Origin of the sequence: Rhodococcus sp. 27YEA15 (assembly GCF_049739425.1) — a bacterium.
Taxonomy (GTDB): Bacteria; Actinomycetota; Actinomycetes; order Mycobacteriales; family Mycobacteriaceae; genus Rhodococcus_F.
On record NZ_JBMHHW010000001.1, the window covers coordinates 3,465,753 to 3,523,423 of the forward strand.

General features: G+C 62.8%; 20 protein-coding genes (2 of these 20 cut by a window edge). 4 read left to right on the top strand and 16 right to left on the bottom strand.

The annotated features are described in order from the left end of the window. The 7 genes from ABH922_RS16230 to ABH922_RS16260 form a co-directional block, all read right to left on the bottom strand. Positions 1-7,148, bottom strand: partial view of an amino acid adenylation domain-containing protein gene (locus tag ABH922_RS16230; protein WP_424807886.1) — the 5' portion only. Its footprint begins 6,829 nt before the window's first position; 7,148 of the gene's 13,977 nt are visible here — the first part of the coding sequence; the start codon lies at positions 7,146-7,148; the stop codon falls past the left edge of the window. Between the two features lie 91 nt (positions 7,149-7,239). Beyond that, positions 7,240-35,970 carry a non-ribosomal peptide synthase/polyketide synthase gene (locus ABH922_RS16235; RefSeq protein WP_424807887.1) on the bottom strand — a complete coding sequence of 9,577 codons (28,731 nt, stop codon included), beginning with the start codon at positions 35,968-35,970 and terminating at the stop codon, positions 7,240-7,242. A 465-nt stretch (positions 35,971-36,435) separates the two neighbouring features. After that, on the bottom strand, positions 36,436-37,275 hold the full coding sequence (locus tag ABH922_RS16240; RefSeq protein ID WP_424807888.1) for an HpcH/HpaI aldolase/citrate lyase family protein: 840 nt from the start codon (positions 37,273-37,275) through the stop codon (positions 36,436-36,438). Next, the gene (locus ABH922_RS16245) at positions 37,272-37,760 is read right to left on the bottom strand and encodes a MaoC family dehydratase (RefSeq protein WP_424807889.1); all 489 of its coding nucleotides are present in this window, start codon (positions 37,758-37,760) and stop codon (positions 37,272-37,274) included. The genes ABH922_RS16240 and ABH922_RS16245 overlap by 4 nt, the downstream gene beginning before the upstream one ends. Beyond that, positions 37,757-38,920, bottom strand: coding sequence for an acyl-CoA dehydrogenase family protein (locus ABH922_RS16250; RefSeq protein ID WP_424807890.1), 1,164 nt, complete (start codon positions 38,918-38,920; stop codon positions 37,757-37,759). Before ABH922_RS16250 ends, ABH922_RS16245 begins: the two co-directional genes overlap by 4 nt. After that, positions 38,920-40,953 (bottom strand): biotin carboxylase N-terminal domain-containing protein, encoded by a 2,034-nt coding sequence (locus tag ABH922_RS16255; RefSeq protein WP_424807891.1) that lies wholly within the window; start codon positions 40,951-40,953, stop codon positions 38,920-38,922. Before ABH922_RS16255 ends, ABH922_RS16250 begins: the two co-directional genes overlap by 1 nt. A 5-nt stretch (positions 40,954-40,958) precedes the next feature. After that, positions 40,959-42,572, bottom strand: a complete 1,614-nt coding sequence (locus ABH922_RS16260; RefSeq protein ID WP_424807892.1) for a carboxyl transferase domain-containing protein — start codon at positions 42,570-42,572, stop codon at positions 40,959-40,961. Positions 42,573-42,698: 126 nt separating this feature from the next. On the opposite strand from ABH922_RS16260, the gene ABH922_RS16265 reads away from it, so the two are divergent. Beyond that, positions 42,699-43,316: a TetR/AcrR family transcriptional regulator gene (locus tag ABH922_RS16265; protein ID WP_424807893.1), complete on the top strand. Its 618-nt coding sequence runs from the start codon at positions 42,699-42,701 to the stop codon at positions 43,314-43,316. A 67-nt stretch (positions 43,317-43,383) separates the two neighbouring features. After that, positions 43,384-44,118, top strand: a complete 735-nt coding sequence (locus ABH922_RS16270) for a GTP pyrophosphokinase (protein ID WP_424807894.1) — start codon at positions 43,384-43,386, stop codon at positions 44,116-44,118. 80 nt (positions 44,119-44,198) lie between these two features. Here ABH922_RS16270 and ABH922_RS16275 read toward each other — a convergent pair whose 3' ends face one another. Both ABH922_RS16275 and ABH922_RS16280 read right to left on the bottom strand, forming a co-directional pair. Continuing rightward, positions 44,199-44,459 (bottom strand): GlsB/YeaQ/YmgE family stress response membrane protein, encoded by a 261-nt coding sequence (locus tag ABH922_RS16275; RefSeq protein ID WP_424807895.1) that lies wholly within the window; start codon positions 44,457-44,459, stop codon positions 44,199-44,201. A gap of 282 nt (positions 44,460-44,741) precedes the next feature. Beyond that, entirely contained in the window at positions 44,742-45,356 is a 615-nt protein-coding gene (locus ABH922_RS16280; RefSeq protein ID WP_424807896.1) for a TetR/AcrR family transcriptional regulator, read from the bottom strand. Between the two features lie 122 nt (positions 45,357-45,478). Between ABH922_RS16280 and ABH922_RS16285 the strand changes: the two genes are divergently transcribed. Continuing rightward, positions 45,479-45,826, top strand: a complete 348-nt coding sequence (locus tag ABH922_RS16285; protein WP_424807897.1) for a DoxX family protein — start codon at positions 45,479-45,481, stop codon at positions 45,824-45,826. A 65-nt stretch (positions 45,827-45,891) separates the two neighbouring features. Here ABH922_RS16285 and ABH922_RS16290 read toward each other — a convergent pair whose 3' ends face one another. Beyond that, a complete protein-coding gene (locus ABH922_RS16290; protein WP_424807898.1) occupies positions 45,892-48,126 on the bottom strand; it encodes an MMPL family transporter in 2,235 nt (744 codons plus the stop codon). A gap of 180 nt (positions 48,127-48,306) precedes the next feature. Here ABH922_RS16290 and ABH922_RS16295 point away from each other — a divergent pair, with 180 nt between their 5' ends. Continuing rightward, a complete protein-coding gene (locus tag ABH922_RS16295) occupies positions 48,307-49,755 on the top strand; it encodes a hypothetical protein (RefSeq protein ID WP_424807899.1) in 1,449 nt (482 codons plus the stop codon). A gap of 54 nt (positions 49,756-49,809) precedes the next feature. On the opposite strand, the gene ABH922_RS16300 is transcribed toward ABH922_RS16295, so the two are convergent. From ABH922_RS16300 to eutC, 6 genes are all read right to left on the bottom strand, one after another. Beyond that, a complete protein-coding gene (locus tag ABH922_RS16300; protein WP_424807900.1) occupies positions 49,810-50,922 on the bottom strand; it encodes an NDMA-dependent alcohol dehydrogenase in 1,113 nt (370 codons plus the stop codon). 44 nt (positions 50,923-50,966) lie between these two features. Beyond that, positions 50,967-52,466 carry an aldehyde dehydrogenase family protein gene (locus tag ABH922_RS16305; protein ID WP_424807901.1) on the bottom strand — a complete coding sequence of 500 codons (1,500 nt, stop codon included), beginning with the start codon at positions 52,464-52,466 and terminating at the stop codon, positions 50,967-50,969. Between the two features lie 129 nt (positions 52,467-52,595). Further along, positions 52,596-54,266: a sigma-54-dependent Fis family transcriptional regulator gene (locus ABH922_RS16310; RefSeq protein WP_424807902.1), complete on the bottom strand. Its 1,671-nt coding sequence runs from the start codon at positions 54,264-54,266 to the stop codon at positions 52,596-52,598. Between the two features lie 221 nt (positions 54,267-54,487). Then, positions 54,488-56,119, bottom strand: coding sequence for an AMP-binding protein (locus ABH922_RS16315; RefSeq protein ID WP_424807903.1), 1,632 nt, complete (start codon positions 56,117-56,119; stop codon positions 54,488-54,490). A gap of 330 nt (positions 56,120-56,449) precedes the next feature. Then, complete coding sequence (locus ABH922_RS16320) at positions 56,450-56,995, bottom strand: hypothetical protein (RefSeq protein ID WP_424807904.1); 546 nt, start codon at positions 56,993-56,995, stop codon at positions 56,450-56,452. A 150-nt stretch (positions 56,996-57,145) separates the two neighbouring features. Beyond that, on the bottom strand, positions 57,146-57,671 hold the 3' portion of the coding sequence (gene eutC, locus ABH922_RS16325; RefSeq protein ID WP_424807905.1) for an ethanolamine ammonia-lyase subunit EutC. It continues 248 nt past the right edge of the window; only the last 526 of its 774 coding nucleotides appear in the window; its start codon lies beyond the right edge, outside the window — the gene reads right to left on this strand; it ends in the stop codon at positions 57,146-57,148.

Below are 57,671 nucleotides of genomic sequence, written 5' to 3' on the forward strand. Positions count from 1 at the left end.
TAGCTCGCGAGATCGACAGTGTCGACCAACAGCACATCGGCGCCGTGCGGGGCGACGAAGGCATCCCTCGTCGTCGACAGCACGCGGACTGGATCAGCCGTCGTAAGTATGTGCCCGATCCTCTCGGCGGGGTGATCGGGATCCAACGGCACATATGCTCCGCCGGCGGCGATCACCGCGTACATACCTATGACGAGGTCGAGCGATCGACGCATCGCCAAGGCCACCAACGATTCGGGCCCGACCCCATCGTCGATCAGCTTGCGTGCCAACTTGTTCACACGATCTGACAATTCTTGGTAAGTCAGTGACCGGCCGTCGAACACCACGGCAACGGCATCAGGTGCCAACGCAACACGAACGTCGAACAACGAAGCCAACGTCTCGCTGTCCCCGAGGTCGTACGCGGTGGAGTTACGTGCAATCAACAACGACTCGCGCTCGGCCTCTTCCAACATCTCGATGTCGCCAATGGTGATCGACGGATCTGCAACAACCTGCTCGAGGATCCTGGTGAACCGATCAGCAAATCCATGAATCGTCGACTCGTCGAACAGATCTGTGGCGTATGCAAATTCGGCATACATGCCGTCGTCGTGAGCATCTGAGACACGGGGAGCGAGGGTAAGTTGAAGATCGAATTTCGCGATACCCGCATCGAACTCGAGGCCCGACACCTCCAACCCTGAAAGCTCCAACGCATCCTGCGACATGTTCTGGAAGAACAGCGCGACCTGGAAGAGCGGGTGGTGAGCCTGCGATCGGGTGGGATCCAGTACCTCGACCAGTCGCTCGAACGGAACATCGCCGTTACCGAGCGCCTGAAGGTCTGTTCTCCGCGTCGCCGACACGAGCTCACTGAAATTGCTTGCGAAGTCGACCGGAGTCCTCAGGACCAGCGTGTTCACGAACATGCCGATCACGTCGTCGAGTGCCTTCTCGCCTCGCCCGGCAACCGGGGTACCGATCACGATATCGCTGGTACCGGACAGTTTCGCCAGAAGCACGGCGAGGGCCGAATGCATCACCATGAACAAGGAGGCGTTTCGTTCGCGTGCGAGCGAGTCCAACCTCGACCGAAGCTCCTCTGTGACAGAGAAGCGGTATATAGCACCACGATTCGAGGCGACGGCCGGGCGAGGTCGGTCAACCGGCAACGTCAGTACTTCCGGCGAATCACGCAGCGTGGAACGCCAGTGGTCCAGCTGAGCTGCAATCAACGAATCCGGGTCGTCCTCGTCGCCGAGGACCTCTCGCTGCCAGAGCGCATAGTCGGCGTACTGCACCTCGAGCGGAGTCCAATTCGGAACTCCGTTCGAGACCCGAGCGGCGTAGGCAACCATGACATCCCGAGTCAGCGGACGCATGGAGACCCCGTCCGCTGCGATATGGTGCACAACGAAAGCGAGAACGTATACATTCTCGGCAAGTTCGAACAATCCGACGCGCACCGGAACGGACGATGTCACATCGAAACCCTGGAGTGCGAAACTCAGCAGTTCGTCTTGGACGCGCGACGCCTCGACTGCTTTCGGCGTCAGTTGGACCGGCACCGCCGATGGCAACAGGACTACCTGCCGCCCGTGTCCACCTTGTTCCGGATAGATGGTTCGCAGCGATTCGTGGCGTTCTATTACATCCGCAATCGCCTGCCGCAGCGCCGAAACATCAAGATTACCTTTGATATTCAAAGCAATCGGGATGTTGTTGACGGCGGAATCCGGATCGAATCGGCTCAAGAACCACATTCGCTGTTGCGCCAGCGACAGCGGTACCGTTTCGGGCCTGGGCTGCGGCGCCAGTACCGCTCGCACCCCGGACCCCGACACCCCCTCCACGTGCGCTGCCAACCGTTCGACAGTCGTGGCTTCGAACAGCGCCCGCACTGCAACCTTCGCATCCAAGGCCTGACCCAAACGAGCCACCACCTTGGTCGCCAACAGGGAGTTGCCGCCGAGTTCGAAGAAATCATCATCGAGACCCACCCGATCAACACCCAACACCTCGGCAAACACCCGAGCCACCACAACCTCCGACTCCGACACCGGAGCCCTGAACACCGCCGACTCGAACACCGGCTCCGGCAACAACCGCCGATCCAACTTCCCCGACGCATTAACCGGCAACACATCCAACACCACAAACAACGACGGCACCATATACGACGCAACCCGAGCCGACACACCCACCTTCACCACATCAACATCAACCAACGACCCCACCGCAGCAGTGACATACGCAACCAACTGATCACGCCACACCACCACCACCACAGAACCCACACCCGACTGATCCCGAACCGCAGCCTCGATCTCCCCCAACTCGATCCGCTGACCACGCAACTTCACCTGAAAATCACTACGCCCCACATACTCGAGCTCACCCGACACACCGATCCACCGCACCACATCCCCCGTGCGATACATCCGCGAACCCGCACCACCAAACGGATTCGCCACAAACCGCTCCGCCGACAAATCCACCCGCCCGTAATACCCACGAGCAACCTGAACACCCGACAAATACAACTCACCCGCAACACCCACCGGAACCGGACGCAAACGAGAATCCAACACCAACACCGACGAATTCCACACCGGAGCACCCACCGGCACCACACCCACACCATCGAGCGGACCCGCCGCCGTCGCATGCACCGTGAACTCCGTCGGACCATACAAATTATGAACCTCAACCGACGGCAACACCGACAACACCCGACGCACCACCGACACCGGCAACGCCTCACCCGCCGCGAAAATCACCCGCAACGAACCCAACCCACCACCAACACCCCGATCAGCACCCTGATCGACAACCTGATCAGCACCCTGATCGACAACCTGATCGACAACCTGATCGACGAACACCTCCAACATCGACGGCACAAACGAAACCATCGACACCGACTCCGCCGCCATCACCGACGCCAAATACCCCGGATCCCGATGACCGTCATGAGTAGCCACCACCACCCGAGCACCCACCGCCAACGCAACAAACAACTCCCACACCGACACATCGAAAGTCACCGGAGTCTTGAACAACACCACATCAGAAACCGACACCGCATACTTCTCCGCCAACCACAACACCTGATTGACCACACTGCGATGAGAAACCGCCACCCCCTTCGGCCGACCCGTCGAACCCGACGTGAAAATCACATACGCCGCATTCTCCGCCCGCAACACCGACACCCGATCCACATCCGACACCGGACCAGCCGAAAAACCAGACACATCAACAACATCAACCAACACCACCGGCCGACCACCGGCAACAAACCCCACATCAGAAGTAGAAATCACACACACCGGATCCGCAGCATCCACCACATACGCATTACGCTCGACCGGCTGATCCGGATCCACCGGCACATAAGCACCACCAGCAGCAAGAACACCATAAACAGCCACCACCAAATCCACCGAGCGACGCACCGCAACCGCAACCAACGACTCCGGACCCACACCCAACGAAATCAAATACCGCGCAAAACGATTCACCCGCGCATCAAACTCCGCATACGAGACAGACACCCCCTCGAACGAGAGCGCCACCGCCCCCGGAGACTCGAGCACACGAGCACCAAACAACCCCGGCACCACCACATCCGGCACCCGACACGCCGTCTCATTCCACGACTCGAGCACCAACGAACGCTCACCCGCATCCAACAACTCGACATCACCCACCCGCACCCGCGGATCAGCCGCCATCGCATCCAGGACGGAAATCAACCGCTTCCCGATTGCTTTGGCAGAAGACTCGTCGAACAGGTCGGTCGCATAGACCAAGGCAACCTGCAAGCCGCCGACCTTATCTGCGCTATCGGACTCCCATACCGTGAATTGCAGGTCGAACTTCGCGGCCGACGACTCGACGTCCAGCCCGGAAATGCGCAGTCCCGGAACCTCCAGGCTTCGCTGCATGCTCTGCCCGAGGTTCTGCAATGAGAGCATTACCTGGAACAACGGGTTTCGAGCCTGCGACCGGGCAGGGTTGAGCACCTCCACGAGTCGCTCGAATGGCACATCGGCATGCCCGAAGGCGTCGAGATCGGATTCGCGAGCCCGCAAGATCATGTCTTGTGCCGTAGCTGCCAGATCAACTTCTGCCCGGAGAACGAGAGTGTTGACGAACATTCCGATCAGGCCGTCGAGAGCTTGATCGCCTCGGCCGGCGACTGGGGTCCCGATCACGATATCCGAAGTCCCGGACAGCCTTGCCAGTAGAATCGCCACCGCACTGTGTAGGACCATGAACAGTGATGCGTTGTTGTCCAGTGCAATTCGGTTGAGAGCCTGGTGGAGCTCGGGCTCGATCGCGAATGTATATCCGGCTCCCCGGTTCGACGCGACATGTGGGCGCGGGCGGTCCGACGGAAGATCGAGCTGATCCGGAATACCGGCCAATGCCTGACGCCAGTAGTCGACCTGACTGGTGATCAGCGAGCCCGGGTCGTCCTCACTGCCGAGAACTTCACGCTGCCACAGTGCAAAGTCGGCGAATTGCACGGGCAGCGGAGCCAGATCGTGTGCAATTCCCAGTGCCCGAGACACATAGGACGAGACGATGTCCTTGGTCAACGGCCCCATGGAGAACCCGTCACCACTGATGTGGTGGACGACGAATACGAGAACGAATTCGTCGGCGGCAAGTTGAAAAAGTGCTGCCCTGATCGGAACGTCGGTGGTGACATCGAACCCAGGAGTGACGATTTCGGTTATACGTTCGACAATCGCGGTCTCGTCGACCTCTATGGGAGTGAGGTTCGGAACCACGGTTGTCACATCGACCAAGCGCTGATATCCGACGCCGTCGACCTCTGGGTATACAGTCCGGAGAATCTCGTGCCGCTCGATCAAGTCTTCGAGTGCGCCCTGCAAGGCATCGACATCGAGTGCTCCGCTCAGACGTAGCGCGACCGGGATGTGGTCGACTGCCGAGTCCGGTTCGAAACGGTTGAGGAACCACATACGTTGCTGCGCCAAAGACAGTGGAACCAAGTCCGGTCGCTCGCGAGGGGCCAGGGGAACGTGAGCCTTGCCATCTTCCGACGTTCTTGCGTCGTCTATGTAGACGGCAAGTTCGCCGGCAGTGGGAGCATCGAAGAAGTTACGTATGTCAACGGAGATACCGTATTCGGCGTTGATCCGTGCAACTACGCGGGTGGCGAGCAGGGAGTTTCCGCCCAATTCGAAGAATCCGTCGTCGGCGCCTACGCGGTCTCGTCCGAGCAGATCGGCGAAGATGGCGACCACGCCCGCTTCCGTGGCCGTAGCCGGTTCGCGGTACTCCACCGTCTTCAATACGAATTCTGGTGCAGGCAAAGCCTTTCGGTCCAGCTTTCCACTGGCGTTGAGAGGAAACTCGTCCAGCTCGACGAAAACGGCCGGAATCATGTACTCGGGTAGACGCTCACTCAATGTCGCCGTCAGGGCGTCCGAGTCGACACCGCCGCCGACGATGTACGCGACCAGGGTGTCGCCGATCGTTTCGTCGGAATGGACGATCACCACGGCCTGCGAGACTCCGTCGTGATCGAGCAAGGCCGACTCGATCTCACCGAGTTCGATACGCAGACCGCGAAGCTTGACCTGAAAGTCGGTGCGGCCGATGTATTCGAGCTGTCGCTTCGATCCGATTCCTCGCCAACGCACCAGATCGCCGGTTCGATACATCCGGGATCCGTCGGCGGTATCAGGTCGAGCAACAAAACGATCAGCCGTCAGGTCCGATCGAGAGACATATCCCCTCGCCAACTGAACACCCGCCAGATACAGCTCACCTGCAACTCCAGACGGGGAAGGCCGCAGGGCGTCGTCGAGCACCAACAGTTCCGTGTCGGCGACGGCAGCGCCGATCGGCACCGACAGCTGATCCTGTTCACCGGTCTCGTAGTACGTCACGTCGACGGCCGCTTCGGTAGGGCCGTACAGGTTGTGCAGTGATGCGCCACTCACCGACCGCAACCGTGCGGCCGTTTGCGCAGGAAGTGCCTCGCCGGACGCGAACACGTATCGCAGCGTCGTAATCTCCGGCACGAGCGGCTCGGCGACGAAGACCGCCAACATCGACGGTACGAAGTGGATGGCGGTCACTCCACGCTCGATGACGGTGCGAGCAACGTACGCCGGATCCCGGTGTCCTTCCGGCTCGGCGATCACCAGGGACGCACCGACCTGGAGCGGCCAGAAGAACTCCCACACAGACACGTCGAAGGTGAAGGGTGTCTTCTGCAAGACCACGTCGTCAGCGGTGAATGCGTATTCGGCTTGCCGCCAGCGCAGGTTCGCGACGATGGCGCGGTGTGAGACTGCGACGCCCTTGGGGCGACCGGTCGAACCGGAGGTGAAGATGACGTATGCGGTGTTGTCCGCGTGCAACGGCCCCGAGCGGTCGGCATCGGTGACGGTCGTTTCCGCGTGTGCCGCGAGGTCGAGGATGTCGACGGGGAGCGTCGGAGTGCCCGGCGGCAGTATCACCGAGTCGGCCGTCCGTGTGAGTACCGTGACAGGCTTCGCGACCTCGAGGACGTACGCAAGACGGTCGGCGGGATGGTCCGGGTCCAGCGGAACGTACGCGCCGCCGGCCTTCACGATTGCGTACATCGCAACGAGTAGATCGGTGGATCGACGCATGGCGAGCCCGACCAGGCTGTCAGGTCCCACCCCGGTGTCGATCAGTTCACGCGCCAGCCGGTTCACGTGCGCATCGAATTGTGCGTACGTGAGCTGCGTTCCGTCGTGGTCGGACAATGCAACCGCATCCGGTGTGCGTTCGACCTGCTCGTCGAACAGGCTCACCAGCGTCACCTCGACGTCCGGAGCCGCCACGATCTGCACTACCGAGGTGCCGTCGACTATCAGTCGATCGACCACGGCATTCAGACCGTCGGCCGCGCTCGCAATCAAATCCGGTAACACCGTGGACACGACGACCGGCACCAATGCGTCGGCCCCCAGCGCGCCGCCCATTGCGGTGTCGAGTGCGGTCAACTCGTCGTCGAGCCGTCGGTAGCTGATATCAGTCCCGCCGTGGCTCAGAGCCACCCGCTCAGGATCTACCGCTGCCACTGCAGCTACCAACTTCGGCAGATCTTCGATCGTCAGCGACTGCGGTCCCGGAATACCGACGGACATCTACACTTCCTCCAACTGACAGCGCGAAGCGCACCCGGCCGAGCTCGGTGGTTCACTCGGCCGGAGGCGCTCGCTGGGCAAATACTGAATGTTACCCGGCCGTACCTCCACGGCCCGCCGACACGGACTGCGCGTCAGCTATTAACGAGCTCACAAGTGATGCGAGTCCGTCGACGCCGAGTGCCGGCAGAATTCCCGGCACCAGGCCCGCAAGAGACACCGACACCAGGGCGTCGGGCGCCAGCGCAGCGCCCATGGTGGCACGCATCACGGTGAGCTTGTCCGACAGCTCACCGAAGCTGATCTCGCGATCGCCGTGGGTGAACGCCCGTGCGTGCGGATCCGCCGCCGCCGCGGCCGCCGCGAGCTCCGGCAAGTCCGCTGCAGTCTTCGGTTCCGCAACACGTTGCTCAGCGCGTTCCTGCTCCGTCACGATGTCGATCGTGCGGATCACCACGTCGGGATCGGCGATCAACTCGTCGAGTACCCGCCCGAATCGTGCTGCGAAAACCGCGATCGTCGACTCGTCGAAGAGATCGGTTGCGTAGTTGAACCGCATCCGCAGCCCCGACAACTCACCGGCGTCGTCGAACTGTTCGATTCCGGTGAGCTGCAGATCGAACATGGCCTGATCGAAACCGCTGTCCACCGCCGACAACTCGAGACCGGGAAGGTGGAACGTCCCCATGGACATGTTCTGGAATGTCAGCATGACCTGGAAGAGCGGGGAGTACGCATGCGAGCGCTCCCGCCCGAGGGCGTCGACCAACCGCTCGAACGGTACGTCGGCGTTGGCGAACGCCGAGAGGTCCTTGTCCTTGACGTGTGCCAGCAGGTCGACGAACGTCGAACCGGGTGCGATCGCGGTGCGCAGGACCAGCGTGTTGACGAACATTCCGACCAGATCGTCGAGCGCTCGCTCACCTCGACCTGCGATCGGGGTACCGATGGCGATGTCGTTCGATCCGCTCATCTTCGAGAGCAAGACTGCCAGTGCGCTGTGCACCACCATGAACACTGTCGAGTTCTGCTCACGTGCAACCGCGGCAAGCCGGTTCGTGGTCGCCGAGTCGACGGCGAATTCGAATTCCGCGCCTCGTGCGCTCGCGCGAGCCGGTCGTGGCCGATCTGTCGGTAGCTCCAGCAATTCCGGAGTGCCCTTGAGTTCGTTCACCCAGTACGCGAGCTGACGTCCGAACGGGCTGTCCGCGTCCTCCGCAGCTCCGAGAACCTGACGCTGCCACAGCGTGTAGTCCGCATACTGCACCTCGAGCGGAGCCCACTCCGGCGCATGTCCACCCGTACGGGCCGAATACGCGAGCATGGTGTCCTTGATCAGCGGAGCCATCGAGAAGCCGTCACCGCTGATGTGGTGAACGACGACCACGAGAACCCGCTCGATGTCGTCTACCTCGAAGAGACGAATTCGCAGCGGAACCGTCGCCGTGACGTCGAAGCCTTCACGAACCGCGTCCGCAACTCGCTCGGCGACGGCCGCCTCGTCGGTGGCGACGACCTCGAACACGGTGGGTGCCGACAACTTCGGAAGGATCTGCTGGATCGGCCCGTTGCCTCGGTCCGGGTACACCGTCCGCAGTACCTCGTGTCGGGCGATCACGTCCGAGACCGCACAGCGCAGCGCATCCACGTCGAGTGCGCCGGACAACCGGATCGCGATCGGGATGTTGTAGGCACCCGAACTCGTGTCGAACTGATTGAGTACCCACATGCGTTGCTGAGCCAGCGACAGCGGAATCTCCGGTGGACGCACCTGCGCCACCAACGGCGCTCGACTGCCCGAGCCCACGTGGTCGAGAACCTTGGATGCAAGTGCACTCACTGTCGACGCCTCGAAGATCGCCCGAACCGGAATCTGCCCGTCCAAAGCCTCGCCCAGCCTCGTCGCGACCTGTGTCGCGACGAGCGAGTTCCCACCGAGCTCGAAGAAATCATCGTCGAGGCCTACCCGTGCCACCCCGAGTACGTCACCGAACACGCCGGCCACGATCTCTTCGACGGGGTTCGTGGGGGCACGGAACTCGGTTGCCTCGAATTCGGGATCCGGCAGCGCCTTCCGATCGATCTTGCCGTTGATGTTGAGCGGCAACTCGTCCAGTACCACCAATGCGGCCGGCACCATGTAGCCGGGCAGATCCGCGACCAGTGCCCTCTTGACCGATTCGACGTCGATACTCGTATCGGCCTGCGGCACCACGTACCCGACCAGCCGGTCACCTGCACGCGAATCGGACTTCGCCGCGACGACGGCGGAATCCACGCCGACCTGTGCACGCAGCACTGCCTCGATCTCACCGAGTTCGATGCGGTAGCCCCGGATCTTGACCTGGAAGTCGGCGCGCTCGACGTAGTCGAGTTCACCGCGCTCCGTCCACCGCACGAGGTCGCCGGTGCGGTACAAACGTGAACCCTTCTCACCGAAGGCGTTGGCCACGAATCGTTCCGACGTCAAGTCGGCTCGACCGTGATAGCCGCGAGCAAGCTGGACACCGGCCAGGTACAGCTCGCCGGTCACTCCGACCGGTACCGGATGCAATCGACCGTCGAGGACGAACACCTGGGTATTCCACTCGGGTGTGCCGATGGGCACCGATGTCGTGTCGGTCGACTCGACGACGTGTGCGGTGACCGAGACCGCGGCCTCGGTGGGACCGTACAGATTGACCAGCTCGGCGTCACTGAGTTCGGCGAACTCGGTGACCGTGGTGGACGGCAGCGCTTCACCGATCGCGAGTACACGACGCAGCGAAGCCGGCAGATTGTCCTTGGACGCCGACTGCAGCATCGCCAGCATCGAGGGCACCGCGTGCAGAGTGGTGACCTTCTCCTGCGTCATCAAGTCGAGCAGGTAATTCGGGTCGTTGTGTCCGTCCGGGTTCGCGATCACCAACCGTGCACCGGATGTCAATGCCGACCAGAACTCCCAGACCGAGAGATCGAACGTCGCCGCTGTCTTGAGCACCATGGCATCCGATTGATCGAGCCCGTACCTTTCGCGCTTCCACAGAAGCTGGTTGACCACTGCACGATGGGAGATCGCAACGCCCTTGGGCTTACCGGTCGAACCGGACGTGAAGATCACGTACGCGGTATTGTCCACGCGCAACGCCGACGTACGGTCGGCGTCTGTGAGTGCGCTGTCCGCGTACGAGGAAAGATCGAGCGTACCTACGTCGACCACCGAATCCCCGAATGCGGGGTTCGCCGGAGTGGACGAGACGGTCAGCACACAGACCGGCTTCGCCGTCTCCAGTACGTACTCGATGCGATCTGCCGGATGGTTCGGATCGATCGGCACGTAGCCGCCGCCCGCCTTCACCACCGCGTACATCGCGACGAGCAAGTCCACCGATCGGCCGATCGCCAAGGCGACCAGGGATTCCGGCCCCACCCCCATACCGACGAGGTGGCGCGCAAGTCGATTGACCCGCGAGTCGAATTCCGCGTAGTTCAGCGAAACGTCACCGGCGACCAATGCGACGGCACCGGGGTTGGACCCCACCTGCTCGTCGAACAGGTCGACGAGGGTACGTTCCGGCACGTCGTGGTCAGTGTCGTTCCAGCGGTTGAGGATCCGGTCGCTTTCGACCGGATCCAGCAGTTCGTAGTCACCGACTGTCATCGTCGGATCGGTCGTGATCGCGTCGAGCAGTCGCACAAATCGATCCGCGAAGTCCTGCACCGTGGATTCGTCGAACAGATCGTGTGCGTAGCTGAACATCGAGGTGATGCCGGCAGCAGATCCGTTCTCGTCGTACCGGTCACTGACGATCAGCTGGAGATCGAACTGTGCGACACCGTTGTCGACGTCGACACCGTTGACCGCGAGCCCCGGCAGTTCGAGTCCGCCGGTTTCCATGTTCTGGAACAAGAACCCGACCTGGTAAAGCGGATGGCGAGCCGTCGAACGAGGCGGGTTGAGCACCTCGACGAGTCGCTCGAACGGAACATCGGAGTGCGCGAACGCCTGCAGATCGATTTCCCGGACTCGTGCGAGCAGATCGAGGAACGGCGCACCGTCCTCGATCCGGGTACGGAACACCAACGTGTTCACGAACATGCCGATGAGATCGTCCAGCGCCCGCTCACCGCGACCGGCGACGGGTGTGCCCACGGCGATGTCGTCGCTGCCGGAAAGCCGGGCGAGCAGCATCGCGAACACTGTGTGTGTGAGCATGAACAGCGTCGAATTGTTGGCCCTGGCCAGACCGGTCAACCGGGCATGCAATTCCGCATCGATATCGAAGTGCAGATAGCCGCCCCGGAACGATTGTGTTGCCGGCCGCGACCGGTCGGTAGGCAGTGCCAGTTGATCAGGCAACCCGGCAAGTGTCTCGAGCCAGTAGGCAATCTGCTGCGAAGCAACCGATTCCGGATCTTCCTCGCTACCGAGAACCTCGCGCTGCCACAAGCTGTAGTCGGCGTACTGAACGTCGAGCGGAGCCCACGTGGGTGTATATCCCGCAACCCGCGCGGCGTAGGCGGTGACGACGTCCCGGGCGAACGGCGCCATCGAGGAACCGTCGGCGGAAATATGGTGGATCACGACACCGAGCACATACTCACCGGATGCCACCTCGAACAGGCGGATACGAATCGGGATCTCCCGCGTGACGTCGAAACGCGTCGACGCCAACGCAACCAGCTCACCTTCGAGCTCTCTCACGCCGATCTTTTCGGCGACGATCTCGACCGACCACCGCGACACGGGCTCGACGACCTGGACCGGGCCGTCCCCGATTTCCGGGTAGACGGTTCGAAGTGACTCGTGCCGCCCGACGACGTCGGCGATCGCCTCGCCCAGCGCCGTGACGTCGAGTTCGCCCTGCAACCTGAGCGCCATGGGAATGTTGTACGCAGCGGCGCTCCCGTCGAAACGGTTGAGGAACCACATACGCCGCTGCGCCAGCGAGAGCGGAATCCGCTCGGGACGTTCGTACGCCGTCAGCGCGACCCGCGCACCCGTACCGGTTCGAGATTCGGCGTACGCCGCCAGATCCCGAACCGTCGACGCCTCGAACAACACCCGAACCTGCAGTTCGGTGTCGAGGGCATCGGCAATCCGCTTGACGGTGCGCGTCGCGTTGAGCGAGTTGCCGCCGAGCCCGAAGAAATCATCATCGAGACCCACCCGATCAACACCCAACACCTCGGCAAACACCCGAGCCACCACAATCTCCACCGCCGTCACCGGAGCCCTGAACACCGCCGACTCGAACACCGGCTCCGGCAACAACCGCCGATCCAACTTCCCCGACGCATTAACCGGCAACACATCCAACACCACAAACAACGACGGCACCATATACGACGCAACCCGAGCCGACACACCCACCTTCACCACATCAACATCAACCAACGACCCCACCGCAGCAGTGACATACGCAACCAACTGATCACGCCAGACCACCACCACCACAGAACCCACACCCGACTGATCCCGAACCGCAGCCTCGATCTCCCCCAACTCGATCCGCTGACCACGCAACTTCACCTGAAAATCAGTACGCCCCACATACTCGAGCTCACCCGACACACCGATCCACCGCACCACATCCCCCGTGCGATACATCCGCGAACCCGCACCACCAAACGGATTCGCCACAAACCGCTCCGCCGACAAATCCACCCGCCCGTGATACCCACGAGCAACCTGAACACCCGACAAATACAACTCACCCGCAACACCCACCGGCACCGGACGCAAACGAGAATCCAACACCAACACCGACGAATTCCACACCGGAGCACCCACCGGCACCACACCCACACCATCGAGCGGACCCGCCGCCGTCGCATGCACCGTGAACTCCGTCGGACCATACAAATTATGAACCTCAACCGACGGCAACACCGACAACACCCGACGCACCACCGACACCGGCAACGCCTCACCCGCCGCGAAAATCACCCGCAACGAACCCAACCCACCACCAACACCCCGATCAGCACCCTGATCGACAACCTGACCAGCACCCTGATCAGCACCCTGATCGACAACCTGATCGACGAACACCTCCAACATCGACGGCACAAACGAAACCATCGACACCGACTCCGCCGCCATCACCGACGCCAAATACCCCGGATCCCGATGACCGTCATGAGTAGCCACCACCACCCGAGCACCCACCGCCAACGCAACAAACAACTCCCACACCGACACATCGAAAGTCACCGGAGTCTTGAACAACACCACATCAGAAACCGACACCGCATACTTCTCCGCCAACCACAACACCTGATTGACCACACTGCGATGAGAAACCGCCACCCCCTTCGGCCGACCCGTCGAACCCGACGTGAAAATCACATACGCCGCATTCTCCGCCCGCAACACCGACACCCGATCCACATCCGACACCGGACCAGCCGAAAAACCAGACACATCAACAACATCAACCAACACCACCGGCCGACCACCGGCAACAAACCCCACATCAGAAGTAGAAATCACACACACCGGATCCGCAGCATCCACCACATACGCATTACGCTCGACCGGCTGATCCGGATCCACCGGCACATAAGCACCACCAGCAGCAAGAACACCATAAACAGCCACCACCAAATCCACCGAGCGACGCACCGCAACCGCAACCAACGACTCCGGACCCACACCCAACGAAATCAAATACCGCGCAAAACGATTCACCCGCGCATCAAACTCCGCATACGAGACAGACACCCCCTCGAACGAGAGCGCCACCGCCCCCGGAGACTCCAGCACACGAGCACCAAACAACCCCGGCACCACCACATCCGGCACCCGACACGCCGTCTCATTCCACGACTCGAGCACCAACGAACGCTCACCCGCATCCAACAACTCGACATCACCCACCCGCACCGACGGGTCGGCGGTGGTGGACACGAGCAGTCGAAGGACTCGACCGAGCAACGACGTCGCATAGTCGCCGTCGAAGAAGTCCGGCAGATACCGCAACGTCAGATGCAACTGCTCGTCGAGTGCGACCAGCAGCGTCAACGGGTAGTTGGTCGAGTCGTCCGACGAGATGTCGTCGATCACCATTCCGTCGAGAAGATCCCGTTGAGCCGCGATACCGGCGCGGTCCACCGGGTACGACTCGAAGACGACCAGGGTGTCGAACAGTCCCCCGACGCCTGCCGCGTTCTGCACGTCGGTCAAGCCCAGGTAGTGGTGGTCGAGCATTCTCGCCTGCTCGATCTGAACCTTGGCCACCAAGTCCTCGACGGACTCTGCGGCATCGAGACGAACCCGGACCGGGAGGGTGTTGATGAACAACCCGACCATCGATTCGACACCGGTCAACGTCGGTGGGCGCCCGGACACCGTCGCTCCGAAGACGACGTCGTCGTTTCCGGTCAACACTCCCAACACGATTGCCCATGCGCTCTGCACGATCGTGTTCGCGGTGACACCGAGCCGTGCTGCGAGCGCGGTGAGCGCCGACGTCTCCTCGGCCGACATCGACTCGTTCAGCTTGTGCGAGAGCGCCGTGAACTCCTGACCGCCGGTGACCGGAGCCAGCAACGTGGGCTCCTCGACACCGGACAGCGCCTCCGCCCACGCCGCCAACGACCGGTCCCGATCCTGCTCGGCCAGCCACGCCAAGTAGTTGCGGTAGCCGCGCACCCGGGGCAGACCTGAATCGTCACCACGAGTCACGTACAGCGCCAACAGGTTCTGCAAGAGCAGCGGTACCGACCACCCGTCGAGAATGATGTGATGGTTGGCCACGACCAGCCGGTAGTCGCCGTTACCGAGCGTGACGAAGGTGAACCGGATGAGCGGCGGCGCCGACATGTCGAAATGCGTTGCCTGATCCTCGGTCAGAATCTTCGCCAGCGCAGCGTCACGGTCGACCACGTCGCCGAGGTCGACGTTCCGCCACGGCACGGTCACGTTCTCGAGGACGATCTGGACCGGCGTACCGTCGCCGTCAGTGGTGAATGCCGTGCGCAGATTCGCGTAGCGGTTGATGATTCCCTGAGCAGCAGTGCGCAATCGGTCCGCGTCGACGCGACCGGACAGGGTGAGAATCATCTGTACGGAATAAAGATCGACGCTGGACTGCGCCAACATGGCGTGGTAAAGCAACCCGGACTGCAGCGGGGCCAGCGGCCAGATGTCCGTCACGGTACCGAATCGGCCCTCGAAGCCGTCGATGTCGTTCTGGCTCACCTCGACCAACGACACGTCGGACGGAGTCAGTCCACCGGCATCGACGGAACGTGAATGCTCTGCCAGAGCCGTGAGCGCGTCCACCCAGATCTGCGCGAACGCCTCGACACTCTCACCGTCGATGGCTCCGGTCGGGTACGCGAAGGACGCCTCGAGGACCGCGCCGTCTGCGCCGTCGTTGACTATCGCATTGATGTCGACGACCTTGTTTGCCGGCATGTCGTCGTCGGCGGGAGCGGAGACCTTGCCGAAATCTCCGGCCGGCAACCAGCCGAGTCCCTCGACTCCAGCCGGAATGTCCTCGGCGACAACCCTGCCCAGGTAGTTGAAGCTGACCTGGCCGCCCGCGAAACGAGACAGCACGGCACTGGTGGTTTCGTTCAGATACCGCAGCAGCCCGTATCCGACGCCCTTGTCCGGGATCGCCAGCAGCTGTTCCTTGACAGACTTGATCGCCCGTCCCGCCGACGCGCCTGCGGCGAACGCATCTGCAAGATCGACATCGGAGAGGTCGAGACTGATCGGGAACGCGGCAGTGAACCAGCCGACCGTCCTGGACAGATCGGCACCCGGAATCACAGCCTCTTCCCGGCCGTGGCCCTCGAGCTGCAGCAGCGCGGACGACGTGTCGATTCCCGAACGTCGCCGCCATTCGATCAACGCCAGCGCCAGGGCCGCCAGCAACCCGTCGTTGGCGCCGCCGTTGAACACCTCCGGCAGCGTCGTGAGCAGTGTCTCGGTCACCTGGGCGGGAACCGTCACGCTCACCCGTTGCACCGTGGACGCGATGTCGACGACGGAATCGTAGGCTCGTAGACCCAGCACCGGATCCGGGGTCTGGAGAACCTTCCGCCACACGGCGAGCTCCGCGACCCGCGCATCCCGGCGTGCTTCGTCGGTCAATGCATGCGCCCACCGCCGCATCGACGTACCCGTCGGCTCCAGAACGACACCGGAATCCCCGGCCGACTGCGCCGCTGCCGAGACCAGATCGGGAACGATGATCCGCCACGACACACCGTCGACCATCAGATGGTGCGCGGCAATGATCAAGCGTCCGCTGCGGGTCGCACCGAAATCCACCCACACGAACGTCGCCATCACCCCGGCGGCCGGATTCAAGCGGCCGAGCGCCTCGTCGAGGCCGGCGGACGCAGCACGAACCGTCGACTCCTCGTCGGCAGTCGCCGACACGATCACACGGCTCACCAAACCGTCGACGTCGACGGTTCCCGGTGCGGAGACCGATACCGACCAGCCGCTGTCGTCGTGAATCAGACGTGAGCGGAACATGTCGTGATGGTCCACGACGGCGGCAAGTGTCGCCACGATGCCCGCCCGCTCGATCCCGAGCGGCAACTCCAGGGTGATCGTCTGGCTGAATCGGTTGTAGCTACCGCCACGCTCGACCATGAATCGCTCGATCGGAGTCAACGGCCGCGTGCCGATGCCGCCACCTGCCAGCTCTTCGAGCACTACGACGGTGTCGGCTTCGGCGGCGTACTTCGCCACCTCTGCCAGCGCCGCAACAGTCTTGTTCTCGAACACGTCACTCGGAGCGAACACGATTCCACGCGCTTTCGCCCGCGAGACCAATTGGATCGACATGATCGAATCGCCGCCCTGAGCGAAGAACGAGTCGTCGGTGCCGATCCTGTCGAGACCGAGTACGTCGGCGAAGATCTCGCTCAGCACCTGTTCCATGTCGGTGACCGGCGCACGGAATCCCTTGGTCGCGAACACCGGGTCCGGGAGCGCTTTCCGGTCCAACTTACCGACCGGGGTGAGCGGCATCGTCGCGGAGACCATGATCGATGCCGGAACCATGTGGGCCGGAAGCGATCTGGACACGAACTCGATCAGCTCGGCCGAAGTGACCGAGGCGTCCTTACCGGTGAACACGTACGACACCAAAGCCGGTGCACCGGAAGGCAGCGCCGTGCCCATCGTCGCGGCGAACTCGACCTCCGGGTGCGCCGTCAGTGTTGCGTCGATCTCGCCGAGTTCGATGCGGAAACCGCGAATCTTGACCTGGAAGTCGTTGCGACCCACATACTCCACGGCATACGTGGCAGCTGCGGCAGTTCCGCGAGCGAGGGTGCCCTCTGCACCGACGACCCAGCGGACCACGTCGCCGGTTCGGTACATCCGCTCGCCGGGCTCGCCGTGCGGGTTGGCCACGAACCGGTCGGAGCTCAGGCCCGGCCGGCGATGGTAGCCGCGGGTGACCTGGGGCCCGGACAGGTACAGCTCGCCGGCCACTCCGAGTGGCACCGGGTTGAGTCGGGTGTCCAGAACGAAAGCGGCCATGTCACCGATCGTCGCTCCGATGTCCATACGGTGACCGGCCAGCAGCGGCACACTCACATTGGTCACGATCGTCGTCTCGGTCGGACCGTAGACGTTCAGGAACGTTCGCGGTGCGGCCGAACCGTCGTGAGCGGTCCACTTCGTGATCAACTCCGGCGAATATGCCTCGCCGCCGACTGCCACGACCGCCAGGTCGTCGAGGCCAACCGGGTCCATCGACGCCAACGCTGCCGGAGTGATGAAGGCGTGTGAGACCCGTTCGCTACGGAACAGTTCGGCCAGTTCGTCGCCGCCGAACACACCCGGCGGCACGATCACCATCGTCGCGCCCTCGGCTACTGCCAGGAACAACTCGAGCATCGACGCGTCGAAGCTCGGTGACGCGAAGTGCAGCGTCCGAGACGTCGATTCCACCCGGTAGTGCGCCGCCTGGGTGGCGCTGAAACTCGCCAGACCCGCGTTGGTTGCGACAACGCCCTTGGGCCGGCCCGTGGTGCCCGAGGTGTAGATCACCCAGGCCGGATGCGCCGGTACCAGCAGGCGCACCCGCTCGTCCGGGGTGATCGGACGATCGGACACACCGGTGGTCAACTGCTCACCCGACGGTCCGTCCACGATCAACCACAGGGCGTCGTCGGTGAGGTTCGGGCGCTCGGCGGTGAGCGTCAGACCCACCTTGGCACCCGAGTCGGACAGCATGTGTGCGATTCGATCCGCCGGGTAGTGCGGGTCGACCGGAACCACCGCCGCACCGGTTTTCGCCACCGCCCACACGGCGAGGACCGATTCGATGGACCGCGGAATCGAGACCGCCACAAGATCTTCCGGACCGACACCCTGGGCGATCAGCACGCGCGCAATCTTCGACGACAACTGGTCGACCTCACGGTAGGTCATGGACCTACCTGCCGCACCGAGTGCCGGCGTTCCCGGAGAGCGCAACGCCACGTTGTCCGGGTGAGCAGCCGCGGCGGCGGCGAGGATGTCCGACAACGACGACTGTGCAACGCCCGACGACGACCGCTGATGTGTCAACAGCTGCCGCTCGGCGGTGTCGAGGATGTCGATGTCCCCGACTGCCACGGCGGGGTTGTCGGCGATCCCGTTCAGAATTCGCAACAATCGAGCCGCGAACGAGTTGACGGTCGACTCGTCGAACAAGTCAGTTGCATACGTGAAGGTCGCCGAAAGCGCCTCCCCCACTTCACTGATCGTCAGTTGCAGATCGAACTTCGCCACGGTCTCGTCGATCGCGAACTCGGCTGCGGTCAAACCGGGCAATTCCAGAGCGGACTGTCCGAGGTTCTGGAACGCCAACGCCACCTGGAACAACGGGTGATGCGCCTGTGATCGAACGGGATCGAGAACCTCCACGAGTCGCTCGAAGGGCACATCGGCGTGCGCGAATGCCTGCAGATCCACCTCCCGAGCAGCAGCCAACACAGTCGTGAATGCCGCAGCCGGATCGATGTCGGTGCGCAGGACGAGCGTATTGACGAACATACCGATCAGGTCGTCGAGTTCGGCTTCACCGCGTCCGGCCATCGGAGCACCGATGGTGATGTCCGTCGTCCCGGACAATCGTGAGAGCAGCGTTGCCAGCGCCGAATGAATCACCATGAACATCGACGCGTTGTGTTCGCGTCCGACGCCGATCAATCGCCGATGCAGATCCTGATCGATCGAGAACGCGAATGTCGCTCCCCGACCGGAGAACACCGACGGCCGTGTGCGATCGACGGGAAGGTTCAGCCGTTCGGGCACCTCGTCCAACGCCTTCGCCCAGTAGGCGATCTGCCCCGCGATGATCGAATCCGGATCGTCCTCGGAACCGAGCACCTCACGCTGCCACAACGTGTAATCCGCGTACTGCACCGCAAGCGGCGCCCACGACGGAGCGTTACCACCGCAGCGAGCGAAGTACGCCGTCATCACATCACGGGTCAACGGCCCCATCGAGAAACCGTCGGTCGAAATATGATGAACCACGAACACCAAGACGTACTGATCCGACGCGATCTGGAAGAGCTTGGCACGCAGGGGCACCTCGGTAGTGACATCGAAACCGAGCGCCACGAACTCTGCCAACTCCGACCCAACCTCCGAATCCACGAGCACTGTCGCGGTGAGGTCGAGGGGAACGTCACTCGGTGCGAGGATCTTCTGGTAGCCGACGCCGTCGACCTCTGGGTAGACCGTGCGCAGAACCTCGTGACGGGCGATCACATCGGCAACGGCCAGCTCGAGACTCGGGACGTCCAATCGACCGGTCAAGGTGATCGCCACCGGGACGTTGTTCGACGCCGAGGTCGTGTCCAGTTGGTTGAGGAACCACATCCGCTGCTGCGCAAACGACAACGGCACCCGAACCGGACGCACCTGCGCCGCCAACGCCGCCCGCGAACCACCACCGACATGAGAACCCAAACGAGCCGCAAGACCCTCCACCGTCGACGCCTCGAACAACTCCCGCACCGACACCGAAGCATCCAACGCCTGACCCAACCGAGACGTCACCTGCGTCGCAATCAGCGAATTACCACCGAGCGCGAAGAAATCATCATCCAAACCAACACGCTCGACGCCCAGAACATCCGCAAACGTCTGCGCCACAACCTCTTCCACCACCGACGTCGGCGCACGGAACACCGCAACCTGCAACGACGGAACCGGCAACGCCCGACGATCCAACTTCCCGTTCACCGTCAACGGAATCGCATCCAACACCACAAACGCCGACGGCACCATGTACTCAGGCAACAACGAACCCACACCGGTGCGGACATCGTCGACCGACACGCTCACACCCGCGACCGGAACCACATACGCCACCAACCGCTGATCACCCGGAGAATCCTCACGAACAACCACCGCCGTCTGTGCCACCGACACATCCGCCAACACCGCAGACTCGATCTCACCGATCTCGATCCGGAACCCACGGATCTTCACCTGATCATCCGCGCGACCCAGATACTCCAAATCACCAGCACTGTTCCACGACGCCACGTCACCCGTGCGGTACAACACCTCGCCGGCAGAGAAAGGACTCGCCACGAACCGCGTCGACGTCAACCCCGCCCGACCCAGATAACCCCGAGCCAACTGCACACCCGAGACATACAACTCACCCGCAACACCGACGGGCACCGGAGCCAAACGCGTATCCAACACGAACACCCGCAGACCCGAAATAGCCTGACCTACAACACTGCCCGACGCATCCGCCGCCAACGCTGCATCCAGAGCGCGATGGCTCACATGCACCGTCGTCTCCGTGATGCCGTACATATTCACCAAACGAGGAGACGAATCACCACGGCGGCCGTACCAATCCGACAACCGACGCAACTCCAGCGCCTCGCCGCCGAACACAACCCACCGCAACGACAACTCGGCAGCCCGACCGGCCTCCGACGCCGACCGATCCGCCTCAGCCAACTGATAGAACGCCGACGGCGTCTGATTGAGCACCGTCACCCGCTCAGCAGCAAGCAATTCCAAGAACTGCTCCGGCGACCGCGACGTCACATAATCGACCACCACCAACGTGCCGCCGTACAACAGCGGACCCCACAACTCCCACACCGAGAAGTCGAACGCATAACTGTGGAACATCGTCCACACATCGGATTCGTCGAACCCGTACACACCCTCGGTATTGGCAAACAACTTCGCCACCGTCGTGTGCGGAACCTGCACACCCTTCGGACGACCCGTCGAACCCGACGTGTAAATCACATACGCAACATTCGACGACCGCAACGGCGCAACACGATCCGCATCCGTCACCACCGAACCATCGAACTCCGACACATCCACCACGTCGACATCAACCACCGGCAAAGCAGCGGGCAACACCAACTCACGCTCGGACCACGAAATCGCAGCCACCGGAGCAGCATCGGCCAACATGAACTCGACACGATCCGCCGGATACGACGGATCCACCGGCAAATACCCCGCACCCGACTTCACCACAGCCAACAACGCCACCACAAGATCCGCCGACCGCGGCAACGCCACCGCCACCAACGACTCCGGACCACAACCCTGAGCAATCAACCTGCGCGCCAAACGATTCGCCCGCACCGACAACTCGCCATACGACAACGACTCGCCACCGAACCGCACCGCAACCCGATCACCGAACCGCGCAGCAGCATCATCGAACCACGCCGACAACGTCGAATCCACACCACCATCGGTGCCGACCCCACTCCAGGAGAGAACACGGTCCAACTCACCGACAGTGAGTACGTCCACATCACCGACAGCAAGATTCGGATCCGCGGTGACGCCACGCAGTACATGCAGGAAGCGATCGGCGAAGTCGACAGCGGTCGACTCGTCGAACAGATCCGTCGCATACGTCAGGGTCGCAGACATTCCGGCTTCAGCCTCTTCGAGAGTGAGCTGCAAGTCGAACTTGGCCAGTGCTGCGTCGAATTCCACAGCAGCGGCGGTGAGTCCGAGCAGTTCGAGAGCGCTCTGGCCAAGGTTCTGGAAGGTCAATGCCACCTGGAACAGCGGGTGGTGTGCCTGCGAGCGCACCGGATCGAGCGCTTCGACGATCCGCTCGAACGGAACGTCAGCGTGGGCAAACGCCTGCAGATCCACCTCACGCGCAGAAGCCATCAACTCCGCAAACGACATCGACGGATCAACCTCGGTACGCAACACCAAAGTATTGACGAACATACCGATCAGATCGTCGAGCTGCGCTTCACCGCGACCGGCGACAGGGGCACCGATCGCAATGTCGGTTGTCGCGGACAACCGTGCCAGTAGCACGGCCAGTGCTGAGTGGACGACCATGAACGGAGTTGCGCCCGCCGCCTGACCTGTTGCTTCCACATCGGCCCACAACTGCGGGTCGATTACAAAGGTGTGGTTCGCTCCTTGTCCGGTTGCGATCTCGGGGCGGGTACGATCACTCGGCAGGTCCAAGTGCTCGGGCAGATCAGCCAGGGCGTCGGACCAATAGTTGACCTGCTGCGCGATGATCGAATCCGGATCGTCCTCGGAGCCGAGGACCTCGCGCTGCCACAACGCGTAGTCGGCGTACTGCACCGGAAGCGGAGCCCACGTCGGGGTCTGCCCCTGTGAGCGCGCGTAGTACGCGGTCATTACATCGCGGGTCAACGGGCCCATCGAGAAACCGTCGGTGGAGATGTGGTGCACCACGAACGACAACACGAAGTCGTCATCCGCGAGCTGGAAGAGCTTGGCCCGCAACGGAACCTCGACAGTGACATCGAAGCCCTGGGCGAAGAACGAATACAGCTCCGCCTGGATTCGGTCGTCTGTGACGCGTTCTGCACCGAGATCGATCGAGACATCTTCTACCGAGAGGATCTTCTGGTAGCCGACGCCGTCGACCTCCGGGTAGACCGTGCGCAGAACCTCGTGGCGGCCCATAACGTCGTGAACTGCCGAATCCAGGGCAGCCAGATCAAGCGCACCCGTGAGTCGCACCGCGACAGGGATGTTGTTGACCGCAGAATCTGTGTCGAAGCGGTTGAGGAACCACATCCGCTGCTGCGCAAACGACAACGGCACCCGAACCGGACGCACCTGCGCCGCCAACGCCGCCCGCGAACCACCACCGACATGAGAACCCAAACGAGCCGCAAGACCCTCCACCGTCGACGCCTCGAACAACTCCCGCACCGACACCGAAGCATCCAACGCCTGACCCAACCGAGACGTCACCTGCGTCGCAATCAGCGAATTACCACCGAGCGCGAAGAAATCATCATCCAAACCAACACGCTCGACGCCCAGAACATCCGCAAACGTCTGCGCCACAACCTCTTCCACCACCGACGTCGGCGCACGGAACACCGCAACCTGCAACGACGGAACCGGCAACGCCCGACGATCCAACTTCCCGTTCACCGTCAACGGAATCGCATCCAACACCACAAACGCCGACGGCACCATGTACTCAGGCAACAACGAACCCACACCGGTGCGGACATCGTCGACCGACACGCTCACACCCGCGACCGGAACCACATACGCCACCAACCGCTGATCACCCGGAGAATCCTCACGAACAACCACCGCCGTCTGTGCCACCGACACATCCGCCAACACCGCAGACTCGATCTCACCGATCTCGATCCGGAACCCACGGATCTTCACCTGATCATCCGCGCGACCCAGATACTCCAAATCACCAGCACTGTTCCACGACGCCACGTCACCCGTGCGGTACAACACCTCGCCGGCAGAGAAAGGACTCGCCACGAACCGCGTCGACGTCAACCCCGCCCGACCCAGATAACCCCGAGCCAACTGCACACCCGAGACATACAACTCACCCGCAACACCGACGGGCACCGGAGCCAAACGCGTATCCAACACGAACACCCGCAGACCCGAAATAGCCTGACCTACAACACTGCCCGACGCATCCGCCGCCAACGCTGCATCCAGAGCGCGATGGCTCACATGCACCGTCGTCTCCGTGATGCCGTACATATTCACCAAACGAGGAGACGAATCACCACGGCGGCCGTACCAATCCGACAACCGACGCAACTCCAGCGCCTCGCCGCCGAACACAACCCACCGCAACGACAACTCGGCAGCCCGACCGGCCTCCGACGCCAACCGATCCGCCTCAGCCAACTGATAGAACGCCGACGGCGTCTGATTGAGCACCGTCACCCGCTCAGCAGCAAGCAATTCCAAGAACTGCTCCGGCGACCGCGACGTCACATAATCGACCACCACCAACGTGCCGCCGTACAACAGCGGACCCCACAACTCCCACACCGAGAAGTCGAACGCATAACTGTGGAACATCGTCCACACATCGGATTCGTCGAACCCGTACACACCCTCGGTATTGGCAAACAACTTCGCCACCGTCGTGTGCGGAACCTGCACACCCTTCGGACGACCCGTCGAACCCGACGTGTAAATCACATACGCAACATTCGACGACCGCAACGGCGCAACACGATCCGCATCCGTCACCACCGAACCATCGAACTCCGACACATCCACCACGTCGACATCAACCACCGGCAAAGCAGCGGGCAACACCAACTCACGCTCGGACCACGAAATCGCAGCCACCGGAGCAGCATCGGCCAACATGAACTCGACACGATCCGCCGGATACGACGGATCCACCGGCAAATACCCCGCACCCGACTTCACCACAGCCAACAACGCCACCACAAGATCCGCCGACCGCGGCAACGCCACCGCCACCAACGACTCCGGACCACAACCCTGAGCAATCAACCTGCGCGCCAAACGATTCGCCCGCACCGACAACTCGCCATACGACAACGACTCGCCACCGAACCGCACCGCAACCCGATCACCGAACCGCGCAGCAGCATCATCGAACCACGCCGACAACGTCGAATCCACACCACCATCGATCTGGCCAGCGCTGAAGCGGGACAGCAGGTTTCGTTCACCATCGACCAAGATGTCAACGTCACCCACCGCTACGGTGGGATCAGCAGTCACCGCACGGAAGGTCCGTACCAGCCGATCACCGAATTCCAGAACGGTCGACTCGTCGAAGAGATCCGTCGCATACGTCAAGGCGGCTGACATCCCGGCGGGTGCGCCGGCCTCGTCGGTTCGTTCGGTCAAGGTCAACTGGAGATCGAATTTCGCCAACGCAAGATCGGCACTTTCGATCGACACGTCGAGGTCGCCCAATTCGAGCGTTGTCTGTTCGTGATTCTGGAACGTCAACGCCACCTGGAACAACGGATGACGAGCCTGCGAACGAACCGGGTCGAGCGCTTCCACGATCCGCTCGAACGGAACATCCGCATGCGCGAACGCTTGCAGATCCACCTCACGCGCAGAAGCCAACAACTCCGCAAACGACATCGACGGATCAACCTCGGTACGCAACACCAAAGTATTGACGAACATACCGATCACATCATCCAACGCGGCCTCACCACGACCCGCGATCGGCGCACCGATCGCGATGTCCGTGGTTGCGGACAAGCGCGAGAGCACGACCGCGAGAGCCGCGTGGACAACCATGAAGGGTGTCGAGTTACTGCTGTGCGCGATCGAATTGACAGCTTTGTGCAGAGCGGCGTCGATCTCGAACTCGACCTCCGCTCCGCGCCCTGACGCGACCTCGGGGCGCGGACGATCACCAGGCAGATCCAACTGCTCCGGAAGATCAGCCAACGCACCCGACCAGAACGCAATCTGCTTCGCGATGACGGACTGCGGATCGTCCTCGGACCCGAGAACCTCACGCTGCCACAACGAGTAATCCGCGTACTGCACCGGCAACGGCGTCCAAGCCGGCACCGATGCTCGTGTACGTGCTTCGTAAGCGACCATGACATCGCGGGCCAACGGTCCCATCGAGAAACCGTCGGTCGCGATGTGATGCACCACGAAGACGAGGGCATAGGTGGCCTCTGAAGTTCGGAACAACTTGGCCCGCAATGGAACCTCGGCCGTCACATCGAAGCCGTTCAAGACGAGGTCGGCCACGCGTGCGCCCAACTCTTCAACCGTGACCGATACCGGGCCGAGATCGAAGACAAGATCGCGCACGTCGAGAACGTCCTGGTGCCCGACACCATCGATGTCCGGGTACACCGTCCGCAGTGATTCGTGTCTGCCCACGACGTCGAGCACCGCAGCAGCGAGCGCCTCGACGTCGAGCGCACCCGACATCCTGATCACCACCGGGACATTGTTCACCGCCGACGCGGGTTCGAATCTGTTCAAGAACCACATACGCTGCTGAGCCAACGAGAGCGGAATTCGTTCGGGTCGCACCTGCGGAACCAGTGGAGCAGTGGCACCCGAACCTGCGTGCAGTTCCAACCGGGCGGACAACGACCGCACGGTCGAGGACTCGAACAGCGCTCGAACCGGAACACTCGTCTCGAGAGACTCCCCGAGCCGAGCGGCGACGCGAGTGGCGACAAGGGAGTTGCCGCCGAGTTCGAAGAAGTCGTCGTCCCGACCGATCTGCGTGACTCCGAGGACCTCGGAGAACACCTGTGCAACAATCTCTTCGACGGCGGTAGCGGGGGCCTGATACACCTTCGGCTCGAACACCGGCACCGGTAGCGCCTTGGTGTCGGTTTTACCTGCGGTGGTCAAGGGAATCGTGTCGATGACCAACACGGCGTCGGGCACCATGTAGCCGGTCAGGAACGTCGATACCGATTCGATCACGACGGCCGGGTCCACCTCGACGCCTGCCTCGGGCACCACGTAGGCGACCAGTCGATCACCGATCAGCTCATCCGTACGAACAAGCGCCACTGCGCGCGCAACGCCGACGCACCGGTTCAGTGCCGCCTCCACCTCGCCGAGTTCGATACGGAAGCCTCGAAGCTTGATCTGGAAGTCACTGCGGCCCACGTACTCCACGGCGTCACCGCCGATCCACCTGACCACATCGCCGGTACGGTACAGCCTGGTACCGGGGGCGCCGAAGGGATCGGCTACGAAGCGACCGGAGGTCAGCGCGGCCTGGCCGAGATATCCACGCGCTACCTGCACACCGGAAACGTACAGTTCACCGGCCACACCCATCGGCACCGGCTGAAGCCGCTCGTCCAGGATGCGCGCCGACATACCTCGAATGGGACCGCCCATGTTCATGCGATCGGAAGCGGTGAGCGCGTCGCTGATGTTCGACGCGACTGTCGACTCCGTAGGACCGTACGCGTTGAAGAATCTCCGGATCCCGGCACCGGCAAGCGGCACCGCCCACCTGGCTACCAGCGATCGGGAACTGGCTTCACCACCGACGACAACCACTCGAAGCGTATCGAGGCCGTCCGGATCGACCGACGCGAGAGCGGCCGGCGTCACGAAAGCATGCGTGACGTTCTCGGTATCGAGAATCTGCGCCAATTCGGCCCCGCCGTACACCGTGGTCGGAACGATCACCATCGTGGATGCAGCACCGAAAGCCATCAACAGTTCGAGAACCGACGCGTCGAAGCTCGGCGAAGCGAAGTGCAAAGTCCGGGCGTCAGCCGTCAATTCGTACCGCTCGACCTGCTCGGCGCTGAAGTTCGCAACGCCGGCGTTGGTGATGACGACGCCCTTCGGTCGACCCGTTGTCCCCGAGGTGTAGATGACGTAGGCGGGGTGCTGGTCCCTGATCACGGCGATCCGATCGGCGTCCCCGATCGGCGCCGCGGACTGTGCCGCACTGGCGGCGACGGTGCGTTCGTCGTCCATCACGATCCACGTCGACGCAGAAGGCAGACCGGTGGCGAATTCACGTACGGTCAGACCGAGCACCGCACCGGAATCGACGACCATGTGCTCGATTCGATCGACCGGGTACGTCGGATCGACCGGAACGAATGCCGCTCCGGTCTTCGCGACAGCCCACAGAGCGACAACCGAATCGGTGGAGCGCGGAACGGCGATCACCACGCGGTCCTCCGGACCCACATGCTGTCCGATGAGTACTCTGGCAAGCTTTGTCGAACGCTCGTCGAGTTCCCGGTAGCTGACCGTCGAGCCGTCGTACCTGATCGCGTCCGCCGAAGGGTCGAGCGCCGCAGCGGCGGCGAGAACGGCGACCAGCGTTCCCGATACCGGGTTCGGTCCGTGAACGTCGGTCAGCGCAGCGCGTTCGATCGAGTCCATGATGTCGATGTCGCCGACGACCACCGCCGGGTTCGCGACAACCGACTCGAGTACTCGAACCAACCGGGTCGCGTACATCTGGATCGTCGACGCATCGAACAAATCAGTTGCGTACGTGAATTCCGCAGCAATTCCGTTCGAGACACCATCGACATCGAACGACTCCGTGATCGCCAACTCGAGATCGAACTTCGCTGTCGTCGTGTCGATTTCGGAAGCCTTGATCGTCAGTCCAGGCAGTTCCAGCGCTGTCTGCGCCAGATTCTGCATGGACAAGACAACCTGGAAGAGCGGGTGCCTGGCCTGCGAGCGTGCGGGTGCCAGAACATCGACCAACCGCTCGAACGGAACGTCCGAGTGAGCGAAGGCACCGAGTGCGGCATCTGCGGCAACGGCCAGTAGATCCGTGAACGGTTGGGCCGAATCCACCTCGGTTCGCAGGACGAGGGTGTTGACGAACATGCCGACCAGATCGTCGAGTGCTTCGTCACCACGACCGGCCACCGGAGTACCCACAGCGATGTCGGTCGTGCCGCTCAACCGCGCCAACAGCACAGCCAACGACGCATGCAACACCATGAAGAGCGTGGCGTTGTTCTCGCGAGCGACGGTATCGAGGCGCTGGTGCACGGCAGCGGATATCTCGAATGCGTATCTCTCACCACGCATCGACGCCACGTCGGGGCGAGTGCGGTCGGACGGCAGGTCGATCACGTCCGGAAGATCTTCGAGCGCGTTGGACCAATAGGATATCTGCTGGGAGACAACCGATCCTGGATCATCTTCGGATCCGAGAACCTCGCGCTGCCACAGCGAGTAATCGGCGTACTGGACCGCCGGTGGCTGCCAGGCGGGCGCAAGTGCGTCCGTCCGGGCCGAGTATGCGATCATCACGTCGCGGGCCAGCGGCGCCATCGACCAGCCGTCGGCGGCGATATGGTGAACGACGATCGCGAGGACGTGCTCGGTGTCGTCGACAGCGAACAGACGGGCCCGGATCGGCACGTCGACCGTGACGTCGATCGCTGACGATCCCACTGCAGCGATCCGACTTTCGAGATCGTCGGCACCGGAGACCGACTCGACGGTGAGGCCGTCGAACACGTCGGTGATCGGCAGTATCGACTGCGTCGGGCCGAAATCTCCGTCCGGATAGATCGTCCGGAGTACCTCGTGCCGCGACAGGACGTCCTCGAGTGCTGTTTCCATGGCTGCCGTGTCGAGGTGGCCGGACAGGTGCAGCGAGAATGTGATGTTGTACGCGGCGGACTCGCTGTCCAGGCGATTGAGGAACCACATACGCTGCTGCGCCAACGACAGCGGAATCCGTGCGGGCCGCACCTGCCGAACCAGTGCCTTACGGGCACCACTACCCACACTCGAATCGATGTGCGCGGCGAGCGCTTGCACGGTGGAGACGTCGAACAAGGTCCGGACCGGAACAGTGGTGTCCAACGCACGTCCCAATCGAGACGTGACCTGGGTTGCCACCAGGGAGTTGCCGCCCAACATGAAGAAGTCGTCGTCGAGACCGACTCGGTCGAGTCCCAGGACGTCGGCGATCACCTGCGCGACGATCTCTTCCACCGGCGTGACGGGAGCACGGAACTCGTGGATCTCGAACACCGGCACCGGAAGCGCTCGGCGATCCAATTTCCCGTTCGACGTGAGTGGGATTTCCGCCACGATCATGAACGCCGACGGAATCATGTACTCGGGAAGTTTCGCGCTCGCCACGGATTTGAGAGTGTCGGTGTCGAGCGATCCTTCACCGTCCCCCACGACGTACGCGACGAGCCGATCGCCCAGCCGCTCGTCTCGGTGCATCACCACGACGGCCTGAACGACGGCATCGAGAGATACCAGAGCTGCTTCGATCTCACCCAGTTCGATGCGCAGACCGCGCAACTTCACCTGAAAATCACTGCGCCCGACGTACTCGAGCTGACCCTGCTCGTTCCATCGACCGAGGTCGCCGGTTCGATACATTCGCGAGCCGTCCGTACCGAACGGATTGGCAACGAAGCGCTCTGCCGTCACGTCGAACCGGCCGCCGTACCCACGTCCCACACCGATCCCCGCTACGTACAGCTCACCGACCATCCCGGCCGGCATCGGATGCAGGCGAGGGTCGAGAACGAACAGGTCGATGTTGGGGATGGGCGTTCCGATGGGTACACCGGCTGTGTGCGCGGGCGTGGCGGACATCGCCGAGACGACATCGGAAGCCTCGGTGGGTCCATAGCTGTTGACGATCCGGACTCCGGCACGCATCAGACTCGACAGTCGGGAAATCTGGATCGGTTCACCGCCGAGGAAGACCACGTCGAGCTTGGTCAGTATCGCATCCTCATCCGAGTCGGCAAGCGCGACAAAAGCGCTCGGCGACATGTTGACCACGCGGACGAATCCGGAGTCGATGATCTCGAGAATCGAGTGCAGGTCGAACCCGTCGCCACTGAGGTACAGCGGTACTCCGGTGCTGAGGGCCGCCCAGACGTTCTTCTGTGTGAGGTCGAAACTCGGCGAGGACGCAACCAGGATCGGTCCGCCCTCGGGTAGCTCCGATCGGTACCAGGCAACCGTGTTCTCGATACCGCGCATCGGCACCATCGTCGGCTTAGGTCGGCCGGTCGAGCCTGACGTCGAAATCACATAACCGAGATGGTCTTTCGCGGTATCACCGAGCCAGGGATCGACAGGACGCGGAGCCGACGAACCCGAGTGGTCCGCCACGGCGACAACCGGCAGCCCCCAGTCGGCGTCGTCAGCACTCACCACACACACCGCACCGGTATCGGCGAGAATCGACTGGATACGCTCACGAGGGAAGCCGGCGTCGACGGGTGCGTAAGCGGCGCCCACTTTCCACACACCAACCATGGCGACGATCCACTGCCACGATCGACCGGTGGTGACCGCCACCACGTCGCCGACACCCACGCCGATTGCCGCCAATTCCTCGGCAAGGGCGTTCGAGAGAGCGTCCAGCTCCCCGTACGTCAGTGTTCGGTGAAGATCCTGAACGGCAAGTGCGGTGGGACGGGAGTCGACAGCCCGATAGAACGCCGACAGTATCGACCCGTCCGGAGCCGAACTCCGCGTTCCCGCAGACCAGTCCAGCACCCTCGTCGACTCGGCCTTGCCGAACACGGCGAGATCGCCGACAGTCGTGTCGAAGTCGTCGACCACCGCATTGAGCACACGTACGAAGCGCTCGGCGAAGGTGACCATGGTCGTGGCGTCGAAGAGATCGGTCGCGTAGGTGAGCGTTGCGTCCAGACCCTCGAAATCGTTGGCTCCCTCCAGGCCCTCGGACACCATCAACTCGATGTCGAACTTTGCGACCGGCACATCGAGCTCGGTGGCTACAGCCGTCACACCCGAGAATTCGAGCTCGCGTCGACCACTGATCTCTGCCGTCAGTGCGACCTGGAAGAGTGGGTGACGAGCCCGTGAGCGCGGCGGGTTGAGAGCTTCTACCAGACGTTCGAATGGAACATCGGCGTGCGCGTACGCGGCAAGCCCCGATTCGCGAACTCGCTGAACGAGATCTGCGAACGATTCGTTGGGATCGACCTCGGTGCGAAGCACCAAGGTGTTGACGAACATTCCGATCACGTCGTTGAGCACCTGATCGTCGCGACCACCGATCGGCGCCCCGATCGCAATGTCGGTGGTACCACTGATCCGACTCAACAGCGTGGCGTATGCCGCTTGCAGCACCATGAACAACGATGCGTTGTTCGCGCGGGCCAGGGCATTGAGCTTGCGCGTAGTGCGCTCACCGATCTGAAAGTGGTATTTGGCACCGTGATTCGATGCGATGGCAGGTCGCGGTCGATCGGTGGGTAGATCCAACTGATCCGGCAGATCCGCCAACGCCCGCCGCCAGTAACCGATCTGGCGAGCAGATTCCGAACGAGGATCGTCCTCGGATCCGAGCACCTCGCGCTGCCACAGAGCGAAATCCGCGTACTGAATCGGCATCGGCGTCCAGGCCGGTGCCGACTTCTCGCTACGTGCGGAGTAGGCGACGAGAAGATCACGCGCAAGGGGGCGGAACGACAAACCGTCTGCGGCGATGTGATGCAGAACCATCACCAGCACGTAGTCGGTCGGCGAAACCTCGAACAACGCTGCCCGCAGGGGAATTTCGAGTGTGACGTCGAAGCCGCGAGACGCCACCTCGAACATGGCGGCATCCAGTTGCGAATTCCGGACCTTGACCGGGGTCAACTCGACCGCGGCACGATCGAGCGGAAGAATCACCTGCCGAGCGGTGCCGTCGACGTCCGGATAGACGGTTCGCAAGGATTCATGGCGCTCGAGCAGGTCCGTCACGGCCGCCTGCAATGCCGCCGGATCGACGTTTCCGGTCAGCCGAACCGTGAACGGAAGGTTGTACGACGGCGTGGAAGGATCCAACCTGTTGATGAACCACATACGTTGCTGCGCAAGCGACAACGGAATGACATCCGGACGAGGCCGTGCCGCCAACGGAGCGAACTGGCTTGCGTTGCCCGCCATCGATTCCACCCGAACAGCCAACGTCGCCACCGTCGTGGACTCGAAAAGCTCACGAACGCCGAGCTGCACACCCATGGCCGTGGCCACTCGGGTGACCAGTTGTGTCGCCACCAGCGAAGTTCCACCGAGCTCGAAGAAATCGTCGTCGAGCCCCGCCTGCTCGACGCCGAGAACGTCCGCGAAAGCGGCCGCAACGATCCGTTCGATTTCGGTGCGGGGTTCGCGATACTGCTTGGCGCTCGTGAACACCGGCTCGGGCAACGCGGCGCGATCCAACTTTCCACTAGTGTTGAGCGGCAACGCATCCAGAACCATCAGGGCGGCGGGTACCATGTACGACGGTAGGCTCCGCCCCGCGAATTCGCTGAGACTCGGCGCATCGATGCCCTGACCCGGGCCCGGTACCACGTAGCCGACCAGCTGGTCACCCGTGGCGGTGACGGCGACCAAGACCACGGCCTGCGAGACGTGAGGGTGTGCCAGAAGCACCGTCTCGATCTCACCGAGTTCGATGCGTTGGCCGCGGAATTTCACCTGGAAGTCGGTGCGTCCGATGTAATCGAGGTTGCCGTCTTCGCGGCGCTTGACGAGGTCGCCTGTGCGGTACATGCGCTCACCTGCGGTGCCGTACGGGTTGGCGACGAACCGATCCGAGGTAAGATCCGGCCGGCCGACGTACCCCCGCGCGAGTTGAACTCCGGCGAGATACAATTCACCCGGCTGCCCGATGGGGGTCGGGCGGAGCTTTCCGTCGAGCACGTGGGCTTGAATGTTCCACTGCGGCATACCGATCGGCACGGAGGTGGTGTCCGACGGATTCGCTTCGTAATAGGTGACCGACACGGCCGCCTCGGTCGGGCCGTACAGATTGTGCAGGCCGGCATCGCACAGTTCACGGAAGGCCACCGACGTCTCGGGCGGCAGGGCCTCACCGATGACGAACACGTGCCGCAGCGAGTTGCAGGACTGCGCAGGCGCATTCGCGGTGAAAAGCGTGAGCATGGAGGGAACGAAGTCCGTGATGGTGACTCCGAGTTCGGCGATCTTGTTCGCAACGTAAACGGGATCGCGATGACCATCCGGAGTTGCGACGACCAGTGTGGCACCGACCTGCAGCGGCATGAAGAATCCCCACAACGAGACGTCGAACGTCGTCGCGGTCTTCTGCAGGTAGACATCCGACGCGCAGAGTTCGTACTCGGCGTTCATCCACTGAAGCTGGTTGTCGATCGCGGCGTGGCTGACCGCCACGCCCTTGGGGCGCCCGGTGGACCCGGACGTGTAGATCACGTAGGCGGTGTTCGAGAAGTGCAGAGGGGACAATCGATCGGTATTGGTGATCGGACGACTGTCGAGTCCGTCGTAGTCGAGAACGTCGATCTCGACGGTCCGAGTGCCCTCCGGAAGGTCCACCTCGTCGCGCACGGTGGTCACGACGCAGGTCGGACGCGCGGATTCGAGGATGTACGCGGTGCGATCAGCCGGGTGGTCGGGATCGACCGGTACCCATGCACCGCCGGCCTTGGCGATTGCGTACAGACCGATCATCAGGTCCAATGATCGCCGAATTGACAGCCCCACAAGAGATTCGGGTCCGACTCCCATCGAGATGAGCCGCCGCGCAAGACCGTTCACCCTGGAATCGAACTCGGCGTAGGTCAGACTCCGGCCTTCGAAGACGACTGCCGTCGCATCGGGAGTGCGGGCAACCTGTCGCTCGAACGCATCGGTGATCGTGTTCGGGGTGACGTGGTAACCGGTCCGGTTCCACAGCGCGACCTTGTTCCGCTCCTCGGCCGTGGCCACCGGGAGGTCCCAGACCTTTCGACTCGTCTCCGAAGAGACGAACTTCTCGAGGAACTCCACGAACCGCGAATGGTTTCGCTGCGCGTCCGCCGCCGCATACAGATTGGGGTTCGACTCGAAGTCGATGTGCGTGCGGGTGTCGCCGACACTCTGGTACAGGTTGACGCCGAGATCTTCGATCAGGCCGGTCGAGAGGATGTGGAGTTCTCCGACCAGAGGTCCGAACGCCAACTCGGTGGAAAACATCATGATGTTGATCCACGGACCGAAGAACCCACCACGGCCACGGCCGTCGCGCACCATGTCCTCGTGGCGGTACTGCTGACTACGCAGCGCTCCGGACATTTCACGTCTGACGTCGTCGAGAAGTTCTCGGACCGTGGTCTCCGAAGTCACCGTCAGGCGGAGCGGAACGACATTGGACACCATACCGCCGGACCTGCGCAGCATCGCCGTGGTGCGCCCGGAGACCGGCAGACTCAGCGACACGTCCTCGCGGCCGGTCATCTGGGCCAGGTAGGCCGCGAACGCCGCGACGACCGTTCCGGCGACCGTCGTCTTCTCCACCCGCTCGAGGAACCGACCGAGGAGTGCCTCGACATGGTTCGACAGCGCAGCGCTGTCGATCCTGCTGACCGGGGCCGGAGCGGCGCTTCGACCCGCCAGACTCGAGATCTCGTCGAGATCCTTGACCTTGTTCGACCAGTACTTGCGGTCGTTCTCGAAGCGAGACGACTGACGATAGATGTTGTCGAACTCGTAGACGTCCCGCAGACTGGTCGCCTTGCTCGGCGCCGGATCTCGACCCTCGACGCTCGCCGAGTAGAGCTCCGCCACGCGGGTCACGAAGTTGGACGCGCCGAAACCGTCGAGGATGGTGTGGTGCACGCGGGTGTACCAGTAGTAACGATCTTCGCCGAGCCTCAAGATCGTGGCCGATATCAGTCGGTCGACAAGCATGTCGATCGGGCGGCTGCGGTCTGCGCGCATCCACTGCATGGCGGCATCGTGCGGATCGTCTTCGCTTCTCAGATCGACGTACCCGACGGAATCGTCGAGCGTGGGATCGATGACCTGGAAGGGCTGGGCATTGACTTCGAAGATCCGAACGAAGGCGGACCCGATTTCACGACCGGCGTCCGCGCAGGCTTGCCGGAAGACATCCAGGTTTATGGCGCCGCGGAGTTCGACGTACTGGGCGATGTTGACCGGGACGGTGGGATCGAGATGCTGGGCGAACCACATTCCACGCTGCGCGGCGGACAGCGGGAACGCATCAGATTGACGAACGTCTTGCGGCCAGGTGCCGACCTCCGGAATTTCGCTCCCCAATTCTCCGTTACCCAGCGAATTCACGCCCACAGCCTCTCTTCCACACCATTGCGCACCTGTGTGAACTGACCATACGATTCACATCAGGTACCGATCTCACCAAGCCCCAGTGAGCCCGAACCGTCCATTGTCCTCCATGCGCCGAGGGCACAACTATGCCGCATAGAGACACATCGACTTACCCGTCGCGGATTGTTACAGTCGCCCCCCGTTGCAGCGCGCCGGCCTTCGGCCCTCCCCTGACCGTGCCAGACGGTCGCTCGCACACGCTCGAAACTACTCGAACAATCTACCTGGTCCCTTCCCGCACCAATACCTGCAGTTCACTGTCACAACAATAGTCTGTTATGTGCGAATAATACCTTTCGCTGGACGGTTGCTCCGCCCTGCGACAGGCCCACGAGAAAGCGCGCCGATCTGAGATCGGCGCGCTTTCGTATCGCTGTTCAGTGGTACCGCCGTACACGGCTACCTGGCGTATCTCACCGGTCAGCGCCGTTCCGACGTGTCCTCGGACTGGAACAATCCGGCTCGGTGCAGAAGCTTCTCCGCATGACGCAGCACCGGTGCGTCGACCATCTTGCCCTCGAAGGCGAACACCCCACGCTCGGTGGATACCGCCGCAAGCACTCGCGTCGCCCAGTCGATCTCACTTTCGGACGGCGCGAACGCCCCGCGAATGACCTCGATCTGGCTCGGATGGATGGCCACCTTGACATCGAACCCGACCGCCACCGCATCGGCGGACTCGACACCGAGACCGACGAGGTCCTTGATGTCGAGGTACACCGAGTCCACAGCCAGCCGGCCGTAGCTCTTGGCCGCCAACAAGGACGTGCTCCGCACGTGCTTCGCGACGTCACGGTACGAACCGTTCGCATGGCGACTGGAGTTTCCGCCGAGACCGGCCACCAGATCCTCAGCTCCCCACATCACACCGACGGTGTTCGCAGCGAGTGCCACGTCCGCGACGGCGAGTGCACCACGCGGTGACTCGATCAACGCGATCACCTCCGCCGGAGCGAGCGAGAGCACGTCCTCGGACGATTCGCACTTGGACAGCATCAAGCGGGTGTAACGGGTCCCGTCGAGCGCGATCAGGTCGAGTTCGTGATCACGGGTGCCGACCGGGTTGACCCGGACGATCGTGCTCTCGGGGTCGAGCGGTGTGTCGATCAAGGCCGCACGAGCAGCTTCCTTGTCGGCCGGAGCCACCCCGTCCTCGAGGTCCAGGATGACCACGTCCGCAACGGCCGCGGCCTTCGCGTATCGCTCGGGGCGATCGGCCGGGCAGAACAACCACGCCGGGCCCGGCGGTACCCAGCTCACGAGGCTTCCTGCGGTCGCAACTGCACCAGCGTCTTACGGGTAGCGACCGCCACCACGTCACCGTGCTGGTTACGGCCGGTGTGCACCAACGTCACGATGCCCTCGCCTGGACGGCTCTTGGACTCACGCTTGTCCGAGATCAACGTCTCGGCGTACAGCGTGTCACCGTGGAACAGCGGCTTCGGGAAGCTGATGTCGGAGAAGCCGAGATTCGCCACGATGGTGCCCTGGGTGAGCTGCGCCACGGACAGGCCGACGATGGTCGAGAGGGTGAACATCGAATTCACCAGACGAACACCGAACGTGGTGTCCTCGCTGTACGCGGCGTCGAGATGGAGCGCCTGCGTGTTCATCGTCAACGTCGTGAACAACACGTTGTCCGCTTCGGTGACGGTACGACCGGGACGATGCTCGTAGATCGCACCGACCTCGAACTCCTCGAACCAGAGTCCGCGCTGAACTATTCTGTTCTCCGATTCGCTCACAGTCCGGCCTCCCGCGCGATCAGCATGAGCTGAACCTCGGTGGTGCCTTCGCCGATTTCCAGGATCTTGCTGTCACGGTAGTGGCGAGCGACGGCGTACTCGTTCATGAAGCCGTAGCCACCGTGGATCTGAGTGGCGTCGCGGGCATTGTCCATGGCAGCTTCCGACGCGGCGAGCTTCGCGATGGACGCCTGCGTCTTGAACGGCTTGCCGGACAGCATGAGCGCGGCAGCGTCGTAGTACGCGGTACGGGCGACGTGGGCGCGCGCCTGCATACGGGCGATCTTGAACGAGATGGCCTGGTTCTGCCCGATGGGGCGACCGAACGCTTCGCGCTCCTTGGCGTACTTGATCGACTCGTCGACGCAACCCTGTGCGGCACCGACACTCAGTGCGGCAATGGCGATGCGGCCCTCGTCGAGGATGCGCAGGAAGTTCGCGTAGCCGCGGCCACGCTCGCCGAGCAGGTTCTCCTCGGGAACGCGAACGTCCGCGAAGGTGAGCGGGTGGGTGTCCGAGGCATTCCAGCCGACCTTGTTGTACGCAGGCTCGGCGGTGAAGCCGGGTGTGGTCGTCGGCACCAGGATCGTCGAGATCTCCTTCTTGCCACCCTCTTTCACACCGGTGACCGCGGTGACCGTCACCAGCTTGGTGATGTCGGTGCCCGAGTTCGTGATGAACTGCTTGTTTCCGTTGATGATCCATTCGCCGCTGTCGAACTTGGCGGTGGTTTTCGTTCCACCCGCGTCGCTACCCGCTCCGGGCTCGGTCAATCCGAACGCCGCCAGGGCCTTGCCACTGGTGAGCTGCGGGAGCCATTCTTCCTTCTGCGCCTCGTTGCCGAAACGGTAGATCGGCATGGCGCCCAAGGACACCCCGGCCTCGAGCGTGATCGCAACGCTCTGATCGACCTTGCCGAGCTCCTCGAGAGCCAGGCAGAGCGCGAAGTAGTCGCCCCCCATTCCGCCGTACTCCTCGGGGAAGGGAAGACCGAACAGGCCCATGTCCGCCATGCCTGCCACGACCTCGTAGGGGAAGGTGTGGTTGGCATCGTGCTCGGCGGACACCGGCGCAACGACGGTCTTGGCGAAGTCCGCGACCGTCTTGGCCAGCTGCTGGTACTCGTCCGGAAGCGCTCCGGTGGCAAGATAATCGGTCATCACACATCATCCTTCTTGGGCTTGTTCTCAGTATCTTGTGCAGCGTCTTCGGTCACCGGTACGACGCGGGCCAGGATCTGGTCCACCATCACCTGTTCGCCCTGACGGACGAGGATCTCGACGACACCGTCGACCGGTGCGGGCAACGCATGTTCCATCTTCATCGCCTCGACGACGACGAGCGGCTGTCCGGCCGTGACGACCGCACCCGACTCGACGTTGACCGCGATGACCGCGCCTGGCATGGGGCTGGCGATCTCGGCATTACCGGTGCGCTCGTCCTCACCGCGCACACTGACCTCGGCGACCTCACGGACATGCCAGGTGCCACTTCCGGCGAGCCACAGTCCGCCATCGGTTTCCGCGACGACAAACGTGCGACGGCGTCCGTCGATCACGACCGCCAGGGTGGTTCCCGCCAGGGACGCGCTGAGCTGACGCGGCTGCGAGTCTTCGACCCGAACCGTTGCCGCGGCCGGAGAACCGGTAATCGCAACGTGCTCGGTGCGGGTGCCGGCGGCGAGCCGGACGGACGTGGGAGCGGCGGAGCCGACTCGCCAGCCGCTGGGAACATCCCACGGGTCGGCGACGTCGGCGGCAGGCCAGCGCTGCACCCATCGGTACGCGGCGGCGGCGATCAGCACCTCGTCGGAGGCGTCGGCCGCAACGAAGTCCTCGACCCGACGATCGAGCAGGCCGGTGTCGAGCTTGCCTGCGACCACGTCGGGGTCGGCGAGGAGGAAGCGGGCGAACTCGATATTGGTGACCACACCGAGCACTGCGGTGTCACCGAGAGCGCGATCGAGCTTGCGCAATGCCCCTGCGCGGTCGGAGGCGTAGGCGATGACCTTGCTGAGCATCGGGTCGTAGTCGCTACCGACCACGGTGCCCGCAAGCAGGCCGGAATCGACGCGCACACCCGAGCCGGTGGGCTCGACGAGATCGACGACGCGGCCACCGGTGGGCAGGAAGCCTCGGCCCGGATCCTCGGCGTAGACGCGAGCCTCGATGGCGTGCCCGGTCAGAGTGATATCGCTCTGCGAGAAAGCGAGCTTCTCCCCCGCCGCGACGCGAACCTGCCACTCGACCAGGTCGAGGCCCGTGACCATCTCGGTGACGGGGTGTTCGACCTGCAGACGGGTGTTCATCTCCATGAAGAAGAACTCGTCCGGCTTGTCGGCGGAGACGATGAACTCGACGGTGCCTGCGCCGGTGTAGTCGACACTGCGCGCGGTGTTGCATGCTGCCGCACCGATCCGGTCACGGGTGGCCTGATCGAGCAGCGGCGAGGGCGCCTCTTCGATGACCTTCTGGTGACGACGTTGCAGGCTGCATTCGCGCTCACCGAGGTGGACGACGTTGCCGTGCGCATCGGCCAACACCTGGACCTCGATGTGCCGGGGGCGCAACACGAATCGCTCGAGGAACAGGGTGTCGTCACCGAAGGACGACGCGGCCTCGCGGCGTGCGCTGAGCAGCGCCTCGGCCAGGTTGGCCGGATCCTCCACCAGACGCATGCCCTTGCCGCCGCCGCCTGCCGACGGCTTGACCAGCACGGGGTAGCCGATGTCGTCGGCAGCGGCGATCAGTTCCTCGTCGGTCAGTCCGGGACGGGCGATGCCGGGAACGACGGGAACGTCGAATGCTGCCACCGCGTTCTTCGCGGTGATCTTGTCACCCATCACTTCGATGGCCCGCTCGGACGGGCCGAGGAATGCGATGTCGGCGGCGGCGCAGGCCGCCGAGAACGCCGAGTTCTCGGACAGGAAGCCGTAACCGGGGTGAATGCCCTGGGCTCCGGTGGATTTGGCGGCGTCGATGACCTTGTCGATGACGAGGTAACTTTCGCGGGCTGCGGCGGGTCCGATGTTGACGGCGACGTCGGCTTCGCGGACGTGGCGGGCATTGGCATCGGCGTCGCTGTAGACAGCGACGCTGCGAATTCCCATCTCGCGCAGAGTGCGGATCACGCGGACCGCGATTTCGCCGCGGTTGGCGACGAGGACGGTATCGATAGTGCGAATATCAGTCATTTCACTCACATCCGGAAGACGCCGTAGGAGACCGGCTCGATAGGCGCATTGGCGCACGCCGAGAGAGCAAGGCCGAGAACAGTTCTGGTATCTGCGGGGTCGATGACGCCGTCATCCCACAATCGTGCAGTCGAGTAGTACGGGTTGCCCTGTGCCTCGTACTGCGCGCGGATCGGCGCCTTGAACGCTTCTTCGTCCTCGGCCGACCACGGGTTACCCGCGCCGTCGAGTTGATCGCTGCGGACCGTCGAGAGCACGGACGCGGCCTGCTCGCCGCCCATCACCGAGATGCGCGCGTTGGGCCACATCCACAGGAAGCGAGGCGAGTACGCCCGCCCACACATGGAGTAGTTGCCTGCGCCGTAGGAGCCGCCGATGACGACGGTGAGCTTGGGGACTCGGGCACATGCGACGGCGGTGACCATCTTCGCGCCGTGCTTGGCGATGCCGCCTGCCTCGTAGTCGCGGCCGACCATGAAGCCGGCGATATTCTGCAGGAACAGCAGCGGCACACTGCGCTTGTCGCACAATTCGATGAAATGTGCACCCTTCATGGCAGATTCGCCGAAGAGGACACCGTTGTTGGCGATGATGCCGACCGGATGGCCCTGGATGTGCGCGAATCCGGTGACCAGCGTCTTACCGTACTCCGCCTTGAACTCCTGGAACGCACTGGAGGAATTCCCGTCACCGCCGGGGCCGTCGACGAGACGCGTGATGACCTCGTGCACGTCGTACGGAGTGCGGGGATCCGTGGGGACGACGTCGTAGAGCTCGCTCTGGTCGGCCACCGGTGCGACGGTTTGCACTACGTCCCACGGGCGCTCGGACCGGGGGCCGAACGTGGCGACGATGTCACGCACGATGCGCAACGCGTCACGGTCGTCCTCGGCGAGATGGTCGGTGACACCGGAAACCTTGGAGTGCAGATCGCCGCCCCCCAGATCCTCGGCCGTCACGATCTCACCGGTGGCAGCCTTCACCAGCGGCGGACCACCGAGGAAGATGGTGCCCTGGTTGCGGACGATGACTGCCTCGTCGCTCATCGCGGGGACGTAGGCACCACCGGCGGTGCAGGACCCGAGAACCGCGGCGATCTGCGGAATTCCCTTGGCACTCATGGTCGCCTGGTTGAAGAAGATGCGACCGAAGTGCTCCCGGTCCGGGAACACCTCGTCCTGACGCGGCAGGAACGCGCCACCGGAGTCGACGAGGTAGATGCACGGCAGGTTGTTCTGCAGCGCAACTTCCTGTGCGCGCAAATGCTTCTTGACCGTCATCGGGTAGTAGGTGCCGCCCTTGACCGTCGCGTCGTTGGCGACGATCACACACTCGCGACCGGACACCCGCCCGATGCCCGTGATGACGCCGGCGCCGGGGCATTCGTCGTCGTAGAGGCCGTTTGCCGCCAGCGGTGACAGTTCGAGGAACGGGCTACCCGGATCGAGCAGCGAGTCGACCCGATCGCGCGGGAGCAGCTTCCCACGGCCGACGTGCCGCTCCCGCGACTTCTCGTTACCGCCCAGCGCCGCCTGCGCCAGCTTTTCCTTCAGCTCGTCGACCAGGACCGAGTGATCTGCCCGATAGCCCGATCCTGCGGTGGTTCCACTCGAGGTCATTTCGCCGCCTCCACGCTTGGTGACATCTTTGCCGCCTTCTTGCTATGAGTTAATGCTCGATAACTGAAACTAGATTAACTATGATTAACTGAGTTGTCCAGACGCACGCGAGGGAAGATCGATTCCATGACATCCGAGCAGGTAGCCGCCTCAGCACCGGCAGCAGCGCCGACCCGACGCGATCAGATGAAAGCCGATCGCCGTCGTCAGCTCCTCCAGGCAGCGGCCCGGCTGATCGCTGAACGCGGCTTCGTCGGAGTCCGACTCGAGGACCTCGGCGCCGCGGTCGGGATCAGCGGACCCGCCGTCTACCGCCACTTCCCCAACAAGGACGCCGTCCTGGTCGAACTCCTGGTCGGCATCAGCACCCGGCTGCACGAAGGCGGATCGGCCGTGGTGGAATCCGCCGAATCCCCCACCGCAGCTTTGGACGCGCTCGTCGACTTTCATCTCGACTTCGCCCTCGGTGAGCCGGATCTGATTCGAATCCAGGATCGTGATCTCGAATCTCTGCCCGCCGATGCGCGCCGCCAGGTCCGCCGGCTGCAACGCAAGTACGTCGAGGTCTGGGTTCGAATACTCGAACAACTCGATCCAGATCTGGACCAGTCCGACGCCCGCGTCCAGGCACACGCGACATTCGGGCTGATCAACTCCACTCCGCACAGCGCGAATCCGGCCCTGCCGACGCGGGCCAGGCGCATCCTGCGCGAGATGGCCCTGGCGGCATTGCTGGCCCGCTGAGACCGAGTACTCACACCTCGATGGCAGACTGGTAACACCAGCTACAGATAGGGATACCGTGCCGGACGTGGAAGACAACCGCGGAATCAGCCGAACCGAATTCGCCGAACTGCGGACCGAGTTCGCCCGATTCATGATGGTGTACCAATTCGGCATCTCCGAACTGATGACCAAGGTGAACATCCTCAAGGACGAATTCACCCACATCAATCAGTACAGTCCGATCGAGCACGTCGCCTCGCGGATGAAGTCACCCGAATCGATCCTGCGCAAGGCCAGGCGTTTGAATCTTCCGCTGACCTTGGATGACATCTCGAAAAATATCTTCGACATCGCCGGTGTCCGCATCACCTGCAGCTTCATCTCCGACACCTATCGGATCGCGGACATGCTCACCAGCCAGTCGGACATCCGTGTCATCGAACGCGAGGACTACATCGCCGATCCGAAACCGAACGGATACAAAAGCCTGCATCTGATCGTCGAAGTCCCGGTCTTCATGAGCGACCAGGTGCGACATGTACCGATCGAACTCCAGATTCGCACCATTGCAATGGATTTCTGGGCCAGCCTCGAGCACAAGATCTACTACAAGTACAACCGTGACGTTCCCCGTGAACTCCTCGACGAGCTGACCGAAGCCGCTGCCGCCGCGCACCGACTGGATGTGAAGATGGAACGCCTCAACGACGAATTCGCGAAGATCAAAGCACTGCCGCATCCCGACGACGACGTGCTCGGCCCCGAACTTCCCGCCCAGTTCCTCGAAGCCCTGGACATCCGCCGACGCCGGATCGACTGACGTACCGACCTACGCCCCGGACGCGTGCGGCGTCTGTCCCGACATTCGGAACAGACGCCGCACTACGTTGCCTGGATTCTCTACTTCTTACCGGTGACCGCGCTGTAGCCGAGCGAGAGCACCGCTGCTGCCGCGATACTGATGATCCAGCGAATCCAGTCGATACCGCCGGTGTCCCCCTTGTCGGAGATCGCACCCCAGACCCAGTAACCGATCAGTGCGCCGGCAACGCCGAGCACAACTGTCACGATCATCCCGTAGTTCTGCTTACCAGGCAGAACCAGCCGGGCGAGGATACCGATCACTGCGCCGAAAATGATGGTGCCGATGACGGAAAGCATGACAAACCCCTCTCCTTGCCTTGCGTTCACGCGGACGAATTCTCGCCGCAGAGACGAACGATAGCCGGGCGATCGCGTCGACGCAGATGTTGACCGAATTGTCGTAAATTGCCGTTTTTGAACGAGTTTGACGAATGCCGCGACCCACCACGGTGTGATTTCCCGAATTGTGCGGCACGTTTTTCACCCGACGATTTGGCACGGGAGCCGCCGTCAGATGAGTTGCAGTGCCGGTAAACCGTCGATCGGCTGACACCGACCGCCTCGAGCGCGAGCAGATGGTCAGTCCCGACAGACGCGCTGCACGAGATCCTGCCAACCCCGGCCTGCCCGAAGCACGATCCGATCGACGCCGTCCGACAGATCAGCCGAGGACAAGTACAGCAGCAGCGGCCCGTCGAGTGCTGCGGACAGTTGCACCGCCAACAGATCGAGGTCGGCTCCGTCGATACCGATCTGCCCGAGCAGCATCCTGATGTGCATCCTCGACATCGACACGGCGCCGTCCATCGGCAACGGCTGAGTACCGCCCAAAGCCGCGCGGGCGATGTCGCGATGTTCGAGCATGAAACCGAAACGTGACCGACCGTAGGCGATCAGACGCTCGAGTGGAGTGGCGCCCGGTCCGAGCGGTGGTGGCCCGGCGAGAACGGATTCCTGGAAACCGCGATCCGCATCGTCGAGGAGCGCCTGGAATATGCCTGCCCGGCTGCCGAACCTGCGGAAAACCGTGCCTTTGCCCAATTCTGCGCGTTCGGCGAGACCGTCCATCGTGAGCTTGTCCGCGCCGACGTCGGCGATGATCTCGCGCGCGGTGTCGAGCAGGTGGAGGCGGTTACGTACGGCGTCGGCGCGCGGCTCTCGCGGCTGCCCGACCGTCCAGGCTAGTGGCTCCATGCGATCGATTCTAACGATCGGGAATAGTAAACGGGGTAAAGTCCGTTTATGCTTGTCGGGTTCACCCCGGACCCTTCCGGCCACCCCGACATTCGCACGTCTCGTCTTTTCTCAGGAGAACAATGTTCATCGCCACCGCAATCGTTTCCGCACTGCTCGCCGTGCTCCTGCTCGCATCCGCCGCCGGAAAGCTGCGTAAGGATCCCGCCCAAGTCGAATCCATGAAGTCCGTCGGATTCCCGGAAAGCAACATGTGGCTGCTCGCCACGGCCGAGATAGCCGGCGCCGCCGGGCTGGTAGCCGGACTCTTCTGGTGGCCGATCGGAGCAGCCGCCGCCATCGGCGTCATCCTGTACTTCATCGGCGCCGTCGTCGCGCATCTGCGGGTGTCCGACGGAAAGCAGCTCCCCGCCATCGTCGTGCTGCTGGTCGCAGTCGCGGCACTGGTCCTGCGCCTGGTGAGTGCGTAACCCACGTCAAGCGAAGGGGGTGCCGACTGTTTCCGGTCGGCACCCCCTTACGCTGCGGCAGTGAATTACACCTTCACGTCCACCGGATCGACGTCCTGATCCTGCTCGATCGGAATGCGCCGAATAGCTTCACCTTCGATGTCGACGTTCGGCAGAATCCGGTCCAACCACGCCGGTAGCTTCCAGGCCGCATCGCCGAGTATCGACATGACCGCCGGGATGACGATCATCCGAATGACGAACGCGTCGAAGAAGACCGCCGCCGCAAGCCCGAAGCCCATCATCTTGCTGGTGGTTTCCGAGGACAGCATGAACGCGCCGAACACCGAGATCATGATGATCGCCGCCGACGCGACAACGCGGGCGCCATGGGTGTAGCCGGAGATGACGGCGTCCTTCGCCGACGCCCCGTGTACGTACTCCTCGCGCATTCGGGTCACGAGGAACACCTGATAGTCCATCGCCAAACCGAACACCACACCGATCATGAAGATCGGCAGGAACGAAATGATCGGTTGAGTGTGCTGGATCAGCCCGAAGTCTCCCAGCTGGAAGATAGCCACTGTCGCACCGAAGGTCGCACACACGGAGAACAGAAATCCCAGCGTTGCGGTCAGTGGCACCAGGATCGAGCGGAAGACGACCATCATGATCACGAAGGCCAGCCCCACCACGACGATGAGATACGGAATGAGCGCGGAACTGAGTTTGGACGACATGTCCGCGACGATCGCGGTCTGACCCGCAACACCGAGTTCGGCGCCCTCGGACGTCACCGTCGATTCGTAATCGCGAATCTGGTTCATCAACTCGTGAGTTTCCGGCCCGCTCGGCGAGGTTGTCGGTGTCACCGCGATCAACGCGGCGTTCGCGTCGGCCATCGGATTCGCTGCATCCGGTCCGTTGCCGATCCACATCAGCTGGTCCGGTGTCGCGACATTGTCGAGCCCCTTGATGTGCGCGACGGTGCCGTCGGCAATGGAGGTGATGTCGGTTCCCTTCGGTGAGTCGATGACAACGAACAACTTTCCGTTGACACCTTCACCGAACCCTCGCTGCATCAGCGCAAGCGCTGGTTGCTCCTCGTCCTGCGTGAACGACAAGCCCAGCTCGAGTTTGGTCATCGGAAGAGCAGCGATCACCAGCATCAGCAATGCGATACCGGCGATCGGCCACGGATACCTGGTGACGAACTTCGCCCAGCGGTGTCCGTTCGATTCCGCGGATTCGGGCTCGTCCCCATGTCGCACCCCGGGAATCCGCGGTGAAAAGGCGAATCTCCCGAAGATTCCCAGCACTGCGGGAATCAAAGTGATGGCACCGAGAACGGCAATGACGACGGCGGCAGCAGCGGAGATACCCATCTGGGTGATCATCGGAACCCCGACGACAGCCAGCGCCGCCAGCGCGACCACGACAGTCAGCCCGGCGAACACGACCGAGGAACCCGCGGTACCCACCGCGCGCCCGACCGCAGCTTCCCTGGTACCACCCAGGTTGAGCTCACTTCGATAGCGGGAGACGATGAACAACGCGTAGTCGATCGACACCGCAATCCCGATCATCGTCACGATCCCGGTGACACCTTCGTTGATGTCGAAAAAACCCGAACCGAGCGTTACCGTCAGCGTGGCCAGAGAAATGCCGAGGATGGCGGTGAACAACGGGATGAATGCCGCGATGAGCGCACCGAATGCCACGATCATCACGATGAACGCCACCGCAAATCCGAGCAGCTCGGACAGTCCACCAGCAGCCTGGACCTGCATCATCGATCCGGTGCCCTCGACCTGCAGACCACCGGTCCTGAACTCGGCCATCACATCGAGGAACGCGCTCTTGTTGGCCTGTGTCTGATCCTCGATACGAATCGATTGACTGAGCTGGATCAACCCGACTTTGCCGTCGTCCCCCAGCACGGCTGACGCAATTGCCGGGTTCGCCTCGGCGGCGGTCACCGGATTGACGATCTTGTCCGGATCGACGATGTCCGGCAAAGTTTTTGCCTGCGCGATCAACCGGTCGATCTGATCGCTGTGCGCGGCGAGTCCGTCGTCGGCAGCAATGAGAATACTGGTAGACGCCTGAGTTTGCTGTTCCGCAGTGGCCGCGAAATTCTCGTCCATCAGCTCGGTGGCCCGCTGCGAATCGGTGCCAGGAAGACTGAACTCCTTGGAAAACGTCGGATTGACGACGCCTATTGCACCCCCGACGGCCGCGATCACGACAATCCACGCGGCCACCACCAGGTACTTGTGACGGAAGGCGAACTTCCCCAACCGGTACAGATATGTAGCCATCGCGAGCCCCATTCCCCTCGACTTTCGCTGACAAGGTAATACGGTACGGACCAATCGGCCGAACAGCATTCGGAAAATCGCGAAACCCGACATACCTGATATATCCCCCCGTTCCGGCCCTCACGCTCAGTACGGTGATCACGACGCGAACAGACCCCGCGCAGCACGAAAGGCACTCCTATGACTCACGGCCGGCCCGACGACCGCGAATACTTTCGCCAAGCCCAAGCACGACTTGACGCATTGGGCCCACGACTGACGGGATCGACCGCCCATCGCGCAGTGGTGGAGGAAGTCGCGAGCGAACTCGCCGCACTCGGCCTCGAGGTTCATCGAGACTCGCACTCCTTCGAGCGTTGGGATCTCCCCCGTCGATCGGACGGCCTTCGCATCGAATTGCCGACGGGACCGATCGCCGTCTCCTCCGCATTCCCCTACTCCGGGCTCACCGGCCCGGAGGGAGTGAGCGCGCCACTGGTATATCTGAACGCCCGCCGCCCGAAGTGGTCGAGGGCCAAGGGCGCCATCGCGGTGATCGAGGTCCCCCACGTCGACCTGCCACGCAAGCTCCTGGTCAGCGAGTGGGGACCGATAGTCAGCGACGAGACCCTGCGCAATCCAGTACTGTCCGCCACCTTGTTGGGCCCGAAACTGGACAAGGCGCGCAAGGCCGGGGTTCTCGGCGTGGTCGCGGTATGGCGAGACATCGCCCCGGACAATGCTCTGGGCCAATATCTTCCGTTCACCCAGCCGTACCACGACATCCCGGCCCTGTGGGTGGCAGGTGACGAGGGTGCGAAAATCGTCGCCGCTGCCCGCACCGGGCAACAGGCCAAGCTGGTACTCGATGCCACCCTGCATCCCGGAACGACCACCGACACGGTGTGGGCAGTCTCCCCCGGCACCACTGCCGACGAGACGATCCTGATCGTCACGCACAGCGACGGCACCAACGGCGTCGAGGAGAACGGCCACCTCGGCCTGATGGAACTGGCGCGGCATGCCGTGGCGCAGCCACACCGGCGATCGTACGTCTTCGTTCTGACAACCGGCCACCTGCGGATCCCCGCAGTGTCCAAGCACGGGCAGGCCACCTCCACCTGGCTCGAAGCTCACCCGGAACTGTGGAAGGGCGAAGCCGGCCAGGCGCGAGCAGTGGCCGGTATCGCCGTCGAACATCTCGGCGCGATCGGCGACATCGAAGATCTTGGAGCGCAGACACATTCACTGACCAATCGCCCCGAGCCGGAATTGCTGTACGCGACCAGCCGTGAAGTACACGACATCCTCGCACCACTGTGGCGTGACATCGGATCGGGTGATCGTCGAATTGTCGCGCCGGGTCCGGTTATTCACTTCGGTGAGGGTGAGCCGCTGTTCGAACGCAAGATCCCAGCCGTCGCGCTGGTGACGGCGCCGCAATACCTGCTCGCGTTGCGCGACGCCGACGCGGTCACACACGTCGACGTCGACACGATGGCCACACAGATCGACAACTTCCGCGATCTACTCGACGCGTTCGACGCCACGAAGACAGGGGCTTTCGGCGCTGTCGTCAGCCGATCCGTCTTCGCGAAGCTGTCGGCACTGTTGCAACTGATGCAGATCCTGTCCAAAGCCCGCAGATAGTGCTGTGCGCCTTTGTCAACCGCCGGGGGTTGACAAAGGCGCACAGCAGTGGGGTTACTTGTCGTGGATGATCACGCCACGAATGTTCTTGCCGTCACGCAGATCCTGGTAGCCCTGGTTGACGTCTTCGAGGCTGTAGGTATTGGTGATCAACTCGTCGAGTTTGAGCTGGCCGGCATCGTAGAGTCGGAGCAGGCGCACGATGTCGTACTGCGGATTCATGGATCCGAACAGCGTGCCCTTGATCGTCTTCTGGTTCAACGTCAGATCCGTGCCGGACACGTGAACGGTCAGCTTGGCCGGATCGGCCAGACCGGTGATGACGACGGTACCGCCCTTGCCGATCACAGCGGTGGCTGCGCTGACGACGTCTTCATCGACGGTGCCGACGAGGATCAGAGCCGCATCTGCGCCCTGGCCCCACGTCAATTCGTTGACCTTGGCCGCTGCACTCTCGGCATCCGCAAACGCGTGGGTGGCACCGAACTTGAGTGCCGTCTCGCGCTTGAGTTCGACGGGATCGACGACCACGACGTACTTGCAGCCTGCCGATACGGCGCCCTGCACCGCGTTGATGCCCAGTCCGCCGATGCCGTAGATGACCGCGGTGTCGCCGGCGCGGAGGTTACCGGCGTTGACAGCCGTTCCCCAACCGGAGGGGACGCCGCAGCCGACGACCACGGCGGTCTCGAGCGGCAGCCAGTCGTCGATCTTGACGACGGAGTGCTGCGAGATGGTGGCCCGCTCGGAGAAGGTACCGAGCATGCACATTCCGCCGAAATCGAGTCCGTTGCCGTGGAATCGGAACGATCCGTCGGTCATGGAACCTTCGAGGATGGTGGCACCCATGTCACACAGATTCTGCCGACCGGTGGAACAGTACCGGCAGGTTCCGCAGTTCGGGATGAAGCTACACACGACGTGATCGCCCGGCTTGACCTTCGTGACGCCGGGGCCGACCTCTTCGATGATGCCCGAACCCTCGTGACCGCCCACGATCGGGTAACGAGGCGGCAGGTCACCGTCGGTGAGGTGCAGATCCGAATGGCACAGTCCGGCTGCGGTGTACTTGATCAATACCTCGCCCACACCTGGGCCGTCTAGGTCGAGTTCCATGATCTCGAACGGCTTGCCGGGCTCGAGCAACACTGCGGCTTTGGTCTTCACTGGTGATCTCCTTGCTTGTCGGACGAGAGCGAAACGGATGGAACTCAGAGAGCGATGTTGACAGCCTTGGTCTGGGTGTAGAGATCGATGGCGGACGCACCGAGTTCGCGGCCCCATCCGGACTGCTTGTATCCGCCGAACGGCATGGCGGTGTCGAAGCCGTTGTACTGGTTGATCCAGACCGAGCCGGCCTTGAGGCGCTTGGCGGTGCGGTGCGCCTTGGAGATGTCGCGGGTCCAGATGCCCGCGGCGAGACCGTAGATGGAATCGTTGGCGGCAGTGATCGGTCCGTCGTCGGCGTTGAAGGGCAGCGCGGCCACGACGGGTCCGAAGATCTCCTCCTGCACGATGGAGAACTCTGGCTTGACGTCCACGAAAACCGTCGGCTCCACGAAGTATCCCTGATCGCCCCAACGGTTTCCGCCCGTGAGAGCGCGAGCGCCGTCGGCGATTCCTTCACGAAGGTATCCGGTGACCTTGTCGAACTGCTCCTGCGAGACCAGCGGGCCGAGCTGCGTGGTCGGATCGAGGCCCGGGCCGATCTTGACCTGGCTGGCGGCGTGCGCGACTGCCTCGGTGAACTTCTCGAAGATCGTGTCCTCGACGTAGAGGCGGGTACCGGCGACGCAGCACTGCCCGTGGTTGAACAGCCAGGCGTTGAGCGAACCTTCCACAGCCGAATCGAAATCGGCGTCGGCAAAGACGATGTTGGGACTCTTGCCGCCGAGTTCGAGGGTGACCTTCTTCAGGTTGCCCTTGGCTGCGTCGACGATCTTCTTGCCCACCTCGGTGGAGCCGGTGAAGGCGACCTTGTCGACGTCGTCGTGGCCGGACAGTGCGGCACCTGCGTCACCGAAACCGGGAACGATGTTGACGACGCCGGGCGGGAATCCGGCTTCTTCGAAGACCTCGGCGAGCAGCAGTGCCGTCAGCGGTGTCTGCTCGGCAGGCTTGAGGATCACCGTGTTTCCGGCAGCGAGCGCCGGTGCGAGCTTCCAGGACGACATCAGCAGCGGGAAGTTCCACGGCACGATCAGGCCACACACCCCGATGGCCTCGCGCAGGGTGTACGCGTGGAATTCCCCACCGGGAGAGAACGGCATGGACACGTTGACCGTGCTGCCTTCGATCTTGGTGGCCCAGCCGGCGTAGTAACGGAAGACATCTGCGGCCCAAGCCACGTCGACAGCGGTGGCAATGGCGACGGACTTGCCGTTGTCGAGGGCCTCGAGCTGTCCGAACTCCTCGGCACGCTCACTGAGGATGTCGCCGACGCGCCAGATCATGCGCTCTCGCTCGTTGGCCTTCATCCGTGACCAGGGGCCGTCCTCGAAGGCGGTACGCGCGGCGCGAACCGCGCGATCGATGTCCTCGGCCTGGCCGTGAGCGACCTCGGCGAGCTTCTGACCGTCAGCCGGATTGTACGTCGCGAACGTCTGACCCGATGCTGCGTCGACGAATTCGCCGTTGATGTAGAGCTTCTTGGGGCCGTTCAGAAATCCCTGAACCGCGGCGCTGATGGTGGGTTCGGCTACAGCCGTCATCGGAAACTCCCCTGAAGTAGTGAGGTGCGGATGTGATGCACGCCATACTTCCTCGGTTCCCGGTCGGCTAACTGTCCGGACTTTGTACAACTGGTTTCGGACAGTGTTCTACACAGTGACAACCGTTCCCTACACGGTGATGTCGAGTGCCCGCATACGGGTGTAAAGGGTGCTGCGACTGATGCCGAGCTGCGCAGACGCGTGAACCTTGTTGCCACCGCAGTCTTTCAACGCGCCGATGATGGCCTGGCGCTCCGCTTTCTCCCGCCCGGCCAGCCGTGAGACCTTGGCGGTGGTGCGGTATTGCTCAGGCAGATCGGCGACGTCGATCCGGTTACTGGCACGGCCTGCCGCAGCCGCGGCGAGCACCACACGCAGTTCAGCCAGGTTTCCCGGCCACGTCGACGCAGCCAACGATTCGACGGCGCTTGCGGTCAACCGAAGGTCCGGGCCGATACTCTCCAACACGGCATGTGCCAGTTCGGGTATCTCCACGGACCGCTCGCGCAGGGGTGCGATGGTGATCCTCGACGCGCACCGCGAGACGATCGCCGCAATGGTGGGCGGCAGGTCGGGCAGCGGACTGCTCGTCAGCACTATCCGTGGCCCCTCGGCACTGGCGTCGACGAGTTCGGTGACAACCGGAATAACCGAGTCCGGAATCAACTGCACCTGTTCGATCACGATGGTCCCGGCGCGATCGCGACTTGCTCGCACCAGATCGGTGACCCACTGCTCTCGTCCGACAAATGCAATTCTGGTTGCATCCAACCACTTTGCCGCGACCGTTCCGACAACATCGGATGCCGCTGCGGTACGCCCCGATCCGGCCTCACCCGAGATCGATATCGCGGCCTTCGAAGTACGCGCCCGCACCAGGTCTCGACGTAAACGCTCGCCGGGGGACGGCGCACGTTCGATGTTACGGCGAATCGGCGCCCGCTCTCGCTGTAGTGGTTCCACCAGGAAAACCGCTCCACCGTCAGCGCCGGAGATCCGGTCGGCCTGCACTCGCGCCAACGCACCGGACGCCAGTTCCACAGTGACCAAACGTGACTGATCCGGATTCAGATCGATTACCAGCGACCGCAGCGATGCATGGTCGGCGGCATCGAGCAAGTCGAGAGCCGTACGATTACTCAGGAGTATGTCGTCCCCGATGGCCGCCACCGCGACATGCCGCTGATGTGAAACGCGCTGGAAGGCGTCGACGAGGCGCTGCTCGGATGCCTTGGATCCCTCCAGGAGTCGTTTCTCGATATCTGCAGCCGCACGGGCCAAGAACGGAGCGAACAGCGGATTTGCTTGGGCTACTACGCCCGTCATGTCCAAAATGCCTTCCACCCGGCGGGTGACAGGATGCAGAATCGGCTGACCATAACAACTCAGACCTTTGAGACTGTCCAGGAAATGTTCTTCACCGTGGATGACAACGCTGCGCCCCATTTCCAGAGGGGTGCCCAAAGCATTGGTACCGGCGTCTTCCTCCCCGAATCGGGAACCGTTGATCACTCCGAGCCGCTCGATCGTGCGCTGGACGGTGGCGTCGGAGTACACCGAGGCGACAACTCTGCAGTCACGATCGGCCAGCAAAACGCAGAATCCGGTGCCCGCGATCTGTTGAGAGACTTCGTCGAGCACCGGGCCTGCAGCCCGGAGAAGTCGGCTTTCGCTGTCTCGCTCTTCATCATCGACGGCAATGGCCGCAGCCGGGTCGACGCCGCTCAGTCTCGAACGCTTCCACGAGAGAGCTATCTCGGGCCGTACCGCCGCGCCGCCGTCGGCAAAGTCACCAGACATGACTACAACCTAACTTCTGTGAATTCGGCCGACGCCGAGACCACTCTCCGACGACTGCCCAACAGTACTTCTTGTGTACGCGAAGGGTTCCGGTGACGCAACACCGTGACCCGAGCGGACACGTGCACTGCCGGCGAGGACGAACTCGGGGCCGCTCGGCGCTGTGAGTCCCCGAGCAGGTGCCGATCCGAGAGATCGGCACCTGCTCCCGACAGCGGGGGTCAGCCGATGAGTTCCATCGATCTCTCACGCATCTCGATCTTGCGAACTTTGCCGGTCACCGTCATCGGGAACTCGTCGACCACGTGGACGTATCGCGGAATCTTGTAGTGCGCCAACTTCCCGGAACAGAACGCCCGCACCGAATCGGCATCCAGATCCTGCGCACCCTCACGCATCTGAATCCACACCATCAACTCTTCCCCGTACTTGGCGTCGGGAACTCCGATCACCTGAGCATCGAGGATGTCCGGGTGCGTGTAGAGGAACTCCTCGATCTCGCGGGGATATACATTCTCGCCGCCACGGATCACCATGTCCTTGATGCGCCCCGTGATCGCCACGTACCCGGCCTCGTCCATCACGCCGATGTCGCCGGTGTGCATCCAGCGGGCAGCGTCGATTGCCTCCGCCGTCTTCTCCGGGTTCTCCCAGTAGCCGAGCATCACCGAGTATCCACGGGTGCACAGTTCTCCCGGAACACCACGAGGAACCGTCAATCCTGTTATCGGATCCACGATCTTGATCTCGAGATGCGGACCGACGCGTCCGACGGTTTCGGTGCGTTGCTCGATCGAATCGTCCGAACGAGTCTGCAGTGACACCGGAGACGTCTCGGTCATGCCGTAGCAGATCGACACCTCGGTCATACCCATCCGATCGATGACCTGCTTCATCACCTCGACCGGGCAGGGCGAACCCGCCATGATTCCGGTGCGCAGACTCGACAGGTCGAAGCTGTCGAATTCCGCCAACGCCAGTTCCGCGATGAACATGGTCGGCACACCGTAGAGGGAAGTGCACTTCTCCGCCTGCACCGCCGCCAATGTTGCCGTCGGATCGAATGCCGGACCCGGAATAACCATGGCTGCACCATGACTGGTGCACGCGAGATTGCCCATCACCATGCCGAAGCAGTGGTAGAACGGCACCGGAATACATACTCGATCGGCCTCACTGTAGTGGCACAGCTCGCCGACGAAGTAGCCGTTGTTGAGGATGTTGTGATGACTGAGCGTTGCACCCTTCGGGAAACCTGTAGTGCCCGAGGTGTATTGAATGTTGATCGCATCGTCCGACGACAGCGCCGCTTGAGCGATTGCCAGCACCGACGGGTCGGCCGCTTGGGCCGCCAGCCCGTCCGCGATCAATCCGTCCCATGCCGCGGACCCGAGTAGGATGACCGAGCGCAGATCAGGACACTGGGGCCGCACGGTCTCGATCATCGACGCGTAATCGGAGGTCTTGAAACTGGCCGCCGACACCAACACCGAAATGCCGGCCTGTTCGAGCACGTACTGCAACTCGTGCGAACGGTACGCCGGATTGATGTTGACGAGGACCGCGCCGATCTTCGCCGTTGCATACTGCGTGAAGGTCCATTCCGGACAGTTCGGCGCCCATATTCCGACTCGGTCACCCTTGCCGACACCGTGTGCGAGCAACCCCGCCGCGAGGCCGTTCACCTGCACCGCGAATTCGTCGTACGTCCACCGACTCCCGCTCTGGTGATCGATCAGCGCGTCGCGACCGCCGTGCGCGGCAACCGTCCGATCCAGGTTGTCACCGATCGTCTCTCCCAACATCGGGCCGTCCCACACACCCGACGTATAACTCGGCAAAGGCGTACTCATCTTCTCGTGTCCTCTCTGGATGCCGCGGCGGCATCGGCGAGAGAGTTGCCCGCGGCGAACTCTCTCCCACTGAATTTACCCGGCTGGATGTGATGTACGACATACTTCCGGCGAACTGGGGTCCGTAACTGTCTGAACTCCGGACAACCCCTCCTGGACGGTCGCACCGTCACACTCCTTCCATGGCTCGTGGCGCCGCCGAGCACACCCCGTCGTCGATACGAGAAACTGTAGTGACGTGGCTCACCCCCGCACTACCCCCTCACGGGGGTAGCAAAAAAACGGCCGGTGCGCGTGCACCGGCCGTCTCCGTAAACAGCGTTGACCAGGTCAGTTGTCGTCTTTACCGGCGGCGCCGCGCAATTCCCGGCGAATCTCCGACCACACCGTCGCGTACGAGTCGACGCCCGACGCCGAAATCCACTCGGACTCCCCGGCCTGCGCCTTGCGCAATGCGATGGAGAAGAGCTCTTGATACCGAGACAACCGCGGCACGAACGCCGAGACGTCGTCGAAGACATCGGTTGCCCGTGAATCCAGGGCTGCAAGCGAATCCGCGTCCGCCGTGTCGATCAAGGCGAGAAACTCCTCGTCCAATGCCGTGAACTGCTCGTAGACCTCGCCGATCGAATCCTCGTCGATCGAGACACGCTCGGCATCGAGCTGATCCTCGAGCTCCGCCAGTCCCTTGTCCGTGAGGCTGATCTTGCCGTCCGACTCGGCTGCCTTGCCCTGCTCGACCAGCGCCTGGTACGCCGCCTGACCGGAGGCGGCACTCACACCCAGGTGGTCGGCAAGTACACCGACACCGACCTGCTCTTTCAATCGAACCGCCTGAAGCAGTGCCAATTCGTCCACATTCCCGGCGAAGGCCATCGAACTCTCCTCATCACGTGCCGCGCCAAACGGCCCCGATCTCATTGCCGGGCTCCAAGTGGAATCCGGCGCCCGCGAGGGCCGGATCCAATCAGAACACAACAACAGATCGGATGGCGTGGGCGCTACCCGAGTGCTGATACTGACCGGTCAGTCGAGTGTCAGCGTCTCTGCGGTGGTCAGGGAAATCGATCGTGACGTGTCCTTGAGGTCGACACCCGAACGCCCGAGCTTTCGGGCACCGGCCACCAGACCGGCGACCACCCTGGCCGCCTGCTCGTAACCGAGCCCTTCGGGTGGATGAATGTTGGATATGCAGTTCCGATCCGCGTCCGTGCGGCCGACCCGCGGAAGATGAGTGAGGTAGATGCCGATACTGTCCGCAACCGACAGCCCAGGGCGCTCCCCGATCAGCACAATGACCGTCCGGACGCCCATCGCCGCCGCGATGTGATCACCCAAGGCGACCCGGGCGTTGGTCGCGATCACCGGCGGCGCCATCGAATAGAGGTCGCCGAGTTCTTCGACGAGCGCGGCCAGTAGCGGCTGCCCGTGATCCATCAGGGCTCGCGGTGACAGGCCGTCGGCGAGGACGAATCCGAGTTCTCGCCCCGAATTCTCGACGGCGGCAAGATCGGTGGGGCTCCGCCCCAAATCCGGACGACGGAGATACTCG

Excerpts from the sequence above, each read along its gene's own strand:
- ABH922_RS16250 (WP_424807890.1), bottom strand. The coding sequence starts at position 38,920 with ATGACCGATTATCTTGCCACCGGAGCGCTTCCGGACGAGTACCAGCAG.
- ABH922_RS16255 (WP_424807891.1), bottom strand. The coding sequence starts at position 40,953 with ATGACTGATATTCGCACTATCGATACCGTCCTCGTCGCCAACCGCGGC.
- ABH922_RS16260 (WP_424807892.1), bottom strand. The coding sequence starts at position 42,572 with ATGACCTCGAGTGGAACCACCGCAGGATCGGGCTATCGGGCAGATCAC.
- ABH922_RS16265 (WP_424807893.1), top strand. The coding sequence starts at position 42,699 with ATGACATCCGAGCAGGTAGCCGCCTCAGCACCGGCAGCAGCGCCGACC.
- ABH922_RS16275 (WP_424807895.1), bottom strand. The coding sequence starts at position 44,459 with ATGCTTTCCGTCATCGGCACCATCATTTTCGGCGCAGTGATCGGTATC.
- ABH922_RS16280 (WP_424807896.1), bottom strand. The coding sequence starts at position 45,356 with ATGGAGCCACTAGCCTGGACGGTCGGGCAGCCGCGAGAGCCGCGCGCC.
- ABH922_RS16285 (WP_424807897.1), top strand. The coding sequence starts at position 45,479 with ATGTTCATCGCCACCGCAATCGTTTCCGCACTGCTCGCCGTGCTCCTG.
- ABH922_RS16290 (WP_424807898.1), bottom strand. The coding sequence starts at position 48,126 with ATGGCTACATATCTGTACCGGTTGGGGAAGTTCGCCTTCCGTCACAAG.
- ABH922_RS16295 (WP_424807899.1), top strand. The coding sequence starts at position 48,307 with ATGACTCACGGCCGGCCCGACGACCGCGAATACTTTCGCCAAGCCCAA.
- ABH922_RS16305 (WP_424807901.1), bottom strand. The coding sequence starts at position 52,466 with ATGACGGCTGTAGCCGAACCCACCATCAGCGCCGCGGTTCAGGGATTT.
- ABH922_RS16310 (WP_424807902.1), bottom strand. The coding sequence starts at position 54,266 with ATGTCTGGTGACTTTGCCGACGGCGGCGCGGCGGTACGGCCCGAGATA.
- ABH922_RS16315 (WP_424807903.1), bottom strand. The coding sequence starts at position 56,119 with ATGAGTACGCCTTTGCCGAGTTATACGTCGGGTGTGTGGGACGGCCCG.
- ABH922_RS16320 (WP_424807904.1), bottom strand. The coding sequence starts at position 56,995 with ATGGCCTTCGCCGGGAATGTGGACGAATTGGCACTGCTTCAGGCGGTT.